Origin of the sequence: Paraburkholderia bannensis NBRC 103871 (assembly GCF_000685015.1) — a bacterium.
Taxonomy (GTDB): Bacteria; Pseudomonadota; Gammaproteobacteria; order Burkholderiales; family Burkholderiaceae; genus Paraburkholderia; species Paraburkholderia bannensis.
This window is the reverse complement of sequence record NZ_BAYA01000023.1, coordinates 1-57,671: the sequence shown is the minus strand read 5'-3', so window position 1 is coordinate 57,671 and position 57,671 is coordinate 1. Positions and strand designations below refer to the sequence as shown.

Annotated in this window: 53 protein-coding genes (1 of these 53 running past the window's edge); 21 read left to right on the top strand and 32 right to left on the bottom strand. The window is 63.7% G+C overall.

Annotated features, from left to right (window positions below; all coding sequences use genetic code 11):
• The 6 genes from BBA01S_RS28335 to BBA01S_RS43115 form a co-directional block, all read right to left on the bottom strand.
• Positions 1-652 carry the 5' portion of an FGGY-family carbohydrate kinase gene (locus BBA01S_RS28335; protein ID WP_027819400.1) on the bottom strand. Its footprint begins 983 nt before the window's first position, so only the first 652 of its 1,635 coding nucleotides appear in the window; the start codon lies at positions 650-652; its stop codon lies off the left edge, out of view.
• A 48-nt stretch (positions 653-700) separates the two neighbouring features.
• A complete protein-coding gene (locus BBA01S_RS28330; protein WP_027819399.1) occupies positions 701-1,429 on the bottom strand; it encodes an SDR family oxidoreductase in 729 nt (242 codons plus the stop codon).
• Between the two features lie 44 nt (positions 1,430-1,473).
• A complete protein-coding gene (locus BBA01S_RS28325; protein ID WP_027819398.1) occupies positions 1,474-2,730 on the bottom strand; it encodes a sugar ABC transporter permease in 1,257 nt (418 codons plus the stop codon).
• A gap of 11 nt (positions 2,731-2,741) precedes the next feature.
• Positions 2,742-3,560, bottom strand: a complete 819-nt coding sequence (locus tag BBA01S_RS28320) for an ATP-binding cassette domain-containing protein (protein ID WP_027819397.1) — start codon at positions 3,558-3,560, stop codon at positions 2,742-2,744.
• Between the two features lie 88 nt (positions 3,561-3,648).
• Positions 3,649-4,707: an ABC transporter substrate-binding protein gene (locus BBA01S_RS28315; protein WP_027819396.1), complete on the bottom strand. Its 1,059-nt coding sequence runs from the start codon at positions 4,705-4,707 to the stop codon at positions 3,649-3,651.
• A gap of 137 nt (positions 4,708-4,844) precedes the next feature.
• Entirely contained in the window at positions 4,845-5,864 is a 1,020-nt protein-coding gene (locus BBA01S_RS43115; protein ID WP_084162588.1) for an AraC family transcriptional regulator, read from the bottom strand.
• Between the two features lie 428 nt (positions 5,865-6,292).
• On the opposite strand from BBA01S_RS43115, the gene BBA01S_RS28305 reads away from it, so the two are divergent.
• From BBA01S_RS28305 to BBA01S_RS43105, 3 genes are all read left to right on the top strand, one after another.
• Positions 6,293-7,039: a glucose 1-dehydrogenase gene (locus BBA01S_RS28305; protein WP_027819395.1), complete on the top strand. Its 747-nt coding sequence runs from the start codon at positions 6,293-6,295 to the stop codon at positions 7,037-7,039.
• Positions 7,040-7,927: 888 nt separating this feature from the next.
• Positions 7,928-8,800: an AraC family transcriptional regulator gene (locus BBA01S_RS28295; RefSeq protein WP_027819394.1), complete on the top strand. Its 873-nt coding sequence runs from the start codon at positions 7,928-7,930 to the stop codon at positions 8,798-8,800.
• Positions 8,801-8,864: 64 nt separating this feature from the next.
• Positions 8,865-9,893, top strand: coding sequence for an alpha/beta hydrolase (locus BBA01S_RS43105; protein WP_052391918.1), 1,029 nt, complete (start codon positions 8,865-8,867; stop codon positions 9,891-9,893).
• A gap of 72 nt (positions 9,894-9,965) precedes the next feature.
• On the opposite strand, the gene BBA01S_RS28285 is transcribed toward BBA01S_RS43105, so the two are convergent.
• From BBA01S_RS28285 to lepB, 3 genes are all read right to left on the bottom strand, one after another.
• The gene (locus BBA01S_RS28285; protein WP_245641617.1) at positions 9,966-10,736 is read right to left on the bottom strand and encodes an SAM-dependent methyltransferase; all 771 of its coding nucleotides are present in this window, start codon (positions 10,734-10,736) and stop codon (positions 9,966-9,968) included.
• Between the two features lie 276 nt (positions 10,737-11,012).
• On the bottom strand, positions 11,013-13,079 hold the full coding sequence (locus tag BBA01S_RS43100; RefSeq protein WP_042298029.1) for a M3 family metallopeptidase: 2,067 nt from the start codon (positions 13,077-13,079) through the stop codon (positions 11,013-11,015).
• Between the two features lie 167 nt (positions 13,080-13,246).
• Positions 13,247-13,933, bottom strand: coding sequence for a signal peptidase I (gene lepB, locus BBA01S_RS28275; protein ID WP_027819392.1), 687 nt, complete (start codon positions 13,931-13,933; stop codon positions 13,247-13,249).
• Between the two features lie 362 nt (positions 13,934-14,295).
• Between lepB and BBA01S_RS46140 the strand changes: the two genes are divergently transcribed.
• The gene (locus tag BBA01S_RS46140; RefSeq protein WP_084162587.1) at positions 14,296-14,748 is read left to right on the top strand and encodes a TIGR02594 family protein; all 453 of its coding nucleotides are present in this window, start codon (positions 14,296-14,298) and stop codon (positions 14,746-14,748) included.
• A gap of 347 nt (positions 14,749-15,095) precedes the next feature.
• Here BBA01S_RS46140 and BBA01S_RS28265 read toward each other — a convergent pair whose 3' ends face one another.
• From BBA01S_RS28265 to BBA01S_RS28250, 5 genes are all read right to left on the bottom strand, one after another.
• Positions 15,096-15,536 (bottom strand): SPO22/ZIP4 family meiosis protein, encoded by a 441-nt coding sequence (locus BBA01S_RS28265; protein WP_245641616.1) that lies wholly within the window; start codon positions 15,534-15,536, stop codon positions 15,096-15,098.
• 18 nt (positions 15,537-15,554) lie between these two features.
• Complete coding sequence (locus BBA01S_RS47065; RefSeq protein ID WP_245641615.1) at positions 15,555-15,878, bottom strand: hypothetical protein; 324 nt, start codon at positions 15,876-15,878, stop codon at positions 15,555-15,557.
• Positions 15,856-16,056 (bottom strand): hypothetical protein, encoded by a 201-nt coding sequence (locus tag BBA01S_RS48195; protein ID WP_245641614.1) that lies wholly within the window; start codon positions 16,054-16,056, stop codon positions 15,856-15,858. Before BBA01S_RS48195 ends, BBA01S_RS47065 begins: the two co-directional genes overlap by 23 nt.
• A gap of 24 nt (positions 16,057-16,080) precedes the next feature.
• On the bottom strand, positions 16,081-16,770 hold the full coding sequence (locus BBA01S_RS43090) for an ankyrin repeat domain-containing protein (protein WP_245641613.1): 690 nt from the start codon (positions 16,768-16,770) through the stop codon (positions 16,081-16,083).
• Positions 16,771-16,888: 118 nt separating this feature from the next.
• Positions 16,889-17,266 carry a DUF3592 domain-containing protein gene (locus BBA01S_RS28250; RefSeq protein WP_027819388.1) on the bottom strand — a complete coding sequence of 126 codons (378 nt, stop codon included), beginning with the start codon at positions 17,264-17,266 and terminating at the stop codon, positions 16,889-16,891.
• A gap of 272 nt (positions 17,267-17,538) precedes the next feature.
• Between BBA01S_RS28250 and BBA01S_RS28245 the strand changes: the two genes are divergently transcribed.
• Positions 17,539-19,236 carry an APC family permease gene (locus BBA01S_RS28245; protein WP_042298028.1) on the top strand — a complete coding sequence of 566 codons (1,698 nt, stop codon included), beginning with the start codon at positions 17,539-17,541 and terminating at the stop codon, positions 19,234-19,236.
• A 105-nt stretch (positions 19,237-19,341) separates the two neighbouring features.
• On the opposite strand, the gene BBA01S_RS28240 is transcribed toward BBA01S_RS28245, so the two are convergent.
• Genes BBA01S_RS28240 through BBA01S_RS45310 form a run of 3 tightly spaced genes read right to left on the bottom strand, consistent with a single transcriptional unit; the run spans position 19,342 to position 21,973 of the window.
• Positions 19,342-20,118, bottom strand: coding sequence for a PAS domain-containing protein (locus tag BBA01S_RS28240; protein WP_042298027.1), 777 nt, complete (start codon positions 20,116-20,118; stop codon positions 19,342-19,344).
• 18 nt (positions 20,119-20,136) lie between these two features.
• Positions 20,137-20,862, bottom strand: coding sequence for a response regulator (locus tag BBA01S_RS48490; RefSeq protein ID WP_027819385.1), 726 nt, complete (start codon positions 20,860-20,862; stop codon positions 20,137-20,139).
• Positions 20,834-21,973, bottom strand: coding sequence for a sensor histidine kinase (locus BBA01S_RS45310; RefSeq protein ID WP_052391917.1), 1,140 nt, complete (start codon positions 21,971-21,973; stop codon positions 20,834-20,836). Before BBA01S_RS45310 ends, BBA01S_RS48490 begins: the two co-directional genes overlap by 29 nt.
• 241 nt (positions 21,974-22,214) lie before the next feature.
• Between BBA01S_RS45310 and BBA01S_RS43080 the strand changes: the two genes are divergently transcribed.
• The 8 genes from BBA01S_RS43080 (at position 22,215) to BBA01S_RS28190 (ending at position 31,596) form a co-directional block, all read left to right on the top strand.
• A complete protein-coding gene (locus BBA01S_RS43080; RefSeq protein WP_156966107.1) occupies positions 22,215-22,820 on the top strand; it encodes a dimethylamine monooxygenase subunit DmmA family protein in 606 nt (201 codons plus the stop codon).
• Positions 22,817-23,761: a PDR/VanB family oxidoreductase gene (locus BBA01S_RS28220; RefSeq protein WP_027819384.1), complete on the top strand. Its 945-nt coding sequence runs from the start codon at positions 22,817-22,819 to the stop codon at positions 23,759-23,761. Before BBA01S_RS43080 ends, BBA01S_RS28220 begins: the two co-directional genes overlap by 4 nt.
• 10 nt (positions 23,762-23,771) lie before the next feature.
• A complete protein-coding gene (locus BBA01S_RS28215) occupies positions 23,772-24,782 on the top strand; it encodes a heme-dependent oxidative N-demethylase family protein (protein ID WP_027819383.1) in 1,011 nt (336 codons plus the stop codon).
• Between the two features lie 48 nt (positions 24,783-24,830).
• Entirely contained in the window at positions 24,831-25,961 is a 1,131-nt protein-coding gene (locus BBA01S_RS28210; RefSeq protein WP_027819382.1) for an aminomethyltransferase family protein, read from the top strand.
• A gap of 76 nt (positions 25,962-26,037) precedes the next feature.
• Positions 26,038-26,895: a formyltetrahydrofolate deformylase gene (purU, locus tag BBA01S_RS28205; protein WP_027819381.1), complete on the top strand. Its 858-nt coding sequence runs from the start codon at positions 26,038-26,040 to the stop codon at positions 26,893-26,895.
• Positions 26,892-27,812: a bifunctional 5,10-methylenetetrahydrofolate dehydrogenase/5,10-methenyltetrahydrofolate cyclohydrolase gene (locus BBA01S_RS43075; RefSeq protein ID WP_042298026.1), complete on the top strand. Its 921-nt coding sequence runs from the start codon at positions 26,892-26,894 to the stop codon at positions 27,810-27,812. The genes purU and BBA01S_RS43075 overlap by 4 nt, the downstream gene beginning before the upstream one ends.
• 6 nt (positions 27,813-27,818) lie before the next feature.
• Complete coding sequence (locus BBA01S_RS43070) at positions 27,819-29,219, top strand: NAD(P)-binding domain-containing protein (protein WP_042298025.1); 1,401 nt, start codon at positions 27,819-27,821, stop codon at positions 29,217-29,219.
• Between the two features lie 25 nt (positions 29,220-29,244).
• The gene (locus tag BBA01S_RS28190; RefSeq protein ID WP_174479184.1) at positions 29,245-31,596 is read left to right on the top strand and encodes a DUF1989 domain-containing protein; all 2,352 of its coding nucleotides are present in this window, start codon (positions 29,245-29,247) and stop codon (positions 31,594-31,596) included.
• A gap of 42 nt (positions 31,597-31,638) precedes the next feature.
• Here the strand turns inward: BBA01S_RS28190 and BBA01S_RS28185 are convergent, their stop codons facing one another.
• Positions 31,639-32,916 carry a leucine-rich repeat domain-containing protein gene (locus BBA01S_RS28185; protein WP_027819379.1) on the bottom strand — a complete coding sequence of 426 codons (1,278 nt, stop codon included), beginning with the start codon at positions 32,914-32,916 and terminating at the stop codon, positions 31,639-31,641.
• A 150-nt stretch (positions 32,917-33,066) separates the two neighbouring features.
• On the opposite strand from BBA01S_RS28185, the gene BBA01S_RS28180 reads away from it, so the two are divergent.
• Positions 33,067-34,719 (top strand): FAD-dependent oxidoreductase, encoded by a 1,653-nt coding sequence (locus BBA01S_RS28180; protein WP_027819378.1) that lies wholly within the window; start codon positions 33,067-33,069, stop codon positions 34,717-34,719.
• A gap of 130 nt (positions 34,720-34,849) precedes the next feature.
• Positions 34,850-35,701 (top strand): DUF4424 family protein, encoded by an 852-nt coding sequence (locus BBA01S_RS28175; protein WP_042298024.1) that lies wholly within the window; start codon positions 34,850-34,852, stop codon positions 35,699-35,701.
• Positions 35,702-35,726: 25 nt separating this feature from the next.
• Here the strand turns inward: BBA01S_RS28175 and BBA01S_RS28170 are convergent, their stop codons facing one another.
• The 5 genes from BBA01S_RS28170 to BBA01S_RS28150 all read right to left on the bottom strand — a co-directional run bounded on the left by BBA01S_RS28170 (position 35,727) and on the right by BBA01S_RS28150 (position 41,122).
• Positions 35,727-36,875 (bottom strand): porin, encoded by a 1,149-nt coding sequence (locus BBA01S_RS28170; protein ID WP_027819376.1) that lies wholly within the window; start codon positions 36,873-36,875, stop codon positions 35,727-35,729.
• A 94-nt stretch (positions 36,876-36,969) separates the two neighbouring features.
• Positions 36,970-38,346, bottom strand: a complete 1,377-nt coding sequence (locus tag BBA01S_RS28165) for an MFS transporter (protein ID WP_027819375.1) — start codon at positions 38,344-38,346, stop codon at positions 36,970-36,972.
• 426 nt (positions 38,347-38,772) lie between these two features.
• Positions 38,773-39,465, bottom strand: a complete 693-nt coding sequence (locus BBA01S_RS28160) for an amino acid ABC transporter permease (protein ID WP_027819374.1) — start codon at positions 39,463-39,465, stop codon at positions 38,773-38,775.
• A complete protein-coding gene (locus BBA01S_RS28155; protein WP_027819373.1) occupies positions 39,462-40,193 on the bottom strand; it encodes an amino acid ABC transporter permease in 732 nt (243 codons plus the stop codon). Before BBA01S_RS28155 ends, BBA01S_RS28160 begins: the two co-directional genes overlap by 4 nt.
• Before the next feature lie 95 nt (positions 40,194-40,288).
• A complete protein-coding gene (locus tag BBA01S_RS28150; RefSeq protein WP_027819372.1) occupies positions 40,289-41,122 on the bottom strand; it encodes an ABC transporter substrate-binding protein in 834 nt (277 codons plus the stop codon).
• Between the two features lie 261 nt (positions 41,123-41,383).
• On the opposite strand from BBA01S_RS28150, the gene BBA01S_RS28145 reads away from it, so the two are divergent.
• Entirely contained in the window at positions 41,384-42,355 is a 972-nt protein-coding gene (locus tag BBA01S_RS28145; RefSeq protein ID WP_027819371.1) for a LysR family transcriptional regulator, read from the top strand.
• Between the two features lie 57 nt (positions 42,356-42,412).
• On the opposite strand, the gene BBA01S_RS28140 is transcribed toward BBA01S_RS28145, so the two are convergent.
• The 5 genes from BBA01S_RS28140 to BBA01S_RS28120 form a co-directional block, all read right to left on the bottom strand.
• Positions 42,413-43,345, bottom strand: coding sequence for a 2-hydroxyacid dehydrogenase (locus BBA01S_RS28140; RefSeq protein ID WP_027819370.1), 933 nt, complete (start codon positions 43,343-43,345; stop codon positions 42,413-42,415).
• 13 nt (positions 43,346-43,358) lie between these two features.
• The gene (locus BBA01S_RS28135) at positions 43,359-44,129 is read right to left on the bottom strand and encodes a class II aldolase/adducin family protein (protein WP_042298023.1); all 771 of its coding nucleotides are present in this window, start codon (positions 44,127-44,129) and stop codon (positions 43,359-43,361) included.
• 37 nt (positions 44,130-44,166) lie between these two features.
• Positions 44,167-45,498, bottom strand: a complete 1,332-nt coding sequence (locus BBA01S_RS28130) for an MFS transporter (RefSeq protein ID WP_027819368.1) — start codon at positions 45,496-45,498, stop codon at positions 44,167-44,169.
• 168 nt (positions 45,499-45,666) lie between these two features.
• Positions 45,667-46,842, bottom strand: a complete 1,176-nt coding sequence (locus BBA01S_RS28125) for a porin (protein WP_027819367.1) — start codon at positions 46,840-46,842, stop codon at positions 45,667-45,669.
• Positions 46,843-47,076: 234 nt separating this feature from the next.
• On the bottom strand, positions 47,077-47,637 hold the full coding sequence (locus BBA01S_RS28120; protein WP_156966104.1) for an MAPEG family protein: 561 nt from the start codon (positions 47,635-47,637) through the stop codon (positions 47,077-47,079).
• Positions 47,638-47,910: 273 nt separating this feature from the next.
• Here BBA01S_RS28120 and BBA01S_RS28115 point away from each other — a divergent pair, with 273 nt between their 5' ends.
• Positions 47,911-48,783 carry a hypothetical protein gene (locus BBA01S_RS28115; protein ID WP_027819365.1) on the top strand — a complete coding sequence of 291 codons (873 nt, stop codon included), beginning with the start codon at positions 47,911-47,913 and terminating at the stop codon, positions 48,781-48,783.
• Between the two features lie 24 nt (positions 48,784-48,807).
• Here the strand turns inward: BBA01S_RS28115 and BBA01S_RS28110 are convergent, their stop codons facing one another.
• A complete protein-coding gene (locus tag BBA01S_RS28110; protein WP_027819364.1) occupies positions 48,808-49,455 on the bottom strand; it encodes a LysE family translocator in 648 nt (215 codons plus the stop codon).
• A 112-nt stretch (positions 49,456-49,567) separates the two neighbouring features.
• Here BBA01S_RS28110 and BBA01S_RS43065 point away from each other — a divergent pair, with 112 nt between their 5' ends.
• The 4 genes from BBA01S_RS43065 (at position 49,568) to BBA01S_RS28085 (ending at position 54,197) form a co-directional block, all read left to right on the top strand.
• Positions 49,568-50,491, top strand: coding sequence for a LysR substrate-binding domain-containing protein (locus tag BBA01S_RS43065; RefSeq protein WP_084162586.1), 924 nt, complete (start codon positions 49,568-49,570; stop codon positions 50,489-50,491).
• Positions 50,492-50,665: 174 nt separating this feature from the next.
• Complete coding sequence (locus tag BBA01S_RS28100) at positions 50,666-52,330, top strand: ABC-F family ATP-binding cassette domain-containing protein (RefSeq protein ID WP_027819363.1); 1,665 nt, start codon at positions 50,666-50,668, stop codon at positions 52,328-52,330.
• 586 nt (positions 52,331-52,916) lie between these two features.
• Entirely contained in the window at positions 52,917-53,753 is an 837-nt protein-coding gene (locus tag BBA01S_RS28090) for a c-type cytochrome (protein WP_027819362.1), read from the top strand.
• 57 nt (positions 53,754-53,810) lie between these two features.
• Positions 53,811-54,197 carry a hypothetical protein gene (locus tag BBA01S_RS28085; protein ID WP_027819361.1) on the top strand — a complete coding sequence of 129 codons (387 nt, stop codon included), beginning with the start codon at positions 53,811-53,813 and terminating at the stop codon, positions 54,195-54,197.
• Positions 54,198-54,238: 41 nt separating this feature from the next.
• Here BBA01S_RS28085 and BBA01S_RS28080 read toward each other — a convergent pair whose 3' ends face one another.
• The 3 genes from BBA01S_RS28080 to BBA01S_RS28070 all read right to left on the bottom strand — a co-directional run.
• Positions 54,239-54,514, bottom strand: a complete 276-nt coding sequence (locus tag BBA01S_RS28080) for an H-NS histone family protein (RefSeq protein WP_245641612.1) — start codon at positions 54,512-54,514, stop codon at positions 54,239-54,241.
• Between the two features lie 157 nt (positions 54,515-54,671).
• The gene (locus tag BBA01S_RS28075) at positions 54,672-55,487 is read right to left on the bottom strand and encodes an OmpA family protein (RefSeq protein WP_027819359.1); all 816 of its coding nucleotides are present in this window, start codon (positions 55,485-55,487) and stop codon (positions 54,672-54,674) included.
• A gap of 116 nt (positions 55,488-55,603) precedes the next feature.
• Positions 55,604-57,671, bottom strand: a 2,068-nt coding sequence (locus BBA01S_RS28070; protein ID WP_027819358.1) for a YadA family autotransporter adhesin, incomplete at its 5' end; no start/stop codon positions are given.

Sequence of the window (57,671 nt, the reverse complement as noted above, 5' to 3'; positions counted from 1 at the left end):
GCACGCCCAGCCCCACCGCGCGGAAATAGCTCTCGTCCCAGCGCCGCTCGTGCGCCAGATAAGTCCACTTGCAGGTGACGGTGCAGGTGGAGCGCGCCAGGTCGCCGCTCGCGCGCCAGGTCAGGAAATCGGTCAGGTCGAAGAACTGCCACGCGGCCTCGAACACCTGCGGGCGATGCTCCAGCAGCCACAGCAGCTTGGGCGTCTCCATTTCCGGCGAGATCGTGCCGCCGACGAAGCGCAGCACGTCGTGGCGCGTCGCGTTGATCCGCTGCGCCTGGTCGACGGCGCGATGATCCATCCAGACGACGATGTCGCGCTGCGCGTCTTCCGTCGGGCCGACCGGCAGCGGCTTGCCGCCTTCGCCCAGCACGACCAGCGAGCAGGTCGCATCGAAGCTGATCCCGGCGATGGCCTCCGGCGCGAGCGCAGCCGCCGCCAGCGCGTCCTGCACGGCATGGCACACGGCGCGCCAGATCTGCGTGCTTGACTGCTCGACGATCGATCCGCTCGAATGAAACACGCTGATGTCGTGTTTCGCCGACGCCGCCATGACGCCGTTCGCATCGAACACGCCCGCCCGCGCGCTGCCCGTGCCCACGTCCACGCCGATCACATAGCGCGCGGCGTCCTCTACTTTCGCTGAAGTCATTGCAGTTGGTCTGTCCGTTGAATGGAGCGCCTCATGGTGATGCGCCGCTCAAAGATCCACGCTGTTGGGCAGGATCACGAGATCGCGAATCGTCACGTTGCGCGGCCGCGTCAGCATGAAGACGACCGCATCGGCGACTTCCTTCGGCTGCATCAGGCTGCCCGAGGCCAGCGCCTCCTCCATCTTGGCCTTCGGCCAGTCGTCGAGCAGCGCGGTGACGACCGGCCCCGGCGCGACCGCCCCCACCCGCACGCCATGCTTCGCGACCTGACGGCGCGTGGTGTGCACGAAAGCCTGCACGGCGAACTTGGACGCCGTATAGATCGGCTCCCACACCACCGGCACGATGCCCGCAATCGAGCTCGTGAACAGGATGTCGCCCGAGCGCTGCGCGACCATGTGCGGCAGCACTGCGTGAACGCTGCGGAACGCCGCGTTGATGTTCAGGTTCAGCATGCGATCCCAGTCGTCGGGATTGCCGCTCGCCACCTCGCCGCCGATATACGCGCCCGCGTTCGCATGGAAAATGTCGAGGCCGCCCGCCAGTTGAAGGATCTTCGGCAGCATGCCCGAGACCTCGGCGGGCTGCAGCAGGTCGACCTGCAATGGCAGCGCGTTGGGCCCGAGTTCCGCGCAGCACGCGTCCAGCCGCTCTTTCGCGCGGTCGATCAGCACGACCTTCGCACCTTGCCCGACCAGCGCGCGGGCGCACTCGAAACCGATACCGGAAGCCGCACCGGTGATGGCGGCTACCTTCCCCTTGATGGATTCAGACATGAACGACTCTCCAGGATGCATTGAATTGAGCAGGATCGGCAGGATCAGGCGCGGCCATGCGTGACACGCGAGCGGCGCGCCAGCGAATCGACGATCACGGCGATGGCAAGCACCGCGCCAGTGATCATGAAACGCAGCGACGAAGACAGATTGAGCAGCGTGAGGCCGCTCGCGATCGACTGGATCACGATGATCCCGAGCACCGCCGACCACGCGCTGCCGCGCCCGCCAAAGAGGCTCGTGCCGCCGATCACGGCCGCCGCGATGGCGTTGAGGTTGACGTCGCCGGTGCCGGCCTGCTGGCTCGCGGACGCCAGACGCGCTGCCGTGAGCACGCCGCCCAGCGCCGCCAGCGCGGCGCACAGCACGAAGGCGCTCGTATAGATGCGCCGCACGTTGATACCGGCGCGGCGCGCGGCCTCGCGATTGCCACCCACGGCGTTCATCGAACGGCCCCAGCGCGTGCGCGTGAGCGCATAGTTCATCGCCACCGTCAGGCCGAGGAATACGCCGAACATCAGCGGCACGCCGCGTCCGCGGTCGAGATAGGCCACCACGAGTTCGAGGGCCAGCGTGATGAGCGCCGCGCGCGCCAGCAGGCCGCTCACCGATGGCGCGGAAAGCCGGGCCGCGCGGCGGCGTTCGCGCGTGCGCAGTCCGAGCACCACCATCGTCAGCCCTGGCAGGAGCGCCAGCAGGTGTGAAACGACGGCGGGAATGATCATCGACTGCCCGAAATTCACCATCGGCGAGCCGTAGGGCAAGTTGATCGAGCCGTCCGAGCCAAGCACGTACAACTGCATGCCGAGAATCGCCAGCAGCCCGGCGAGCGTCGACACGAAGCTCGGCATGCCCAGGCGGTTCAGCAGCAACGCGTAGAGCGCGCCGATCACCCCGCCCACGACAATCGCCGCTGCGATGGCCAGCAGCACCGGCCAGCCCGCATTGACCCACAGCAGGCCCAGCAGCGCCGACGCAAAGCCGCTCATCGAGCCGACCGAAAGATCGATTTCGCCGACCAGCAGCACGCAGACGATGCCCAGCGAAATCACGCCGACCGTCGAGCAGTCGAACAACAGGTTCACGAGATTGTCGGCGGACAGGAAGACCGGGTTCAGGCTCGTGAACACCGTCCAGATGATGACGAGACCGACGATGACCGGCAGCGAGCCGAGGTCGCCCGAGCGGATCCGGTCGACGAAAGCGGACAGGCTTTCGCCGACGCCGCTTGCGTGCTTGACGCGCACGTCGCTGCGGTCGAGTAGCGTGGGCGGCGTCGCGCCCTGCGTTTGCTTGCTCATGATCGCCTCTTTCATTGAACGTCCTGCCTGGCTTCCTGCCCTGCCGCGCGCCGTCCGGCGCGGCGCGACACGGCGTTTTCGGTCGCGCCCGTGATGGCGGCGACCAGTTCGGCGTTGGAGGAATCGGGATAGAACACACCGTTGTTGCGGCCCAGCCGCAGCACCACGATGCGATCCGCCACGGCGCGCACGTCCTCCATGTTGTGGCTGATCATGATGACGGCGTGGCCGCGCTCGCGTACGCGCTCGATCAGGTTCAGCACCTCGGCGGTCTGCGCCACGCCGAGCGCGGCCGTCGGCTCATCGAGCATGATGAGCTTGGGGTCGAGCAGCAGCGAACGCGCGATCGCCACCGTCTGGCGCTGGCCGCCCGACAGCGACGCGACCACGTCGCGCACGTCGGGAATGCGCGCCGACAGCTCGTTGAGCAGCGTCCACGCGCGCACTTCCATTTGCACTTCGTCGAGCCGCAGCGGGCTCAATTCGCGGCCAAGAAAGATGTTGGCGACGACGTCGAGGTTCTCGCACAGCGCAAGATCCTGGAACACCGTGGCAATGCCCAGGTCGAGCGCGGTGGCCGGGTCGGTCAGCGTGACCGGCTGGCCGCGAAACGTGATTGTGCCCGCGCTCGGTTGATGCACGCCCGCGAGCACCTTCACGAGCGTCGATTTGCCCGCGCCGTTGTCGCCCACCAGCGCCACCACTTCACCGGCGTGGACGTCGAGCTCGATATCGGTGAGCGCGGACACCGCGCCGAAGTGCTTGGAAATGCCGCGCAGACTCAGCACGAGCTCGCCCGGCGCGGCGCGAGTTGGGGAGTTCTCAATCATGGGCTCAGTCATGGAAATACCTGCTTTCTGGTAAGCCAGGGGACGGCGGCTGTGCAAGCCGCCGCGCCCGATTTATCTGCATGCCGAATCAATCGGCGATCCCAAGCTTCTTGCAGCCGTCCGCATAGCGCCCGGTGCACAGGTCTTTCGCGCTCGTGAAGCCCTTGTCGAGCACCTCGGCCTTGATGTTCTTCGAGGTGATGACGGCGGGCTTGAAGAGCTGCGAAGGCGTGTTGAAGAGCGTCGTTTCGCCCTTGGGCTTATCGCCCGAGAGGAAGCCCACGGCAACCATCGCCGCCGCGGCCGCGACAATCTCGCTCGGCTTGAGGATCGTGTTGTACTGGTCGCCCGCCACGATCAGTTGCAGGCCCGCCAGCGTCGCGTCGTTGCCCGTCACCGGCGGCACGGGATTCACGCCCGCGGCCTTGAACGCGGCAATGGTGCCGCCCGCCGTGCCGTCATTCGCGGCCACCACGCCGACGATCTGCGCACCGAAGCGCGTGATCTGCCCGCTCACCCACTGCTGGGCCTTCGGCGGCGCCCATTCGGGCGTGTCGTATTCGGACAGCGTCTTGTAGCCGCTGCCTTCCAGCCCTTCGTGGATGCCCTTCTTGATGAGGCCCGCCGCCGCATCAGTGGGCGAACCGTTGACTTCGAGCACGCCGCCCTTGCTGCCCGCCACGCCCGCTTCCTTGAAGCGCTGCACGAGCGACTGCGCAATCGACTTGCCGATCTCCTCGTTGTCGAACGAGACGTAATAGTCCGCGGGCGTCGACGGCACCGGTCGATCGTAGGCAATGACCTTGATGCCCTGGCTTTGCGCCATATGCACGAGCGAAGCCGCCGCCGTCGAATCGACCGGATCGAGCACGATCACCTTCGCGCCCTGCGCAATCACCGAATTGAACTGTTGCTGCTGGGTCGAAGCATCGGCGTTGGCGTTCTGGTAGAGCACCTTGCAGCCCGCGCAGAGCTTCGCCATTTCCGCCTTGAAGCCGGGAAAGTCGTGCTGCTCGTAGCGCGTCGACGCGTGGTCGGGCATCAGGAACGCCACCGTGCCGCTGGGCGCGGCGAAGGACGCGGTCGCGCCGGTCAGCGCCAGGCCAAACAGGGCCGCGCCGATCAGTTGAGTCGTGAGTCGGGTCATTGCTTGTCTCCGTTGTTGGAAAAATGCCGGTGCAGCGCATGCCGCCGGTGAACCACAGGTAAAGCTTCCCCACGCCGGGCGGCTTGGCCCGGCGGGACATGACGGTTGAGGCGCGCGAAACTGCGCCAGAGCGTGCGCTAGGCGCTCACGGTGGAAAGGTCGGCGGAAACGTCGGCGGAGCGGTCGGCCGATGCGGCGGCGCTGGCGACGTTGAGGCGTTGCCACGAACGCCAGCGCGACGGCGACATCCCTTTGATCTGCAGGAACTGCCGGTTGAAATTCGAGAGGTTATTGAAGCCCACCTGGTAGCAGATCCCGGTGATGCTCAGCTCGTCGGACAGGAGCAACTGGCACGCGAGATCGATGCGCAACTGGTTCACGTACTGCACGAACGGCACGCCCGTGTGACGGCGGAAATAGCGCGAAAAAGCGCTCACGCTCTGCCCCGCGAGCGCCGCCAGGTCGCTCTCGCGCAATTCCTGCGAGAGGTTCTTGCCGATAAAGGTCAGCACGTGATTGATGCGCGAACCGGCGTAGCGCGTCGGGTCGGCACGGTACGCGGCGCTGGCGAGCTTTTGCGGCTCGGCGCTGCGCAGCAACTGGTCGAACAGCGCGATGAACAGCATGACGCGGCGCAGCCCTTGCGCGCCCACCATCTCGCGCAGGATCGGCGCCACGGCCGCGCCGGTTTCCGCCGGGAACAGCAGGCCGCCGCGCGAGGCGTCGAGCAGCGCCTCGACGCGCCGGAACTCCGGAAATGCGTCAATCGTGCGCGCCATGAACGCGGCGTCGAATTGCAGGACGAGGCAACGTTCGTCGACGCGCTCGCCTTGCGGCACGCTGCTCACCCAGTTATGCGGCAGGTTCGGCCCGACCATCACGAGATTGCCGGGCACGAAATTGCCGATGTGATCGCCGACGAAATACTTGCCCGTCGTGGCCGTGATGAGGTGGATCTCGTACTCGGGATGGAAATGCCAGCGCACCGTGCGATAGGGATAGCCGTGCGCCCAGACCTTGAACGACTCGGCGACCGGGACGGCGACCAGTTCGAGATCGGGCTGGTCGATCCTGGCGTGCCCCGCGAAGCGGTGATCGCGCTGGTCGCGTTGCTCGCGTTGCTCGGGTCGATTAATCGCATCCTGCGTGGAAAGCATCTGTCTCCTCCTGCGGCGGTTCGTTCTTTCTTTGTTCTGTCTCGTCAGGCTCCCGAGTTCGATGAGCGCCCGCCATGCCTGAAAATTACCTGTCCCCATGCGCTTCGGCTACTGAAAATAAAACGCTGGACTGATACTTTTTTGCATTCGGGTATCCCCGTATCGCATTTCATGTCAAGTTTTGTGCAACGCAGCGGGCGTGGTGTTTCAGCCGACTTGCTTGCGCCCCGTTTTTGGTTTTTGGCCGGCTTTTGTCCCTTTGACCCCGTGTTTTGATTGTTCGGCTAATCGCGCCAGTCAATTCAATCCGTGCGCCTTTATCGCGGCGGCGCGAATCTCTACATTTCACTTCAAGCACCGGCAAACGCGATCCGCAAGCATTGACGCCGGTTCGGATCCACGAAATCACTCACACCGAGGTACACATCATGGGCAAGCTTTCAGGAAAGGTCGCCGTTGTCACCGGCGCGTCGAAGGGCATTGGCGCAGGCATCGCAAAAGCACTGGCTGCCGAAGGTGCTTCGGTCGTCGTGAACTACGCGAGCAGCAAGGCCGGTGCGGATGAAGTTGTGTCCGCCATTACTTCGGCAGGCGGCAAGGCAGTGGCCGTGGGTGGCGACGTATCGAAGGCCGCTGACGCACAAGGTATCGTCGACGCGGCAGTCGAAACGTATGGCCGCCTGGACATCCTCGTCAATAACTCGGGCGTCTACGAATTCGCGCCCATCGAAGAGTTCACCGAAGCGCAGTACCGCAGACAGTTCGACATCAACGTGCTGGGCGTGCTGCTGACCACGCAAGCGGCCGTCAAGCATCTCGGCGAGGGCGCGAGCATCGTGAACGTCAGCTCGGTGGTGTCGACGATCACGCCTGCCGCGACCGCGGTCTACAGCGGCACGAAAGGCGCAGTCGATGCGATTTCGGGCGCGCTCGCACGCGAGCTTGGGCCGCGCAAGATCCGTGTCAACACGATCAATCCGGGCGTGATCGTGACCGAGGGTACGCATAGCGCGGGCGTCATCGGATCGGATTTCGAAGCCGCCGCGGTCAGCCAGACGCCGCTCGGCCGCGTGGGCCACCCCGACGACATTGCGTCGATTGCGGTGTTCCTCGCGTCGGACGACGCAAAGTGGCTGACGGGCGAGCATATTGTTGCTAGTGGCGGCATGCGCTAAAGCCACGTCGCTCAAGCCAAGTCGCATCGCAGCCTGGTGACCCTGTCGCCAGGCTGTTTTTTTAAGTCGTAGCGACGCGTGTTTCAGGCTTGCGAGAACCACTTTGGCGTAGCCGGGCGCGTTTGCGTTGACGTCGTTGCCGACGGGTTGAACATCGGCACGCGTGCGCTTCGACATCGTCAGCCGATGTCGAATTGATCCGATCCTGCTGCGCGCTTTGCGCCCTCTCTCGTGTCTGCCGCGGCTTCATCGGGCTGCCGGAATCGGTGCCAGGCGTAGAATTCAAGCGTCAGGGGCGCAGCAGTCCCGCGTTTGCCACGGCGTCCGAGGCACTGCTGAATTCGCACCGCGATGGTCTTGCCTATTGCATCACGCAGATTTTCGCCAGGATGGGAAAGGTGCCACCGGAGTCGCCGGTTGTGCTGGCCGCTTCGTTTAAGGGCCTTTCACAAGGGCTCGCATTGCAGCGGCCGATGCTCACAGAAGTGCCTATCGGGCACAGGATCATGGTGTTCCTGCGGAGCCTGTTGGCGGCTGCGCCAGCGGTGGGCGGGGCGTGAAGCTTGCTGGCGATGTTTGAAGCGTGTGGGCAGGCGATGATGGTCGATGTCGGTGCGTGTCTACAGGAGATGCAGCATAGAAACAGAACGTGTGAATGACCGGCACTTTAAGGATCGGGCATGGACGACGACAGTTCTTGCCATCCGGCGGGATGAGTGGCAGACCGGTGTCCACCGCTTCTCGCGAACCGCACCGAAGGACAGTCTATCGGCTCGACACCCGCACGCACCGATATCGTTCCGGCCGTCCGAACCGATAAATAGCAAGATCGGCTAGGCACAATCGCCATTCAAGGGCGACCATGTCGCAAATTGAACGATCCAGGCCATGCTAACTCACGCTGAAGCAACAACCGCGTACACCCGGCGCTTCGAGGACACGCTCGCATACATCGATGCGAACCTCGAGGGCGACCTTTCCGTGGGCGCACTTAGCCAAATCGCAAACTTCTCGAAGTTCCATTTTCATCGACAGTTTGCAGCCTATGTTGGCGTACCGGTCGCACGCTACGTCCAGCTGATGCGCCTGCGTAGAGCGGCCCACCGGTTGGCTTCACGCGAATCCTGCCCGGTAATCGACGCCGCCTTCGATGCGGGATTCGATAGCCCCGAAGCCTTCAGCCGCGCCTTCAAGCGATCATTCGGCATGACCCCGATCGCCTTCCGGCAGCATCCCAACTGGCAGATCTGGAGCGCAAACTTCATTGTCCCGTACCGTTCGAGAAAACTGAACATGCAGGTGCGAATTGTCGACTTCGCTGTGACACGGGTTGCGGCACTGGAACACGTCGGCCCGATCGGGCTGGTCAACGAGAGCGTGCGCAAATTTGTGGATTGGCACAGGCAAAGCGGCCAGCCTCCTCTTCTATCGAGTCGAGCCTTCGCTGTTCCGCACAGCAACCCGGATACGACACCGGGCGACGAATTTCGCTGCGATATCAGCGCGGAGATTCACGCGCCGGTCGCTCCGAATGCTTATGGCGTCCGCGAACTCGTTATTCCCGGCGGTCGATGCGCCGTGGTCAGACATGCTGGTTCAACCGATCATATCGGCGAGACGATCTATCCGATCTACCGCGACTGGCTTCCCGGTAGTGGAGAAGAGTTGAGAGACCATTCGCTATTTTTTCATTACCTGAGCGCATTTTCCGACGTCGCAGCTCAACAGTGGCAGACCGACATCTATATTCCGTTGACGTGACAGGAAACCCTGGCCTGGACGGAACTGACATCCACGGCCGCTCAATTTAATAGTGGAGGCACCATTGATCATATTGTTCGCGATTGCGCATTTCATTTTTATAGCATTCCTTATTATTTGTTTGTGTATCGTTATGATCGCAACCTCGCCGCGCCGGAAGGCTCAGTCGAAAGACGTATTCGGATTCAAGTCATTGCAGCCGACACCCGACACCGATCTCCCGCCTCTCCTCCGCTATCCTGCCAGAGATGGCGAGCAACTCGCCTGGCGCTTCTATGATTCGTCCGCCGACCAGATTATGATCTTCGTACACGGATCGTCTTATCATGGGCGCTCCTATCACGCGCTCGCCAGCGTGATAAGTGCATCCGGCGCGGCGAAGGTCGTTCTGCCGAATATGCGTGGACACTTCCAGTCGGGTCGCCACCGAGGGGATGTCGAATATATTGGCCAGTTCGAAGACGACATTGCCGACCTGATCACCGAACTGCGAAGACAGGGCTACAACGGACGAATCGTCCTTGGAGGCCACTCGAGTGGCGGCGGGTTCGTGATCCGCTTTGCGGGCGGCCCTCACGCCCGACTCGTTTCGCGGTTCTTGTTGTCGAGCCCGGTCATCCCCACTTCCAGGACGCTCCGGGACGGATCAGCAAGTGGCTGGGCGCAACTTCATATGCGGCGACTTATCGCACTGGTGATCCTGAATATATTCGGCATCCGCGGCTTCAATGCGCTGCCGGTCATTGACTTCAACAAACCGGTGCAACTCTGGGACGGTACCGAGACGCTTTCCTACTCCTACCGGCTCAACACGTCTTATCACCCCCGCAGCCGCTACGCTCGGGATCTACGCAAATTGGCGGACAAAGCGTTCGTCTTCGCCGGCGAACATGATGAGGCCGTTGATGCCCAGCGCCTCAAGGAACTCTTCCAACGGGAATGCCCCGCAAGCCCGTTCCAGATCGTTCAGGACATGAATCACCTCGGGATTTTCACAAGTGCGCCAGTGCACAACATGCTTATCGAATGGCTGGCGCAGCGTGAAGAGATGCATCCCGCGGGGCGCCCGACTCGTGTTGCGTACGCCGCGTGAGCAAAGGGCTGGCGTGGGGGATTCCGGACGGCGGGAAAGGGTTCACGTAATGCACGCGAACCGTGCTAATCGTCAGGGCTTCAAAAGCAGGTAATAGCCAAACCCGAGCGTCGTTCGGCCCCATTTCAGGTAGGCGCTATGCCACGCTTGCATTCGCGTTGAGAATGCTTTCGCGTCAGGATCATCAGGATGTGTTGCGAGGTATTGCATCATCGCGGCGCAATACCTGCCTTCATACTCATCCCACTCGTCATCACTGCTTGTTGCGGTACGAAGAACGTTGAAACCTGATGCACGAGCCCGTTCGGAGTTTTGTGCGTGAGACACAAACTCGTCCGTTGTACCGCCAAGTACGTCGAGATAGTCCTGTGACGGCAGCTGCTTCCAAAAGCCTTCCGCGACAAGCAATAGGCCATTGGGTCTGAGCCAGTTCGCGCTGATACGCAAGCACTCCTCAAACGAACCGAATGCGTGCGTTGATCCGATGCAAAGAATAGCAGCGTAGCCTCCATCCGGTCGAGGGTGATCTAGCAATGGAGCGTTTATCAACTTTAGGCGTGGGTCGTCCGGCAATTCCCGCAGGAATTCCGCTCGCGCCTCGTCCAGGAAGCGTTGATTAATGTCGACCCCGACACCGAGTGCGGGCGACATGCGAAGCACATCTCGCAACAAGGCGGCTTTACCGCAGCCAGCATCAAGCACGACATCATCGGCAGATAAATTACTGACGAGACTCAGGACGAGTTCATCAGCTTTCTGCCGCGAAAGCGGGCTCAAATAACGGTGGTTACGATGCGCAATAGTCGAAAAGCGAAGTGGGTCGTAGTTCGTGTCGGTCATCATTCTCTTGCGAAAAGGTATTGAGGGTTTCGTTCAACATCGATCCGCCGAGCGCTTTCATACACGAACCTCCTGAGTATTAATGTTTTAGGCTTATCCGCAAGCGGATATTGATTTACAACCGAACAAGATCCCTCAAACCAGAGCGACAGTTTTGGCGATTGGCGAAGGTTCGCCGAGAGTGGCACTCAGCCAGTCGTCGCTCTTCGATGGAACTGTAGCCCACGCAATACGCTTCAATCGCTAGTCAGCCAGACTCGGGCCGTCGATGCAGGCCCTCTAGTCAACACCATCAACACTCGCAAGCGCTGCTTCAACGCCACGCTTGCGAGCAAGCGCCATAGGATCCGGCGACCGCCCCCTGAATCTGCGAAACGCCACCGCAGGATCGACCGAGTTTCCAACGCTGAACAGGTGATCGTGCAGGTTTTCCGCAAGCGCCTCGTCAAACGTATCACCGCGTTCCATGAAGGCCTCAAACGCGTCTGCTTCCAGCGTCTGAGCCCAAAGATAGCCGTAGTATCCGGCAGCATAATCGCTGCCGCCGAAGAGATGTCGAAAGTGAGGTAGTCGATGATTGACGTCGGCTGCATGCACAACGCCAAGACGTTCGAAAAAGTCCGACTGGAACTCATCCACGTCCAGATCGGCCAGCGATGCGGTCGAGTGAAGCTCGATATCCAGAAGCGCGGATGCAATGTAGCGGACGAGTTCGTAGCCCTCGTTGAACCGGATGGACGCATGGAGGCTGGCGATCAGGCTGTCCGGTAAAGGATCCCCCGTTTCCGAATGCTTCGCGTGGGCCGCAAGCAAGGTACTGTCAAGCGCCCAGTTCTCAATAAGGTGAGAAGGGAATTCCACGAAATCCCTATGCACCCTGGTGCCCGACAGTCCGCGAAATCGCACACCGGACAGCAAGCTATGCAGCGCATGCCCAAATTCATGAAAGACTGTGCGGACGTTATCGACGGTCAATTCGGTTCGGGTATGCCTGCTGCCCAGAAAGGACGCACTATTGATAACCAGTGGCAGCGTAGCGTCGACCCCGTCGCAACGCATGCGGAACTCCGATTCCCAAGCGCCCGACGTCTTTCGCTCACGAGCATAGTAGTCGCCGATGAAATATCCAATCAGGCGGCCACGTTGCTCGACTTCCCAGAGCCTTGCGTCCTCATGATGAAGCACGACATCGTGACGTTCGCGGAAGCTGAGTCCAAAAAGGCGGCCCGCACAGTCGAATGCCGCGCGAATAGTCGACTCAAGTTCGAAATGCTTGCTGACTAATTCCGCATCGATGTTGAAACTGCGAGCACGGAGTTGCTCGGTCAAATAGCGCCAGTCCCACGGTTCGATGTCTGTCGACTCTCCGAGCTCAGCCGCGAGGCTGCGGAGCGTCTCCAGTTCGGAATTACATAGCGCCTTTGCTGGCGCCCACAGGGTTTCGAGAAGTGCACGTGCCGCCTGAGGGGAACCCGCCATACGGTCAACCAGGGCGTAGTGTGCAAAAGTCTCGAACCCGAGCAATTGCGCCAGTTCCATGCGTAGCGAAATAGCTTCGCGGATGACTGGGCGATTGTCGAAGGCTGGTTCAGTGCAACGGCCAGTCCATGCACGCCAAATGCGCTCGCGCAGGTCGCGCCGCGACGAGTATGTCAAGAAGGGCACTACGCTTGAATAAGTGAGCGTGAATACATGTTCGTTTATCCCGGCACTGCGGTGCGACGCACGCGCAGCACGCAGGACGAATTCCGGCAGGCCGATCAGTTCATCCTCGGTGGCGAGAACAAGACTGAACACATCCGTCGAGGTGAGAAGGTTCTGGTTGAACGCTACGTAAAGTTCAGCGAGACGTGCCTTGATTGCACTGAAGCGCGAAGCGTCCGGCGTCGACAGATGGACGCCATTGCGAACAAAATCGGTGTGGATCCGCTCAAGCAAGCGTCGTTCGTCCTCCGCCAGTCTTGCCACGCTTCGGGTCTTATAGATTGCGTCGAGACGTGCGAAAAACGGCCGATGACTGCGCACAGTCGCGTGATGACTGGCTAGCGCGGCGCACACGTCGGCTTCGACCGCCCGTAGTTCGTCCGTTCCCACCGTCAGCCGCAAGATTTCGAACAGGGCATCGATCCGTTCGATGTGGCCACCTGTCGCTTCGTACGGGATTACCGTATTTTCAAAGGTCGCCGGATCGGCATTAGATGCAATCGTGTCGATGCGCTCAAGTCGCGTCCTGGCGAGTTGCGTGATGGCCGGGGCAAAATGTTCAGGACGGATCTCCGCGAACGGTGGAAAATCACCAACTGCATTCCAGTCCATCAAGAGTGGATTTGTCGTCGATTCGGGCATGGTTAGCTTTCGATTTTCTCCGGAATATTGACGACAATCTTTCGCCTGCCAAGGCAAGACACATTTTTCCCTACGCTGCCACGAGCAGTCAACCGGCTGTACTTTATCGAATGACCGCTTCGTTAAATCAAGTCCAATCTTTTGAGCCAGCGGCCAGTGATAGCGCCTCACCCCAGTGGGGCGTCAAGTAACCTGCCGATACGTTCATATCGCGGATAATAATAATGTGCAGGATCCAGCGAATAGGCTACGCGTCCTGCTTTTCCGATAATTTCAGTGCGCGGAAAAAAGCCGAAGTATCTAGAGTCCGCGCTATTGTCGCGGTTGTCGCCCAGCATCAGGTATTTCCCCACTGGCACGACGACCGGCCCGAACGAATCGCGAGGACTCGGCGCATCCGGTGACAGTCGAATCGTATGATCGGTTCCGTTCATCTTTTCCGAGTAGTATTCTCCGCGCGACATTTCATCGTCCGCGAACGCATCCGCCTTAATATGTCGATAGCTCGCCCGTGATCCGTTGATAAAGAGTACGTTGTCACGCATTTCAACGCGGTCTCCCGGCAATCCAATCACGCGCTTGACTAACAACTCGTGCGCCGCAGAGGACTGGATCGTGACGATGTCCCCTCGCGATGGATTGTGAAGATGCACGAGACTGAAATGTGTGAGTGGAAATCGAATGTCGTACGCCATCTTATCGACGAGTATTCGATCTCCAACTTGAATCGTCGGAAGCATCGATCCGCTGGGCACGACATTCCAGTCTGCGACGGCGCTCCTGAAGACGGTCATCAGGAACAGAAAGGCGACAAAGCCCTTGTGTTCTTTCCAAACCCTTACAATTAAGCGCATTAGCTTTCGCCTCCGTAAAGATGAGTGCAGCGACAGGCTCGAATATAGCCCAAAAAAATTTTAATGAAGCATCGTCTACTGAAACTCATCCCGGATGCATAACATCACGATTCACGCACTTCTAGAGCAGAAAAATTCTTTTTGTTTTCGACGAATCCCGGCAATACACTGAACGTATGAACCGGTCGTTCATTCGGCAGCGTTGTGGCGCGGCTTCTGGGCCGCGGTGCGCCAATGAACCGGGCTACCTGCTGACGGGTCAGTGCAAAGCGCATGAAGCTGTGTGCGGCCACGAGTGGATGGTCAATCGAATCGGTGACAATCCTCAAGACAACTACAACTTGGCAATCTAGCCAGCGCCAATGATTATGGAAACCGGAGACAGCGACATCGAACCGATCTGGATGCCGGTGGCGATTGCAGAATGTGGCGTCAGACGTTTTCCAACTGGCGAATCCAATCCACGGATAGTCGAATACAACAACCAAACAAATCTCGTTGGCTATGACGACAAGATCGCCTGGTGTTCCTCATTCATCAACTGGTGCCTGGCAGGTGCCGGGGTTCGGGGGACGCGATCAGCCTTGGCTCGATCCTGGCTCGATTGGGGCATCGCGCTAGAGAACCCAATCTACGGTTGCATTACTGTGCTGACTCGCGACGATCCAACAAGCTGGAAGGGACATGTAGGCTTCTACCTTCGCCGCGACGACGAGTTTATTTATCTCCTTGGCGGAAATCAGTTGAATGAGGTTCGCGAGCTAGCTTATCCGGTCGCCTCGGTGATCGGCTACAGGTGGCCAGCGCCTTCTTGACGGCTCCATGCTCGTTGAGGAGTGGCTCTTCTGGGCAACGCGCGCGTCCCTTTCAGTTCGAAGTCAGCCGGTCGCCACTTTATCCAATACAACATAGGCCGTGTCTCGCAGAACAACCTCTCGCGTAAACGATACGCGACAAGACGAGGCAACGCCATGTAGCAGCTAACCAAGCCACTTACTGCGGCTTCGATTCGATCTTTCCCAATCAACTTGAGGCTCGGGAAGCAACGCTATAGCGCTGCGCCATTGCTGAATGGCCTTATTGAACTCCGATCCTTCACACAGGACGTTGCCTTGCTCAGAGAGCGCATCGACTTTATCCTGAATGTTCTGTGGAAGTTCTTTCATTCTTTCTTATAGCCCTTCGCAGCACGTTTCGCGAATTCCAGATACTTCCTGTCCTCACCGGAAAACGGCCTGCTTCCGAATTGGTTGTACAGCGGCACAAAAAACTCCGCCGATTTTTCCAGATTGCCCGATTCGAAATAAACCGTCCCGCTGAGAAAGCCGATTGTCAGATCTGGCCCTGTTCCCGCGCCATACGCTCTTCTCATCTCTGCCAGCCAATGAACAGCCTTATCAAATTGCTTTGTATCTCGACAAAAAACGACGAACCCACGTGCCATCGATTGCGCAAGATCGTATTGCTCCCTGGGTTCGGGCAGAGTCTCCCACGCTTTCGTAAAATTGACCTCAGCGTCGGCGATGTCTCCCTTCTTCCACGCCTCCCGACCGGCAGCGCCGTAAGCGTATACTTCTTTTGTCAGATCGTCCGGTAGTTTCATGGCCGTATGCACTTTACTTCAAAGGAGGGAGATAACGTTCTCCGAATCAATCTTGTCGCCGCCTGCCAGTGCGGCATTGCTCATCTTGAACTTTGGAAGGTCGATGGAGTTTGCGCTCGCTCGAACTTCTTGAGCCCCCTGAGACAGCTCCGCGGCAGATTGCGTCTGGCCGAACACACCTTGCATTGCTGCCGCTTGCTCCATTTCACCAGCAGCTTGCAGCGCACTACCTTTCATCAGCATTTTGCCGAGATCCGACGGGATGTTGGCTATGCTTTTGACCGCGCCTTTCTCGATCGCCCTCGTTGCGCACCGCCGCTTATTTTTGTCGTATTTGCTCACGAACCTTTGCTGGCGGATCAGCTGGAAACCTGACGCCCTTCGCCATCATCAATGCACGAAGCTGTTCGAACTCTTGTAGTTGCTCATGCCCTTCTGCCGTTGCGCCAGGCGCGGGCTGCGTCTGTTTTGTCGCGACAGGCTGACCATTCTTGTCCATCGAAAGATCGGTGACCGACACGCCAGCGGCCTCAGGATTCAGCCGCTAGATCGTCTGTTGAACGGCCCATGCCGTACTGGAGCCGTTGTTCATGTGCCCGTTGGCGTCGGCGCCGTGTTCGATCAGGTAGGTCGCAATGCCCGGCTGCATCGTATCCACAGCCTCATCGAGCGCTGATCCACCAATGCTGTCGCGCTGATTGACGTTAGCATGGCGCGCAACCAGAAGTTTCACCGCATCAAAAGCGTGGTCGCTTTTCATCGCAAGCTGCAGCAGATTCGCACCATCGGCATCCTGCCAGTCCGGCGATAAGCCGCCATCGAGCATCGCGCCCAACAACTGTAGATCCCTGTCCATTAGCGCGAACTGCAACGGAGTCCCAAGATTTTCCACCGCCTTCTCATCGATCCGTGAGCCTGCTCGAACCAGCGCCTGGATGGCTTGATAGTTCTTCTTCTGAATTGCATACCACATCAGCGTCATGTGCTCGCGACCGGGCTCATCCGGGTCAAGTCCCTTCAGAGCCGACGACATCCGCGCCGCATCATGGCTATCGATGGCTTCTGCTGCGTCGACATATCGTCCAGAAAAGAACTTGTTCGTGGCGCTCGTGTTCAGGTCACATCCAGTCAACGCAAGCGGCACAACAGGCGCCGCGAGAAAGATTAATTTAAATAGCAATCTGGTTGCGCATACATCGACACAACCTGCGTTCGGTTTCGGATCCAGTTTCACGTTTATATACGCATCGCCCTGCGTGGTTGCGAGGCGCTCACGCCACCCATTGCGCCGGTCTTATAGCGCCAGTGACTCGGTCTCATAATTGACACGGCCCGTATCCTCCTAGATACGGTTATTTTCCTGGCGGAATATTCAACGATACGAACAGGATGAACCCGACACCAAAAATCAACGCCATCAGTGTCCAGTTCCAGACCGCGCCAAAGCGGTCGATCGTAGGCGTTCGCGCGGGTTCCTCTGGCCGGTACAACACGGTGACCTTGTCGCCGACTTTTGTTCCATAAATCATCCCGCCTTGCGGATAAGAAATACGTTCGCCGGCTTTCGTGACAAATTCAATCTGGGGATGACTGCCGCCGGCATTCAAACTGACGACTTCACCGGGCACAGCAACCGCGGTATGCAAAAAATCGCGCGTCGACCACGCTGTTAGCGCTGCGACGACGAGAAAAACAATCCCGATCACAATGCCTGTAATAGCCTTGAGCACGAGCCCTCTCTATTTCCCTTGATATGCCGGATGAATCCAAAACACAACCGACCTGGGCGCGATTCTAGAACAATTAGTTCAGATGGATTGCGACATCTGTCTACCGGGCGTCAGCCGACAAATCGCTAACAATGGCCGCGCCGATTGACGCTGCCTCGGGCATTCAGCGCTACAGCCCCCCCCAAGAGGTACCTCTTCACACCAGTTGATCGACGCTTATTGGCTGGCCATCGTCTCGTGGCGGACAAAAACCCGCATTCACGGAGAAGACGATGAGTTCAATCAACGAAGGCAATGCCGAGCTGTTTGCGCCCGCGACCGGCGAAGCCGCCGGGCTGCAACGCAAGATCGGCTGGGCCGGGGCGTTCTGGGTGGCGAGCGGCGTGCCCGCGCTGGTGCTGTTTTCGATCGGCTCGATTGCCGCGACCGTCGGCAAGCCGTCGTGGATCATCTGGGCCGTCTCGATCTGCTTCGGCCTGATCCAGTCGTTTTCGTATGCGGAAATCGCCGGTCTCTTTCCGCACAAATCGGGCGGCGCGTCGGTCTATGGCGCCATCGCGTGGGTGCGCTACAGCAAGCTGCTCGCGCCGCTGTCGGTCTGGTGCAACTGGTTCGCCTGGTCGCCGGTGCTGGCGATCGGCTCGGGTCTCGGCGCGGGCTACGTGCTCAGCATGCTGTTTCCCGCCACTGCGGCGATCAACACCTGGCAGCTCACGCTCGTCGATCTGGGCTGGCTCGCGAGCGGTCTCACGCTGCGCATCAACGCCACGTTCATCATCGGCGCGATCATCCTGCTCGCGACCTTCGCCGTCCAGCATCGCGGCATTCTTCAGGCCGCGCGGCTGCAAATGATTCTTGCCGTGTCCGCGCTGCTGCCGCTGCTGCTAGTGGGCCTGTATCCGATCCTCACGGGCGACCTGCCGCGCACGCACCTGCTGCCGCTCTATCCGCTCGCCAAGGACGCGGCCGGGCACGTGATCGACGGCGCGTGGGACTTGAGCGGCATCCAGTTGATGGCGGGCGGGCTCTTCATCGCCGCGTGGTCGACCTACGGCTTCGAGACCGCCGTCTGCTACACGCGCGAGTTCCGCGACCCGCGCCGCGACACCGTGAAGGCGATTCTCTATTCCGGCCTGCTGTGCCTCGTGTTCTTCACGATGGTGCCGCTCGCGTTCCAGGGCGCGCTCGGTCTCGGCCAGCTCGTCACGCCCGAGGTCAAGGACGCAGCGGGCAACGTCACGCAGGCCGCTGTCTACGACGGCATCCTGTCGCCGGGCATCTACAGCGGCATGGGCGTCGCCGAGGCGATGGCGCAGATCGTCCACGCGGGTACGTGGGGCGCGTTCCTGCTCAAGCCGATGCTGGCGTTCGCACTGGTGCTCGCGATCATGACCTCGATGGCCGGTTCGTCGCGCACGCTCTACCAGGCTTCCGTCGATGGCTGGCTGCCGAAGTACCTCTCGCACGTCAACGCCAACGGCGCGCCCACCCGCGCGATGTGGACTGACCTGGTCTTCAATCTGTTCCTGCTGCTGATGTCCGATTACGTGGTCGTGCTCGCGATGTCCAACGTCGGCTACATCATCTTCAACTTCCTCAATCTCAACGCCGCGTGGATTCACCGGCTCGACCGCAGCAACTGGGTGCGTCCCTTCCGTGCGCCCAAATGGGTGCTGGCGCTGGGCACGCTGCTGTCCTTCGTCAATCTCGCGCTGATGGGTCTGGGCGCCGATGTCTGGGGCAAGGGCACGCTGGTGTCGGGCGTGGTATTCGCCGCGCTGATCGTGCCGGTGTTCTTGTGGCGTCACTATGTGACCGACAAGGGCCGCTTCCCGGATGCGATGCTCAACGACATGGATCTCGCCTCGCCGACGCTCAAGGCGCCCGAGCGGCGCGCCGGCTGGCTGCCGTACGGGGCAATCGTGCTGGGCGTCGTGGTGGTCTGCGCGATGCACTGGATCGCGCCGTAGCGCGGGCAAACGCCAAGGCAAACACCGCAGCGAAGAAGTCAGCTACATCCAGAGGGCGCGCGATCACTTCGCGCGCCCTCTGTCTTTCACGGCACGGCTCGCCTTTCAGGCCGCGGCCGTCTGCGCAGCCACTTCGAAAATCGCTCCTTCGATTCCCAGTACTTCGCCGCCTTCCGAATAGATCCCCACGCCTTTTTCCAGCACTGCCTTCACGCGCCCGTCCGCGCCGCGAATCCGGTAGCGCAGTTCGAACGCACCGCGCGCGGCCAGCGCCTCCTGCACGCCGTACCAGACGTAATCGGCGTACTCCGGCAGGATCAACTGGCTGAAGCTGTGCTCGTGGCTGTCGACGAACCACTCGCGCGGATAACCCGTGAGCGCCTCGCAGCCCGCACTGACGATCTCCATCGTCCACGAGCGGTTGTTGCGGCCGCGATAAAGCAGGCCCGGCATGCCGTCGAGCAAGCCGAGCACGCCGCGCAGGCGCGCCTCCAGCGCGGCCTCGCGCCGCTGCGACTGGGTCGCGTCGGCCAGCGCCACGCCATACGACGCCCCTGCACGCGCCACCGTGCAGTCGAACCAGCGCAGCTCGCCCCCCGGCTGCAACAGGCGCAGGCGCGCGCGCGCAGCGCCACCCTCGCCACGCTCCTCGCCCTCGCCGTGCGCTCGCGCGCGCTGCAACAGCGTCTGCCAGCGCGCGCGATCCTCGGGATGCACGGCGCGCGCGAACGGTGCGCCTGGCCGCAACGTCATCGCGCGCGTCCAGGCCGCGTTCGCGGAAAGCACGAGCCCGCTCAAGTCGAGCGTGAGGAGCGGCACGGGAAACGCGTCGAGCCCCACCGCCGTGCCAATAACGTCGAAACTGCCTGCCAGCGATGCCATAGTGCGTCCTGATCTCTTCTAGTGCCGCGCCAGCGCGTCGCGATGCACGCTCGCCGCCAGTTCCAGCCGCGAGCGCACGTCGAGCTTGCGCAGCAGATTCTTTACGTACACCTTCACAGTGCCTTCGCTGATGCATAGTTGCCGCGCGATCAGCTTGTTGCTCATGCCCTGCGCGATCAGCGCGAGCGTCTGCGCCTCGCGCCCGGTCAGCCCGGCGCGCCGCGAAGGCGCCAGGGCCACTGCCTGCGCGTGAGCGTGGACATGAACGTTGGCATGAGCGCCCGAGGCGCAATGACGCGCGCCGTCATCGTCGCCTTCATCGATGTCGCCCGCATCGGCCAGCAGGTCGCGCACGCTTTCGTCGATCGCCACCATGCCGTTGGCGCAGTTGCGCACGTAGCCGAGCAGCGCTTCCGGCTCGCTCTCCTTGAGCATGTAGCCGTGCGCGCCCAGCTTCAACGCCGCAAGCAGCTCCGCGCGATCCATCGACGCGGTCAGCACCACCTTGCGGCACGCCATGCCGAGCTGCCGCAGTTCGTCGAGCACGGCAAGCCCCCCCAGCCCCGGCATATGCAGGTCGATCAGCACCATCGACGGTTGCAGTTCGCCCGCGAGCGCGATGCCCTGCTGCCCGCTCGATGCTTCGCCGACAACGACGAACTCGCCGCTCGCGTTGAAGTAATCGGCGAGACCGCGGCGAAACAGGGGATGGTCGTCAATCAGCAGCAGCGTGGTCGGGCTCACCCGGTGGCTCCTCGTCGAATGTGAGGCCTGGAACGATCAGGCGGATGCGTGTGCCGCCCGCCTCGCCTGCGGTTTCGATGTCGATATGCGCACCGATCGCCCGCGCCCGCTCGCGCAGGATATTCAGGCCATGATGGCTTGCGTCCACCGCGGCTGCGGCGGCCAGCCCCACGCCGTCGTCGGTCACGGCGACGCGCAACGTGCCGCGCGCCTGTTGCGCCAGTTCGATCCGTGCGTGGCGCGCATGCGAATGGCGCACCACGTTCGACAGCGCCTCGCGCACGATCTGCAGAACATGCAGTTCTACCTCGGGCGCGAGCACGAGCGTGGGCACGCGGTTATCGATTTCGAACACGACATTCGAGCGCCGCGCGAACTCCTCGACTGACCCGGCCAGCGCCTCGCGCAACGAGCGGCCGTCATGCGTGAGGCGCGCCGAAGTAATGAGCTCGCGCACCTGGCGCTGCAAGCGCGTGACGAGCGCGCGCAATTCGCCGACCAGCGCCTCGGAGACCTCGGAGCGGCGCATCTGCTGCTGGATCTGGCTGACGACGAACGAGATTACGCCTAGCTGCTGCGCAACCGAATCGTGCAGTTCGCGCGTGAGAGCGCGCGCGGCGTCGCGCTCCTCCCGGTTGGCGCCAGCGGAATAGTCGCGCAATGCATCGAGCAGTTGCGTGGCGCTGCCCAGCGCGTGCGCAAGATCGTCGCCGTGCGGCGCGGGCAGGTCGAGCGTGAGCGCGCGTCCGCCCGCCTTCGTGTCCATCGGCGCGACGATGCGGTGGCGGCCGTGCGCGCGGCAAGCGGTGCACACGCGCGCGGCGTGCCTGACGGCGACGTCATGCGCGTGCGGAGCGCGCAATGCACAACCTGGCAGCGTCGCGCGACAGGCGACGTTGCTGTCGCCGGGTGTGGCATCGAGGCCGTAGTGCAGCCGCGCGCGAGCGCCGGGGATATTGGCTTCGATGCGCGCGAGCAGGGTCTGGGTCGCCTCATGCCAGGGCGCACCGCCCAGCAGCGCGGCGACGCAATCGAGCAGCGCTTCGCGCACGCGCGCAGCGCCGTACGCGCCAGCCGTCTCTAGCTGCCCGAAATCGCGTCTCGCCGACATGAGCCCTGTCCGGAATAAATGTCCCACATCAAGCAAGCTCCATGCCGTCGCGCGGTTTCACGTCCCCTACCTCCAAAGGCGTACCTCCTCTTCAGGATTGAGCGCCGATTACTGGCAGGAAACGATGTTGCACAGAAAGAAACGTTGTGCCATCGCGATGCGGCCAGCGCCAATGCCCCGCGATGACGCATGCGAGCCGCACCGAAGCCGCCCCTATGCACTGTTTTGAGCCGAGCCGCCCATGACCCACGTACTGCACATGCCTGCTTCTCAACCCGTTTCTCTAGCCGCCAGTCCGTCCACGCAACTTGCGGCCAGCGCACCGCGCTACGCAGCGCTTGAACCCTGCATGGACGCGCAGCTTCATCTGCTGGTCGCGCAAGCCACCGCACTTCAGACGCTTGATGCCTTCGTCGCGCGCCTCGCGCAACTGCCCGCGCCCTCGCGCCTGTTCTGCACGGCGCGTGCGACGCCGCTGGCCATCGACACCACCTTCTGCTCGAACGAAGACGACCTGGCCGCCGAACTCATGCGTGCGCTCGCGCAAAGCACGCCCGGCACGCGCCTCTATCTCGCGGGCGACGAAGCCTTCCTCTGGCGCATGCATCGCCTCGCACGCGAAGCCGGCCTGGAACGCGAGGAAATCGCGGCCACCGCAATCGGCTCAGAGCGCTCGGTGTACTGCGTGCACTGCGCAAGCGCACACGTCTACGACGACAGCGACGAAGTGACCTGCGCGCACTGCAAGGTGCGTTTGTCGGTGCGCGGCCATTTCTCGGAGCGCATCGGCGCGTGGCTCGGTGTCTGCGCCGATGCAGACCGCCCCTTTGCGGAGGCCTGCGCATGAGCACGCTGGAAGTTCAGGTCAGCGCCGCGCGCCTGCTCACGCCAGTCGTGCGCGAACTCACACTGCGCGCCGTATCGGGCCCGTTGCCACCGTTTTCGTCGGGCAGCCACATCCAGCTCGTCATGCAAGGGGCCTCGCGCGAAATGCGCAATGCCTACTCGCTCGCCAGCGATCCTGCCGATGCGCACGCATGGCGTATCGCCGTGCGCAAGGCCGACGTCTCGCGCGGCGGCTCCGCGTACGTGCACACCGACATCGCGCCCGGCATGACGCTGCGCGTCACGCGCCCCGCGAATCTGTTCGCGCTGCATGCCACGGCGCAGCGGCATGTGCTGATTGCGGGCGGCATCGGCATCACGCCGTTCATCGCGCACGTCGCGGAACTGGAGCGGCGTCAGGCCGATTTCGAGTTGCACTACGCGCTGCGCGGCGGCCTGTCCGATGCCTATGCCCCCGAGTTGCGCGCGCGCCTCGGCCAGCGCTTTCACGCCTATGACAGCACCACTGGCGCGGCCCAACGGCTCGACGTGAAGCGCGTGCTCGCCATGCAGCCGCTGGGCGCGCATGTCTATGTATGCGGCCCGCAATCGCTGATCGATGCGGTGCACGCAGGCGCCCGCGCGCTCGGCTGGCATGCGCGCCGCGTGCATGCCGAAGCCTTCGCCGCGCCCACGCCCGGCACGCCCTTCACCGCCGTGCTCGCGCGCAGCGGCCAGCGCATCGAAGTGGCCGCCGATCGCAGCCTGCTCGAAGCGCTCGAAGCCTCGGGCGTGACGGTGCCCAACCTGTGCCGCGGCGGTGTCTGCGGCCAGTGCGCGACCCGCCATCTGCAAGGCGACGTCGAGCACCGCGATCACTTCCTCGACGCGGGCGAACGCGCGACGCATCTCATGCCCTGCGTCTCGCGCGCCTGTAGCGACACTCTCCACCTCGACCTGTGAGCCCGTTCCCATGAGCGTCCTGATCAAGCCGGCCCAAACCTATCGCGGCGATTTCAGCTTCGACAACAGTGCGAAGGCCATCGCGCGCTTCCCGTTCCCGTTTGCCGAAGACCGCTATCAGTATTCGGTGAACATCGAACCCGCCACGCCGCGCGAACCGGGCTCCGTGTTCGAGCACTGGTTCGATATCGACGAACACTACCGCTCCGAAATCGCCGAGCGCGCACTCGTGCTCGAAAGCGATCCGCGCCGCTCGATCCAGATGCCGCACATGCAAACGGCGGCCTGGGACGCGCTCGAACTCATCATGGAGAACCTCGCCGCCGATTACCCGGACTGGTTCGCGCTCGAACGCGACGGCACGCACTGGCGATGGATCAATCGGGCACTGGGTATCGAGCAAAGCTTCGAATTCGGCAACGACAGCACGCTGCCTTATGCGCCGCTCGAATACATCGTGCGGCAGACGCAAGGCGACTTTGCGCTGCTCGACCAGCGCGACGGCGACCTGTACATGGACGCAGGCGTCATCACGGGCCCCGCCGACTGGTCGCTGGCGTTCGACGCGGGCATGAGTTTCAAGCAATGGCACGCGCCGGTTCCGCTCGCGCACCAGATGGGCGTGTTCGATCGCGCGCTCAAGTATTTGCTCGCCATCCAGGCGGGCGCGCCGGTGCGGCGGCTGAACTGGACGCTCACGGTCAACCCGCGGCTGGACACCTCGCCCGAGACGTATCACCAATGGGGCAGCGACCGCGGCACCGTCACGGCGCAGAACGCGGGCGACCTCATGCACCTGCGCGTGGAACTGCAACTGATGGCGCGCCTGCCGCGCAGCAACGCGCTGATGTTCAGCATCCGCACCTACCTGTGCAGCATCGCGGATCTCTGCACGAATCCCGCCTGGGCGCAGCGCCTGCATCGCGTGCTGCGCGACCTCCCCGAACCGGTTGCCGACTACAAGGGCATGACGCGTTATCGCGCGACGCTCGTCGAATGGCTGAGCCGTTTCGACCGGTAACGACCAAACTGATTCGCATCCCAAAACATCCTTACTGGAGCAACAATCATGGCTGATTCATGGCGTATTTCCGCGCTCGGCGAGCGTCATCGCGCACTCGGTTCGAAGCTCGAAGACTGGAACGGCATGGGCACCGCCTGGACTTATGCAAGCGACCTCGCCGATCACCACGAGGCCATTCGCACGAAGGCGGGACTCATGGACGTGTCGGGCCTGAAGAAGGTTCACTACGTTGGCCCGCATGCGCAAAGCCTGCTCGACTGGGCCACCACGCGCGACATCGGCAAGCTCTATCCGGGCAAGTCCGTGTACGCGACGATGCTCAACGAGGACGGCAAGTTCATCGACGATTGCATCGTCTATCGCACGGGGCCGAACGCCTTCATGGTCGTGCACGGCGCGGGCAGCGGTTATGAGCGGCTGGTGGCCTCGGCGCAGGGCAAGCAGGTGGCCGTGCTGTTCGACGACGATCTTCACGACCTGTCGCTGCAAGGCCCCGCCGCCGTGGATTTTCTCGCCGAGCACGTGCCCGGGATCCGCGAGCTGCCCTATTTCCACCATATGCAGACGCGCCTGTTCGGCCGTCCCGTGATGATTTCGCGCACGGGCTACACCGGCGAGCGCGGCTACGAGATCTTCTGCAAGGCCGCCGATGCGCCGCTGATCTGGGACGCGATTCTCGCCAAAGGCGCGCCGCTCGGCATCGTCCCTTGCGCGTTCACGGCGCTCGACTGGCTGCGCGTCGAAAGCTACCTGCTGTTCTTCCCTTACGACAACTCGGAGATGTACCCCTTCGCCGACGAGAAAGCCGGCGACACGCTCTGGGAACTGGGCCTCGATTTCACCGTCTCGCCAGGCAAGACCGCGTTCTGCGGCGCGGGCGAGCATGCGCGTCTTGCAGGCAAGGAGCGCTTCAGGATCTACGGCGTCGAGTTCGATGCGGGCAAGGCGGCACAGGCCGGCGACACGCTCTGGCATGCGGGCCGCCAGGTGGGCGTCGTGACCTGCGGGATGTACTCGCGCCTCACGCAGCGCTCGCTGGCGATCGCGCGCCTGGACGTGCAGGCCGCGCAACCCGGCTTCGCGCTGGAGGTGCGCGGCAGCATGGAGACCACCGCGCGCGCCGCGCTGCTGCCCTTCGACGATCCCGACAAGAGCAAGCGCCTCGCCGTCGGCTGACGAACCAGGCAACGCCCGGCCTGTCCACCGGCAAATCCGGCGACGGCCCTAGCCACATTAATACGGAGTCCCTATCGTGACCCAGCAATTCATCCTGGCCATTAGTTGCCCGGCCACATCCGGCATCGTTTCTGCCGTGACGTCGTATCTCGCCACGTCGGGCTGCTATATCAGCGAGCTTGCGCAATTCGACGACGAAGCCAGCGGCACCTTCTTCATGCGCGCGGTTTTTCGATTCAACGACGCCGCGCGCGGCGACATCGACAAGCTGCGCCGCGACTTCGCCAGCGTCGCCAAGGACTACCACATGCAATGGAAGCTCGCGAGCGCGGGCGAGCCCATGAAAGTCCTGCTGATGGTGAGCAAGTTCGACCATTGCCTGACCGACCTGCTCTACCGCTATCACAAGGGCGAGCTACGCATGCGCATCACGGCGATCGTGTCGAACCATCTCGACCTGCGCCCGATGGCCGAACGCGAGGGCATTCGCTTCATCTACCTGCCCGTCACCGCCGACACCAAGGCGCAGCAGGAGGCCGAACTGCTGCGTCTCGTCGACGAAACCGGCACGGATCTCGTGGTGCTCGCGCGCTATATGCAGATCCTCTCGAACGATCTTTGCCAGCAGCTAGCGGGTCGCGCGATCAACATTCACCACTCGTTCCTGCCGGGTTTCAAGGGCGCCAAGCCCTATCACCAGGCGTTCGAGCGCGGCGTGAAGCTGATTGGCGCAACGGCGCATTACGTGACCTCCGATCTCGACGAAGGGCCGATCATCGAGCAGGAAGTGCAGCGCGTCGATCACGCGTTGCGCCCCGACGACCTCGTCGCCATCGGCCGCGATACCGAGACCGTCGCCCTCGCGCGCGCCGTGCGCTATCACACCGAGTATCGCGTGTTCCTGAACCAGAACCGCACGGTGGTGTTCCGATGAGCGCGGCGCGCATGATCGACGGACGCGCGGCGGCGCAGGCGCTGCTCGACGAGGTGGCCCACGACGTCGCGGCGCTGCGCGAAGCGGGCATCGAGCCGTGCCTTGCCGTCGTGCTGGTCGGCGACGATCCCGCCAGCGACGTGTACGTGCGCAACAAGGTGCGCCGCACGCGCGAGGTCGGCATCCGCTCGATCGAGGAGCGACTCGATGCGCACACCAGCGAAGCGGCGCTGCTCGCCCTCATCGCCCGCCTGAACGCGGATCCGCAGGTGCACGGCATTCTCGTGCAGTTGCCGCTGCCCGCGCAGATCGACGCCGCCGCGGTGCTCGCGGCCATCGATCCGCACAAGGACGTGGACGGCTTCCATCGCGAGAACGTGGGACGCCTGACGCTGGGCGAGCCGTCGCTCGTACCGTGCACGCCGCAAGGCTGTTTGCTCCTGCTGCAGCAGACGCTGGGCGACCTGGCCGGCAGGCACGCCGTCGTGGTGGGACGCTCGAACATCGTCGGCAAGCCGATGGCCGCGCTGCTGCTCAACGCGCATTGCTCGGTGAGCGTGCTGCATTCGCGCAGCACGAACGCGCGCGAGCTATGCCGCAGCGCCGATATCGTCGTGGTGGCCGTGGGCCGCGCAGGCTGCGTGGACGCGTCGTGGATCAAGCCTGGCGCGGTCGTCATCGACGTGGGCATCAACCGCGTCGCCGATGGCGCGGGCCAGACGCGCCTCGCAGGCGACGTCGATCACGCAGGCGTCGCCCAGGTGGCCGCCGCGCTCACGCCGGTGCCCGGCGGCGTCGGCCCCATGACGATCGCCTGCCTCATGCGCAACACCGTGCAAGCCGCACGCCATCTGGCCGCTTCGCTTCCCGCTTCTTTGCCCGCCTCTTTTCCCGTACCGCTCACTCTCGCGAGGTAAACCACCATGACGCAACGTGTAGCCATCATTGGCGCCGGCCCCTCCGGCATGGCGCAACTGCGCGCATTTCAATCGGCGCGCGACCAGGGCGTTCAGACGCCCGAACTGGTCTGCTTCGAGAAACAGGCCGACTGGGGCGGCATGTGGAACTACACCTGGCGCACCGGCAGCGACGAAAACGGCGAGCCCGTGCACGGCAGCATGTACCGCTATCTCTGGTCGAACGGGCCGAAGGAATGCCTGGAGTTCGCCGACTATACCTTCGAGGAACACTTCGGCAAGCCGATCGCTTCGTATCCGCCGCGCGAGGTGCTGTGGGACTACATCAAGGGCCGCGTGGAAAAGGCTGGTGTGCGCGACGCGATCCGCTTCAACACCGTTGTGCGCGACGTGCGCTACGACGAAGCGAGCGGCAAGTTTTCGCTCACGAGCCACGATCTCGCCAACGATGTCGCGCGCACGGAAGACTTCGATTACGTCGTGAACGCCTGCGGGCATTTTTCGACGCCGCATGCACCCACGTTTGCGGGCTTCGAAAGCTTCGGCGGCCGCATCCTGCACGCGCACGACTTTCGCGACGCGCTTGAATTCAAGAACAAGGATGTCCTGCTGATCGGCAGCAGCTATTCAGCCGAAGATATTGGTTCGCAATGCTACAAATATGGCGCGCGCAGCATCACGAGCTGCTACCGCAGCGCGCCGATGGGCTACCACTGGCCCGCCACCTGGGAAGAAAAGCCGCTGCTCCAGCGCATGGCTGGCAACGTCGCGCATTTCGCTGACGACAGCGTCAAGCACATCGACGCCATCATTCTGTGCACGGGCTACAAGCATCATTTCCCCTTCCTGCCCGATGCATTGCGTCTGAAGACGAACAACCGTCTCTGGCCGCTGGGCCTTTATCAAGGCATTTTCTGGGAGGACAATCCGCGCCTCATCTATCTGGGCATGCAGGATCTCTGGTACTCGTTCAACATGTTCGACGCCCAGGCATGGTACGCGCGCGACGTCATACTCGGGCGCATCGCACTGCCCTCGCGCGACGTCATGACCGCGCACAGCCTGGCATGGCGCGCGCGCGAAGAGACGCTCGCGACCAATCAGGAGATGTTCGAGTTCCAGGGCAGCTATATCGAGCAACTGGTGGACGCGACCGACTATCCGAGCTTCGATATCGCGGGCGTGAACCGCACCTTCCTCGCGTGGAAGCACGACAAGCACGAGGACATCATGGGCTACCGCAACAAGTCCTATCGCTCGCTGATGACCGGCACGCAGTCGCCGCCGCATCACACGCCGTGGATCAAGGCGCTCGACGATTCGATGGCGGCGTATCTCGGCGAGCCTGCGGCGTGCGGGACTACACCCGCAACGTCCGCCACGCCCACCACGAAACAACCCGCTTAAGCCGCAAGCACCGGAGGCCACCCGCATGCTGATCCGCCGCCCCGTCGTCACACGGCCCCATGAACCCGCGCTGTTCGCCCACGCGCCCGCGCACGAGCGATATCGCGTCGCGGGCGGCGGCTGCACCGTCGTCGCGCTGCAGGCGGGCGACGCGCTCGATATCGTCGATGTCGAAGGCCTTCAGGCCGCCGAACTCGCCGCCTTCGACGCCGCGCACGGCACGCCCCTGCCTGGCGCGCTGGGCTTGCAGGCGTCGGCGCACGCGCGCTTTATCGCCGATCTCCTGAGCAGCGCGACGCCTGACGCGGCACGCACCCGCCAGGCGCTCGCGCGGCGCGGCTGCGACGCCTGCGCGCCCCACGCCGCCGCGCAGCTCTGGGCGCACGACACGCCGCCGGGGCACACGCGCCGCCTCGTCGCGCAACAGGCGCTCGTGGTCGTCGTGGCCGCACCGGCACGGGACGGGTCGGTGGACACGCAGCACGCTCCCACCGACCTGCGCCTGACGATTGCACGCGCCAATCCCGCGCTCGTGAGCGCACCGCCGTTGCCCGATCCGCTCGCCGATCCGCTTGCGGACTTCACGATCCATCCCGGCACCGCGCGCGCCTACACCGTGCGCGCGGGCGAATATATCCAGTTGCTCGACGTGGCCGGGCGCCAGTGCTCCGATTTCGTGGCCTTCGAGCGCGCCTCGCTGGAACGCGGCGTGACGCTCGACCTCGACCCGACCGTCACGCGCACGCTCAACGGCAACGCCTACCCGCTGCCCGGCCTCTACGCGAAGTTCTTCGACCGCAACATGCAGCCGATGCTCGAAGTCGTGCGCGACACTGTGGGCCGCCACGACACCTTCGCGCTCGCCTGCACGGCGCGCTATTACGAATCGCAGGGCTATTTCGGTCACGCCAATTGCAGCGACAACATGAGCGCGGCGCTCGCGCCCTACGGCGTCCAGGCGAGGCCCGGCTGGCCCGCGATCAACTTCTTCTTCAACACGTCGATCGGCGCGCAGCAGCAGATCGCCGTGGACGAGCCGTGGTCGCGCCCTGGCGACTACGTGCTGCTGCGCGCGCTCACCGACCTCGTGTGCGTGAGCACGTCCTGTCCCGACGACATCGACCCGGCCAACGGCTGGCAGCCCACCGATATCCAGATCCGCACCTACGCGGACAAGGAGCGCATTTCCGTGTCCATGGCCACGCGCAGCACCCCGGACGCCGATCCCATCCTGACCCACGAAAGCGGCTTCCATCCGCGCACCTCGGCACTCACGCGGCGCTTTGCCGAATACCGCGGCTGGTGGCTCGCCAGCGCCTACGACAATCACGGCGCCATCGACGAATACCACGCATGCCGCGAACGCGTGGCGATGATCGACCTGAGCGCGCTGCGCAAATTCGAAGTGCTCGGCCCGGACGCCGAAGCGCTGCTCCAGCACTGCCTCACGCGCGACGTGCGCAAGCTCGCCGTGGGCCAGGTGGTGTATTCGGCGATGTGCTATCCGCACGGCGGCATGCTCGACGACGGCACGCTGCTGCGCCTGGGCCTCGACGCATTCCGCTGGATCTGCGGCGAGGACTACGCGGGCATCTGGCTGCGCGAACAGGCGGCCGCGCTCGGCATGAAAGTGTGGGTCAAGTCGGCCAGCGAGCACATCCATAACGTCGCCGTGCAGGGCCCGGCGAGCCGCGACCTGCTGCGCGAGATCGTCTGGTCGCCGCCGACCCAGCCCGCGCTAGCGGAGCTGGGCTGGTTCCGGCTGCTGACCGGGCGGCTTGGCGCGCATGACGGGCCGCCGCTGATGGTCACGCGCACCGGCTACACGGGAGAGCTGGGCTACGAACTGTGGTGCCACCCACGCGATGCGGGCGCGGTCTGGGATCGCGTGTGGCAGGCCGGGCAGCGCTACGGCATTGCGCCGCTTGGGCTCGACGCGCTCGACATGCTGCGCATCGAGGCCGGGCTCGTGTTCGCGGGGCACGAGTTCTCCGACGAGACCGATCCGTTCGAGGCGGGCATCGGCTTCACGGTGCCGCTCAAGAGCAAGGCCGACGATTTCATCGGCCGCGAGGCGCTGCTGGAGCGCCACGCGCATCCCCGCCATGCGCTGGTGGGCCTGGAGATCGACGGCAACGAACTGGTGCATCACGGCGACTGCGTGCATGTCGGGCGCGCGCAGGTGGGGGTCGTGACGAGCGCGACGCGCTCGCCGCTGCTCGGGCGCACGATTGCGCTGTGCCGCGTGGACGCGCGTTACCGGGAGCCCGGCACGCTTGTGCAGATCGGCAAGCTGGACGGCCAGCAAAAGCGCATCGACGCGCGCGTGGGCGCGCCGGTGTTCTACGATCCGCAGAAGACGCGCGTGCGGGCCTGAGTGCGGCCCTGAGTGCGGCCCTGAGTGCGGGCCGAACGCGCGCTACCAGACAATCCGCGTGTTCGGCAAAGCGGCCTTGAGGTCGTCGACGTTGCTGGCCTGCGAGCCATAGAGCACCAGCTCCCGCAGCCCGGTCAGGCCTTTGAGCACATCGACGTTCCTGACCGGCGTGTTCGCCAGATAGAGTTCGCGCAGCCCCGTGAGCCCCTTCAGCGCATCGACGTCCTGCACGTCGGTGCGAAAGAGATTGAGCGTTTCAAGGTGCTTCAGGTCGCTCAATGCGTCGATCTTCTCGACATCGGTATCGGACAGGTTGAGCCGCTGCAGCTTCGTCAGCCCCTTGAGCGCCCCGATGTCCGTCACCTGCGTGCGCGACAGCACCAGCGTCTGCAACTGGAGCAGCCCCCGCATCGCGTCGATGTTCTCGACTTTCGACCCGTCGAGCACGAGCGTCGTCAGGTTGGGCATGTCCGCCAGCACATCGACATCGCGCACCGGCGTGTTCGCCAGATAAAGCGCCTGAAGGTCGTGCAGGCTCTTCAGGGCGTCAAGACGGTCGACCTGTGTTTCGTTGAGGTCGAGCGTCTTCAGCGCATCCAGCTGTCCGATCGGCTTGATGTTCTTGACGTTTCTCGCGCCGCCGAGCTTGAGCGTGTCCAGGTGAGGCAGCTTCGCCAGCACATCCAGGTCGCGAACCTGCGTATCGCGCAAGTCGAGCTGCCGCAGGTCGCTCAAGTCCTTCAGCGCATCGAGATTCGCGACCCCGGTGTCCCAGAGAATCAGCGATTGCAGACCGGTCAGCCCTTTCACCGCATCGAGGTTCTGGATCTGGGTACGGTGCAGCACGAGCGTCGTCAGGGAACGCATGCCCTGCAGCGCGTCGATGTTCCAGACCTGGGTGCCAGTGAGGTCGAGCGATTCGAGATTGTCCAGATCTTTCAGCGCGTCGATGTTATCGATCGCCGTGTCCGCCAGGCTCAACTGCAGTTTGCGGTCAATCTTGTCGAGATGCGGAACGGCGGCGGCAAGCTGCGCCGTCGTCAAGGTCGGCTTCGCCCGTAGCGAGAGGCAGCCCGGCTCGGGGGCGACCGCGGCGTTGCCCCCGTCATTGCAGACGCCCGAGAAGAATCCCAGCTCGCCCAGCGCATGCTCGTCGAGCTTCTCGCGGAAGGGATTGAATATCGTCAGCAGGATGCCCAGCAGCACGACAACGCCGCCGCACAGGATCCAGAATCTGGCGCGCCGCGAAATGCCGGTGCGCGCGCCTTGCGCTGCGGGCTGGTTGTTGTCGGACGGGTTGTCGGGCGGAAGGTCGGCCACGGACGGCTCCAGTTGTCTTCGGTTGCCCATTTATACACGAAGAGCGCGTGTCTCCAGGTCACGCGGGCGCGACAGCCCGACCTATACTGGTTCGGATCAGGTACGCCCCTTCCCGCACTGCGATTCATTGTCTGCCAGGGATAACGAATCATGCTGACCGCCGACGACCTTCGCGCCATCCCGCTTTTCGCCTCGCTTGGCGACGCCGAACTCGACCATCTCGCGCACACATCGGCCGACCTGCACCTGTGCAGCGGCGAATTCGCGGTTCATGAAGGCGCGGAGCGCGCGCTCTATGCCGTGCTCGCGGGCAAGATCGAAGTGGTCAAGCTGTTCGACGGCGTCGAGCGCACGCTCGGGTGGCGCTTGCCCGGCACCATCTTCGGCGAGGTGCCGCTCGCGCTGAGTTCGCCGTTTCCGGGCGCCTATCGGGCAGCGGAACCGTCGCGCGTCATGCGCGTTGACGCAGCGCACTATTACGCGCTCGCGGCGGCGTCGCCGCAGGTCGCGGAAAAAATGGGCGCGCTCGCACGCGAGCGCATCGGCGGGCTGCAGGGCCTTTCCGCCGAACCGCCCAGGCCGCGCGTGACCCTGGTCGGCGAGCGCTGGGACGCGGACTGCCTCGGCTTGCGCCAGTTTCTCGAACGCAACCAGATCAGCTGCGACTGGATCGCGCCCGATTCCCCGGAACTGGCCAGGCGCTGGCCCGGAGACTGCCCGTCCGGGCCGCAATGCCCGGCGCTGCGCCTCGCCGACGGCACCCTCCTCAACCGCCCGACGATACGAGAACTCGCCGGGCGACTCGGTCTGCAGACCCAGCCCCAGCTTGCCGACTACGACGCGGTGATCGTCGGCGGCGGCCCGGCTGGCCTGGCGGCCGCCGTCTATGGCGCGTCCGAGGGCTTGCGCACCATCGTGGTCGAACGCGAAGCGCCAGGCGGACAGGCCGGCACTTCGTCGCGCATCGAAAACTACCTTGGCTTCCCAAACGGCGTGTCCGGCGACGAGCTAGCCAACCGCGCCTTATTGCAGGCAAAGCGGCTTGGCGCGGAGATCCTGGTGACGCGTTCCGTGGCGGGCATCGACGTCGAAGCGCGCCAGTTGCAACTCGACGGCGGCGACGTTATCGGTGCGCGCACGCTCATTCTTGCGACCGGCGTTACGTGGCGGCGGCTGGCCATCGACGGCTTCGACCGCTTCATCGGCAAAGGCATCTACTACGGCGCGTCGCGCAACGAGGCGGGCGCGACGCATGGACTGGACGTGTACCTGATCGGCGGCGGCAACTCGGCCGGACAGGCCGCGCTCTACTTCTCCAGCCACGCGCGCCAGGTGACGCTGGTGGTGCGCGGCGACGCGCTGGAGAAAAGCATGTCGCGCTATCTGGTCGAGCAGCTCGCCAGGAAGTCGAACGTGGCGGTCAGGTTGCAGGCCGAAGTAGTCGGCGCATACGGCGAGACCCATCTGGGCGCCATCGACATCGTCGACAAGGCGAGCGCGAGCGTCAGCCGCCACGATTGCGGAGGGTTGTTTGTTTTCATCGGCGCCGACGCGGAAACGGCCTGGCTGCCCGCGGGCATTGCGCGCAACGAGCGGGGCTACGTCCTGACCGGCGACGATGTCGTCAAGGCAGGACGCTGGTCGCACACGCGCGATCCTTACCTGCTAGAAACGAGCGTGCCCGGCATTTTCGCCTGCGGCGACGTGCGACTGAGCCCGATCAAGCGGGTGGCATCGGCGGTTGGCGAAGGAAGCATGGCGATTGCGTTCGTGCACAAGTATTTGCAGGAGAGGCATCCGTAATCGCTAATTAGCAGGTTGTGGTTAATCGATTAACCGACAATCGCGTGCTTCGACTCCTGAGCCTCGACGTTGCCAAAGGCCGTGTATAGTTCGCCTGCCCCGGCCTTATGCATCGACGAGGAGAAGAGTTTTGCCCAACGTTTTGCCGTGCCCCGCCACTGACCGACTCAAGCCGCTGCGCAAGCGAGCGACGCTTTCACTCGGCGCTTTCCTGTTCGCTGCGATGGCGCTTCCCGCTCACGCGAGCGACGTGATCAGCGCCGTCCCCACCGGCGGACTTCACTTGTCCGATAGCAGCGGACTGGCGCTGGACGACGAACACCTCAGCGTCACCGCCGATCGTGTTCACCTGGAATACGTCATTCGCAACACCGGCAACCACGACCTGATGCGCCAGGCGTCGTTTCCACTGCCGGTCTTCGACCGCGCGCCGCTGGAAGCCGAACGCGCACTGGATGGCGCCGACGCGGCCAATCCCCTCGCGTTGAGCGTCAAGGTGAACGGCGCGCCGCAGACGCTTCACATCGATCGCGTGGCCGTCGCGCATGTGGACGGCATGATGTCGCCCGTACGGGTAACGCGGACGTGGACGCAAGCCTTCCCGGCTGGCAAGACCGTCGCCATCGCACTGGATTACAAGGCGGCCGTGGGCATCAATGCCAGCTATCCGCTATCGGCCAGCGATGCCGGTTCAGTCTGCGTGAACGACACGATGCGCAAGAACGTCAATGACCGCATCGATGCTGGATCGATCCAGTTCGATGTCCTGATCGACACCGCATCGGGCGCGTTGCCGTCCGGGCCGGTCGGCCACTACTCCCTGACGCTGGATAAGGCCGCGCCTACGGACGTCCTGTCGCTGTGCTTTCCCGGCGACCTGAAAAAAGTCTCGCCGACGCGCTTCGTTGCCACGCGTGAAAATTTCACGCCGCCGGACACGCTGCACGTGATGTTCATCGCCAGGACACCCGCTGCGCCATAATGTTGCACGCGCAACTACATGCGGCTCAGAACATCTGCCGGATCCCCGCCATCAGACCAAGCTGCGACATGCCCGCCCCCGGCGACGCACCCGCGCCGCCCTGGCTGATCGCATAGGCCGCGTGCGCGCTATTGGCGAGATAACCGCCCTGCAGATACACGGCCGAGCGCTTCGAAAGCAGATACGTGCTGCGTAGCGTAACCAGCGTGCCGCGCGCGTCCTGGTCGCCGTTGATCATGCGGTAGACGCCTCCGTCGATGAGCCATGACGGCGTCGCGTACCAGGACGCCGTCACATAGTAGAGGTTCGACTGCACGTTCGGCAGCGCGCTTGCAGCCGTATCGACGCGGCGACCGAGCCAGCCGCCGCCCACCTTCACCGGCCCTACGTGTGCATACCCGTTCAACTGGATGCGCGTGTCGGTGTCGCCTGAATTCGTCAGCGTGATGGGCGTCACGCCGTCGAAGAAGTTCGCCGCTGCGCCCGCGCCGCCGCGTTGCTGGTCATAGGCCGCAGCCACGCCAAAGCCCGCGGGCGCGTCGTAGCGCAGCATCGCCGACCATTGCCGGCAGGCCTGCGAATCGCCCGGCGTTTGCCCCGCGCACGTGCCCTGTCCAGGCGAGTTCCCCGTGCCCGCCGAATCGCGCCCGAACGACCAGGTCGCACCGGCCGTGACGCCCTGCCATGAGCCCTTCCAGGCGAGGGTGTTGTCGCTGCGGGCATTGGGCACGTAGTTGTCGAATGTGCCGGTGCCGCCGTAGATATCCGGCCCGAGCACGTCCGAGTCCTGGATCGCCCAGAAGGTCATCGTGTACTGGCGCCCCAGGCTCAGTGTCCCGAAGGGCCCTTGCAGGCCGACCCAGGCCTGGCGCCCGAAAAGTCGGCCGCCCTGGCCGCTGTCGCCGCCGCGCACGTTAAAGCCGCTTTCGAGCACGAATACCGTCGATAACCCGCCGCCCAGTGCTTCGGTGCCGCGCAGTCCCCAGCGCGATGGCATTTCGCCCGTGATGCCCGGCATACGCACGAGGCTGTCGCCCTGCCGGTTGGCGTGCGTGACGTATTCGATGCCGGTGTCCAGGATGCCGTAAAGCGTCACGCTCGACTGGGCGTGGGCCAATTGGGTTGCGGCCATGCCGAACGCGGCCCCGCAGGCCGCGGCGATAAGTTTTTTCATTGAACGATCTCCAGATGTATCGACGTCGCTCGTGCGTGCGTCGTTTATTTTTTGTGTCGCTGCATACGGCGCGCTCGCCGTGTTTGTGCGCGCCTTATTCGCCGCTGAGCAGCAGGTCGTCCTGCGGCATGACGCTCGCGTGGTTGCGCCACCGCCCGAGCGCCGCCATCGCAATGCCCGCCACCACCGCAGGCACGCCGACGATCACAAAGACCGCTTGCAGGCTCAAGCCCATCGACAGCATGGCGCCGCCCGCGACCGAGCCGACCACCGATCCCAGCCGTCCCACGCCATTTGCCCAGCTCACGCCGGTGGCCCGGCAATCGGTCGGATAAAACGCCGCCGAAAGCGCATTGGCGCCCACCTGCGAGCCCGATACGCAGAATCCCGCGAGGAACACGGCAAGCGCCGCAAGCCACGGCGACGCTGCCAGCGAGCCGATGGCGGCGGTAAATACGCCCGCCGCCGCGTAGCTCGCGCCAAGCACGAAACACGGATTGAGCCGATCCATGAGCCAGCCGAGCACGATCGCGCCGAGCGTGCCGCCCACCTGGAACATCGCCGTGACGAGCGCGGCCGTGCGCAGCGAAGCGCCCGTCGAGCGCAGCAGCGTGGGCAGCCAGCTCGACAGCAGGTAGATCACCAGCAGGCTCATGAAGAACGCCAGCCACATGAGCAGCGTGCCGCGCAGCAGTTCGGGGCGGAACAGTTGCCCCACCGGCGAGCCGCCAGCCTTCGTGGCGGAAGCGGTGAACACTACGTCGGCGAGATCGGCGGGATCGGCGTCCGGGGCGAGGCGGGTGAGCGTCTGCTTGATGCGTTCGCGGTGTCCGGCGTGTTCGCCACGGCCCGCGAGATAGCGCACCGACTCCGGCAGTTGCCACGCCAGCAGCGGCACCAGCGCGAGCGGTGCGACGCCGCCCACCAGCAGCACCGCGCGCCAGCCGTAATGCTCGATGAGCGCCGCCGCGGCGAATCCCCCCAGCGCCGAGCCAATCGTGAAACCGCAGAACATCGTCGTGACGAGGAACGACCGGCGCGCGGCCGGGCAGTACTCCGAAGTCAGCGTGATCGCATTCGGCATGGCGCCGCCCAGGCCAAGGCCCGTGAGAAAGCGCAGCGCAACCAGCACGCCGAGCGAGGGCGCGAACGCGGACATCGCGCTCGCCAGCCCGAATGCGCTCACGCACACCAGCAGCAGGCGCTTGCGCCCCACCCGGTCGCCGAACGGCCCGAACGCCAGCGCGCCGACCATCAGCCCCGCAAGACCCGCACCGAACAGCGGCGCGAGTTGAGCCGCCCCCAGCTGCCACTGCGTGTGCAGCACTGGCGCGATGAAGCCGATCGCCGCCGTATCGAAGCCATCGATGGCGACGATCAGGAAGCAAAGCGCCACGATCAGCGTCTGAAACCGCGAGACGCGATGCCGGTCGATAAAGGCCGTCACATCGACGGTGCGCGAGATTGCCATGGTTGTCTCCTGCGCAGGCGGTCACGCATCTCACGCGCCGCTGCGGATTTTTAATGTGCGAACGGGTGGACGCGAGCTTCGGGCGGCGCACGCGTGCCTTCCCGCGGTGCGCCTGACGGGCGCGCTGCGTGAGTTCGGGAATCGATGCTTGAGGTTGTGGGTGCGCTGCTTGCGCCGCGTGAAAGTTACGCGCGGGCTAGCGTGCGTTGCGCCGCGTGGGTGATGGCATGCTTGTCTCCGGTCTTTGCAGCCTTTGGCGTCGCGCCGTGGCTCGATCTACAGGTCTGGCCCGACCCATTAGATGCCAGCAGGTATGCAAAGTAAAATGACCAATTCATATCTTCCATATGTTTTTCTGTATAGCTGGAAGATGACTGGCAGGAGGCGCGTATTGCTTCAATATCGCGCCCCCTGGAGACGCAGCGCTCAAACTGCCCGCGATCCGCGGCGCGGTTTCCCGAGCAGCCAGCCGGCCAGGCCCTGGAGCGCGCCGCACAGCAGCAGATAGACGAGCCCGACGAACAGGAAAATCTGCGCGGGATACACCATCAAGCGGTTATTGAGCTGATTGGCGAGGAACGTGAATTCCGGCACGCCGACGATGTACGCAAGCGAGGTGTCCTTGATGAGCGACACCCACTGATTGATGAACGACGGCGCCATGACGCGTATGGCCTGCGGCAACACCACGTCCCTGAGCGCCTGCCATCGCGTCAGGCCAAGCGAGAGCGCGGCGTCGCGCTGTCCTGCGCCGATCGACACAATGCCCGCGTAGACCGAGTGCGAAAGATACGCGCCGCCGATCAGCGCGAGTGCGCAGACGACCGTCGCGAGACCGGGCACGTCGATGTGCAGCAGTATCGGCATCAGGAAAAACGTCCAGAAAATCAGCATCAGCACGGGAATCGCGCGGAAGAACGCCACGACGGCCGTGAGCGCCAGATGGGCGACGCCGCGCGTCATGGCCAGCGCCACGCCGCCCGCTAAACCGAGCAGCGCCGCAAGCAGCGCCGATGTCACCGAAAGCGCGATCGTCAGCGCAACGCCGCCGAGGGGCCCCGCCGGAAACGAACCCAGCAGCAAATAGCGCAAGGTCGAGAACCCGTCGATTTCCGTCATGCGTGACCTCGCGACAGTGCGCGGGTGCCGGTGCGCTGCCAGACTACGAGCGCCACTTCGATCACCGCAATCGTCAACACGTAAAACACGGTCGCAATACCAAAGGCCTGGAATGTCTTGAACGTTTCGGTATCCACCTGGCGCGACATGTACGAGAGTTCCGCCACGCCAATCGCCATCGCAAGCGAGGAGTTCTTCACGAGATTCATGTATTGCCCCGCGAGCGGCGGCGTCGCGATGCGCAGCGCCTGCGGGAGGATCACGTAGCGCAGCGCACTCAGCCGGCCCATGCCGAGCGCCGCGGCGGCCTGGGCCTGCGCCTCGCTCACGCCGCGCATGCCGGCGCGAAATTCTTCTGCGATAAATGCCGTCGTATAGCAGGTAAGGCCGATCCCGCCCGCGAGCAGTTCGAAGCTCGGCCAGTGCAAGGCGAACGGCCCCCACGACACGCCATGCGCGCTGTTAAGCCATGTCATCCAGTCCGGCGGCAGCAACGCCGCTGCGCCGAAATACCAGAACATCAGTTGCACCAGCAACGGCGAATTGCGGAACACAAAGACGTAGAGCGCGGCAACTCGCGCGAGCGCCGCACTGCGCGCCGTGCGCGCGATGGCCAGCACGAAGCCGAGCAGCGTGGCGCACACGCCCGCGCAGGCGGACAGCAACAAGGTGACGACCAGGCCCTGTTCGAGCCACGCGAAATACTTCGGTTCAAGCCAGCTATGCATGAATCAGGACGCGGAAATCGAAACACAAACAACACAAAGCACAGCGCCCGGGCCTTCGTGAAGCGAGGCCCGGGTCGGCATGCCGGTATGGCGGATCAGCTGCTCTTTTGCGTATCGCCGATCTTGAAGAGGCGCGGCAGCGGCGCGGCGCTCTTCGGGCCGAACCACTTGTCGTAGATCTGCGCGGCCTGGCCGTCGGCTTCGAGGTGCGTGAGCGTCGTATTCACGGCGTCGAGCAGGCGCGTCTCGCCCTTCGGCACGCCAACGCCTTCGTAGTCGTTGGAGATGGTGAACGGCGCAATCTCGTAGTTCGCCTTGTCGGGCACGCGCGCGAGCAACGCGACGAGCTTCGGGCCGTCCTGCGTGATGGCCTGCACGTTGCCGGTGCGAAGCGCGGCGAACGCGAAAGGCGTGTCGTCATAGGCCACGATGGTCGCGTTCGGGTACTTCGCGCGCACCTGTTGCTCGTTGGTCGTGCCCTTGTCGGCGCCGATACGCAGGCCATTGAGCTGGTCGGGCGACTTGAGCGCGCCCTTCTTCGCAATGAACTGCGTACCTGAAGCGAAATACGGCGTGCTGAAATCGACTTCCTTCTTGCGCTCGTCCGTGATCGTGAAATTGGCGAACACGAGATCGACCTTGCCCGATTTGAGGAACGCAATACGGTTGGCCGGGTTGGTCGGCTGCACTTCGAGCTTCACGCCCAGGCTCTTCGCCACGGCTCGCGCATAGTCCACGTCGAGGCCGACGATCTGGTTGCTGGTGGAATCGACGGAACCGAACGGCGGATTGCTGTCGAATGCGGCCACGCGCAGCACGCCCGCTTTCTTGATGTCATCGAGTCGATCGGCATGCGCCGCGCTCGACGCCACGGCGAGGAGTGCCGTCAGCAGTGCGGGAAGCACTGCGCCCCTGATTTTTGTCTTCATTGCCGGAATCCCTTGTTGTCGTTGTCGCGCTATCGCACGTTTGGCGCACAGTCGGCGCACGGTTGGCGCACATGAAAAGCACGATGGCCTGGCTCGCACTCTAAGGGAGTGGCTTAACCAAGGGAACGAAGTTTTTGTCAGGTCGAAAGTCCGGCGGGAGATTTAGCGTGGGATCGCGCTCACATCGCAACTACGGCAATATCTTTGGCCCCGGTGCGCCACCTATAATCTCGCATTTCCCCGCATATGGAGGAGGCCGCGATGGCTCACAGCGTGCGCGCCGCACTGATCAACGACCGGCTCGACTGGAACCTGCTGCGCACCTTTCTCGTCATTGCACGCGAGCAGAGCGTGAGCCGCGCAGCGGCGCAGTTGCACATCACGCAACCGGCAGTCAGCCATGCGCTGCGGCGTCTTGAGGAACAGCTCGGCCGCAAGCTCGTGCAGCGCAGCGGCCCTCGCATCGACATCACGCGCGCGGGCCACGAAGTGCGCGAGGTGGCCGAGGAAATCTACGGAAGCGTCTCGCGGCTCGCCAGCGATGTGGGCGCAGGCGATCACAGCGTGTCGGGGCAAGTGCGGCTCGTCACCGTCAGCGGCGTGCAGTCGGATGCGTACGACGATTTTCTCGGCGACTTCCATCGCGACTATCCCGACATCGATCTCGACGTGCAGGTCATGGCCAGCGCCGACGTGCCCAGCGCCCTGCTCCAGCACACCGCAACGGCTGCGCTGAGCCTCAATCGCCGCGTGGGCGGCAAGATCGCGCAGCAGTTGTTCATGCCGCAGCGCTACGCGCTCTTTTGCGGCAGACGCCATCCGTTGTTTGGGCGCACCGGCCTCACCGTCGACGATCTGCGCGAAGAGAATTTCGTGTCTTTTGCGGGCGACCAGCTTGGCGCGTCGTTGTCGGTGCTCAGCGTGTTTCGCGATCAGCAGGGGCTCGCCGGGCGTGTGGTGGCGACCTCGGCGAGCATGGCCGAAGTCGTGCGGATGGTCGTTGCAGGGTTTGGCATCGGCAGCCTGCCGGAGCATGTCGGGCAGGCGCAGGTCGCGGCGGGCCGCATGATGCGGCTGCCGCCCGCCGAGGGCATAGCGGATCTCGACGTCATGCTGCTATGGGCGGCCAACCGCAAGCCGCGCGCCGCCGAAGCGGTCTTCCTCGACCGTATTCGCGCGTTCGCGGGCGAGTTGTCGGGAGAGGCGGAACAGGATGAAAGCGGCGCGCCGTAACGGCGTGCCGCTGCGTTGTACACCGATTTCACGGCAAGCGGACTGACACGTCCGCGCTTAATATCCCCGCTCCACGTCCACCAGGTTTTCCAGCGGCAAACCCTCGCGTAGCCGCACCACGTTATCGGCAATCTGCGCGGCGATCCGTTCGAAGCTCGCCACGGACGCCATATGCGGCGTGACGATCAGGTTGGGCGCTGTCCAGAGCGGGTCGTCGGCGGGCAACGGTTCGCGCTCGAAAACGTCGATGACCGCACCGCCCAACCGCCCATCCTCAAGCGCGTCGACCACATCGGCCGCCACCAGGTGTTCGCCGCGCCCCACATGAATCAGCCTCGCGCCGCGCGGCAAACGGTCGAGCAGACGGCGATCGATCATGCCATGCGTCTGCGGCGTCAACGGCAGCAGACACACCAGCATCTCGCTACCGGCGAGAAAGTCGTCGATCTCGTGCGCGCTGAAAGTTTCGACGCCCTCGATGGTCTTGCTTTCGCGCGACCAGCCGCGCACGCGGAACCCCGCCTGCGCCAGCAGGCACGCGACATGCCGCCCGAGTGCGCCGAGCCCCATTACGCCGATGGTTCGCGCACCGGCATCGACCTGCGAAAACCGCTGCCAGCGCTTCTCGCGCTGATTCGCCAGCACGCGGTCGAATTCGCGGTGGAAATGCAGCACCGCCCACATCACGAATTCCCCCATGCCCTGTGCGTGGGCAGGATCGACCACGCGACACAGCGGCACCTCCGGCAGTTGCGGGTCATTGAGGATGTGATCGACGCCTGCCGCGATGCTATGCACGAGGCGCAGCGACGGCAGCCGCGCAAGCGCGCCAGCGGGCGGCCGCCAGCACACGGCGACATCGGCATCACTGGCGTCGTTGGCGTCCTGCGTGTCAGCGCCGACGATTTTCAGGTCGGGCAAGCGTTCGCGCAGCGGCGCGAACAGCGGCGACAGATCGAACCCGTCGCTGAGAAAGGCAATCCGTGTCATGTCAGGTGCGAAATCAGGTGCGATAGTCGGTTGCGCCGCCTTCGATGAGCCGCAGCGCGGCCTGCCATTGCAGCGCGATGATTTCCGCAGCCTCGTCGCGGTCGAACTGTTGCGCCGCCAGTCGGCATACGGCTTCGGGTGGCACGTTGAGTTCGGCGCCGCCAGCCAGCGCGCGCACCTGAATCTGGCACGCGAGTTCGAGAAAATAGATGTTCTGGAACGCGGCAGGCACCGACCGGCCCGCGACCAGCAAGCCGTGATTGCGCAGGATCATCGCGCTATGCGAACCGAGATCGCGAACCAGGCGCTCGCGCTCGCCAAGATCGAGCGCAATGCCCTCGTAGTCGTGGTAAGCAAGCCGCTCATAGAACTTCAGCGCGTGCTGGCTGATCGGCAGGAGACCCTGCCGCTGCGCCGACACCGCCGTCCCGGCCGCCGTATGCGTGTGGATCACGCAGCTCAGATCCGGGCGCGCCATGTGAATCGCGGAATGGATCGTGAAGCCCGCCGCGTTGACGCGATAGCGCGCGGGATCGTCTTCGAGGATCGGCTCGACGACGCGCCCTTGCCCGTCGATCTTGACCAGGTCGGAGGCGCGCATTTCATGGAACAGCACGCCATAGCGGTTGATCAGGAAGTGATGCTCGGGGCCGGGCACCCGCGCGGTGATATGCGTGTCGATCATGTCGGTCATGCCGAAGTGCGCGACAAGCCGATACAGCGCGGCCAGTTCGACGCGTGCAGACCATTCGGATTCCGGAATTGGAGGGCGTTCGATTTGCATGGGAATCGCTTTCAGAAAATGGAATAAGGCCGTGCTTTCAGGACGTCTGTACGGAACCGGTGGCCGTCACGTGCGACGGCTCGATCTGCCGCTCGATCTGCCTCTGATAGCGTGCAAGCGCGACGATGCCAACCAGCGAGATCACCGACAGCAGCGAGAAAAACAGCGCGAGCGGTACCCACTGGCCTCGATAGTGCTGCGCGACCATCGTGCCGATCAACGGCGTCGTACCGCCAGCGACGGTCGCGCACAGTTGATACGCGATCGAAATTCCCGAATAACGCAGGTGGGTCGGAAACGCACGCGTCATGAATCCCGCGATCACGGCATAGACAGCGGACAGCACGACGACCGCCAATGCGATCCCCGCCACGATCAACACCGGCTGCTGGCTGTTGACGAGCATGAACATCGGATACGGCGTGAAAATCGACAGCAGCGCTGCAGCGCTCAGGAAACGCGCATCGCCAAAACGCTCGGCAAGCAGCGCGGAAATGGGCTGCGAAGCCAGCTGAATGATCGTGACCGCAAACAGGCAATCGAGAATCAATGGTCGCGGCATCTTCAGGAACGTCGTGACATAGGAAATCATGAACGTATTCGTGAAGAAGAAGCCTGCGGAGCCAATCGTCGTCGCAGCAGCGGCATAGACGATCGGCTTCCAGTAATCGCGCAGCACTTCCCTGACGGGTGCCTTGACGCGACGGTTCTCGCGCTTTGCACGCTCGAATTCAGGCGATTCGTTCACGCCCAGACGCACCACCACGCCCGCGATGAGCAACACGAAGCTCGCGAGAAACGGCAGACGCCAGCCCCAGGACACGAAGGCATCGTGATCGAGCGATGAGACGAGGCGAAACGTGATGAGCGACAGCAGCAAGCCCGCGGGACTGCCCAGTTGCGGGAACGAGGCGAACAGCGTCTTGCGCCCTGGCGCCGCGTGTTCGCTCGACATCAGCACGGCGCCGCCCCACTCGCCGCCCACCGCAATCCCTTGCAGGATGCGCAGCAGAATCAGGATTACCGGCGCGGCCACGCCAATCGATGCATACGAAGGCAACAGCCCAATGCCCGTGGTCGCCACGCCCATCAGGAACATCGTCAAGATCAGCATCTTCTTGCGCCCCAGCCGGTCGCCCCAGTGCCCGAACACCGCGCCGCTGAGCGGGCGCGCGATGAAACCGACCGCGAAGGTCGCGAACGACGCCAGCGTGCTGACAAACGGATCGGTCGCCGGAAAGAACACGTCGCCCAGCACGAGCGCCGCCGCGGTGGCATAGGTGTAGAAGTCGTAGAACTCGATGGTCGTGCCTAAAAATGCCGCGAGCGCGGCACGAACCGGCTGGCTTTGAGCAGCGGGTGAAGTCATGGGGAGTCCTTGGTCGAAGCGCCGGGCAGCGCATGGGCTGCATAGCGGTGTGTATTTATCGGTCGCCAATATCGGCGCGTAAAATGCTCAATACTTATGCGAAGCATTAATCAGATTCATGCTTCGCACGTTGCGCACATTGCGCCGAATGCAAATCGATAGTGGACGTCAGAAACGGTGGCGGATCCCGGCGACCGAGACAAGCTGATGGCTATTGGAAGACGGCGTGGCGAACGCAATCGCCGCGACCGCCTTGCGACCCGTGGAGTCCGTGCCGCTCGCCAGCTGGTACACGGTCACCGCGTAGAGATCGGTGCGCTTGGACAGCGTGTAGTCGATGCCGGCCTCAAGCTGGCTGTACTTCGCGCCCTCGTGACCATTCACGCTGCTGCTGCGTGTATAGGCGTACGACGCCGCCACTTGCAGGGCCGGGGTGACGGCATATTTCGCGTTCAGTTCGACGGTATTGAACGCCACACTGGCTCCCGGCGATTGCGTCGTCAAACCCGTCACGGCGGTCGCGCCCAGGTTGCTAAAGCGCGTATTGCTGTAGACCGCGCCCACCGTTGCCGCGCCGAATGTGTAAGCGCCGCCCGCGTTAATGATTTGCTGAGTGCCTGCGCTGGCATAGCCGCTATAGACCGGGCTAGACATATTGCTGCCCGTTGCACTGTCGTTGGCCTTGTTGCCGAACAGCGAGTAATTCGGGTTGTGCGCCAGCGTATAGGCGACCGCCGTCTTCAAGGAACCATGCTGATAGCCAAGCCCGAAACCATAAATCTGATTGCGCGAAACGCTGCCCGCGACGCCGCCGAAGCTGTACAGCGCCTGCAGACTGAAACCCGACCACATCGGCGAGGTGTACTTGAGCGAATTGTTGACGCGAAACGAACCGTCGAGATCGTCGAGATCGCCGGGATGCGCGCCGTAGCCCGCCCCTGAGAGCGCCCAGTCTTCGCCCGCCGTGAAAATGCCGACCATCTCGGCGTTTGGCAAGTAATGGCGGCCCGCCGTCACCGTGCCGAACGTCGACGAACCGACGCCAACGTACACCTGGCGGCCAAACAGGTCGCCGTTCTGGCCCAGCGCGCCGGTCGATCCGTTGAATCCCCCTTCGAGCACGAACAGCGAATACAGTCCGCCGCCCAGGTCTTCGCGCCCGCGCAGGCCCCAGCGGCTGCCGGATTCATTGCCGCTCGTCAGCGAAAACTGACGCTTGCCCGCTGCGTTCGTATTGATGGCGATACCCTGGTCGACGATCCCGTAGAGCGTCACGGAGCTTTGCGCATGGGCCGCCGGCATCGAGCCGAGCAAGGCCATACCCAGGCAGAGGGGTCTTTTCATGTTCATGGTCAGGTGGATTATTGGTGTTCTCGAACATCAGTTCGGACTGCAAAGTGCATGGATTGCGATGACGAGCGAATCCACGCCGCGCAGCCGACCCGCGTGCGGGTCGCAACGGCGCGACCCACCGCCCGTTGCAACACAACGAGCGCTACGCGGTCGGCCAGGACGATTTATCAATCACCAATAATCATGAGTAAAATGCCGAATGCTTATTGTCATTATTAATGGCATTCATTCATGCTTCTGCTGCTGTCCGTCCCTGTCGTTCAAGGACGGCTTCGGTCGCGTGCCCCAGAACAGCACGGCTTCCATCAGGAAAAATGCGGCCACAGGCGCGATTGCCCCCACCGGCCCCGCGATTTCCCTGCCAAACCGGCTCGCTACGTAGAGCAGCACGATCATGCTGAGCGCCATGCCGGGCGCCCCCAGCCCGCGCAGCGCCGCGCTGCGGTGATAGCCGAGCCAGAACGCAATCCGTGCGAGGATCCACACCGCCGTCGTCGCCACGACCGCACGCATCTGCGCTCCGTCGGCGCAATACGCCGCCAGCCCGAACAGCGACACGCCGAAGACGATGACCTGTTCCACCGAGTTCTGCAGGTATCTTTGGTTGATGCGCAGCCTTCTCGTCTCATACCGCGCAAGCGGATCGAACGCGGGCGAGGTCAGCCGCTCGTGCGCCACGGCTTCGACGCCTGCTACGAGGCAAAACAGCACCGCCATACAACAACATTTGAGCGTCAAGAGCATCCGGGCCGCGAGGCTGTCCATGCCAGGCAGCGGCGGCAGCAAGCGAGCCATCGCCAGCCAGAGTGCCAGCGCAACCAGCGAAGCAACGGCGATAGCGACGATTCCGCTTGCGCGTTGCCGACGATAATCAAACGAATCAGCCATGGGCTCGTTCATAGATGCTCCCGCTATTGCGAACCTGCCGTCCAATGATAGCCGTTGCGTTGCCCCTGGCGGCGCTTCGACAATAGCTGCTACATCGTCGACAATTGGCCCCGATGCCATCCCTGGCACCAGCACATCATCGTCGCGGAACGCAACGGAGCCCCGCTGTTCATGAGTTACGACCTTTTTTTCGAGTTCCAGTCATCCGTCCAGGCAGAGGAACTCGACCGGTATTTTGGCGCGCGTCCCCACTACCAGTTGAGCAACGGGGCGTTCTACCAAAACCCGGCGACTGGCATCTACTTTCAATTTACATGGTCAACCGAGGCAGCGGGAAGCCGAGCGGTCTCAAGTGCCGCCTTCAACATGAACTTCTTCCGGCCGCATGTCTTCGCACTGGAAGCCGAGCCCGAGGTTCACGCGTTTATCCGGCATTTTCCGGTGCGTGTGCGAGACCCGCAAAAGGACGGCATGGGCGACGGGCCTTATTCGACGAACGGCTTCTTGACGGGGTGGAACACGGGGAATGAATACGCATACGAAGCAATCCTGACGATGCAGTCGCCATCGCGCAAGTTCTATACGTTGCCCGCCGATGCGCTTGAACGGGTGTGGAAATGGAACGCGTCGATTGCATCGACCCAGGCGTCGTATGGCGAATCCCTGTTCGTTCCGCGCATCATGCCGTTGTCGATCAACGGTCAGTTGCGCACGGTCGTGGTCTGGGGTGACGGTATTCCGGAACTCATCCCTGAGGTAGACATGCTGCTAGTCGTTCGGGATGAGCTTGCGCCGGAATCATCCAGCGGTGTTCGCCAGAAGGATAAATGTCTCATCGCGCAGAGCCGTGCCAGCGAGATTCTGGCTCCCCTGTCCGACGACGGATACGCGTTGCGGGTCAGGAAGCCAGCCTATAACGTGGCGCCGGATGCAGTGCGCAAATTCATCAGGTCGCTACCGCCGACGACCGACCATATCGCGGGTGTAGCGATGGATTCCATCCTGGATGAGGAACTGGTGCACAAGTTCACGAAATCAACGTGAGGCCACCGAAGCGGCTTGGCAGCGTCAGTGCAAGACATCGGTGCGTCGATACGCCGTGAATATCAACCGCAATCCGAGCGCACCAATCGCTGCTGCAGCGCTGCGGTCGATCCAGGTCTTCGACTTCAGGAACCGTTGTCGAAGACCATCCGCCGAAAAACAGAGCGCCACAGCGGCGTACCAGCCCGCCTCTACGGCAAACACAAGCGGCGGCAACGCGATGTAGCACCACGAAGGCGGGTGTTGCGGCAATAGCGCCGCGAAAATGCTGCCATAGACAATCGCAGTCTTGGGGTTCGTCAACTGGGTGCTCAACCCTGTCCAGAACGACCTCGCCGGACTTGGCGATGCCTCGGGGCGAGTCGGGTCGAGTTCGATCGACGACGACGATCCGCGCCAGATTTTCAGCGCGAGGTAGAGCAACCAGGCGCCGCCAGCAATCTTGAGTCCGCCATATAGCCATTCCACGCTGCTCAACAGCGTGTAGAGCCCCGCCAGCGCAACGGCGCTAAAACACACGCCGCCGACGCCCATTCCCATGGCAGTGGCAAGCCCGTCCCGGCGCGACAGCCCGAGCGAACTCCTGACCACCAGAACGAAACTTGGCCCGGGGCTGATCGCACCAAGGAAAAGTGCCGCGAGAATGGCAACGAGCGCCGATGAGATATGCATGGAGCCTCCAATGTCCAATGACCAATCACCAATGACCCGGGAAAAGACGGGATGAGCGCTATTGTGGCGTTTGGTTGGCCTGATAAGCTAGCGCACAGTTCGATAACGAGGTGTGAATTTGAAGCACATCCAGAAAGCCCGCCCGCCACTTGCCAACCTTGAAACCGTCTGCCTGGTCGCTCAAGCAGGATCGTTCAGCGCGGCGGCGGCGGCCAGCGGCATCACGCATGGGGCGATCAGCCGGCGCATTGCCGCTGTCGAAAACTGGCTCGGCGTGCCGCTGTTCGAGCGGCACGGTCGCGGCGTCATGCTCACACCGGACGGGCAACGCTTTGTCGGGCAAGTGATACAGGCATTCGACATCATCGATGGCGCCGCCGACCAATGGCGTACGCGCCAAAGCGCAAGACTGGTACGCCTGAGCGTGGTGCCGTCGTTTGCACAGCTCTGGCTCTTCAAGCGTCTTGCCAGCCTCGAAGCGGGCCCGAATCCTCCGAAGATCCAGCTCGATGTCGGTTCGCGCAACGCGGACATTTCCGGTGGCGAAGCCGATCTCGCGATCCGCTATGGCCGGGGCCATTGGCCCGGCCTGCATGCCGAACTGCTATTGCCGGAAATGCTGACGCCGGTGGCGCATCCCGACATCGCCGCAAAACTCAAGGCCAGTGGCCCTGACGGGATACTGGCGCATCCCCTGCTCCACGATTCCGACCTGACAGGCTGGCGCAGCTGGTTCCACGACCGCGACGTCTCGCTCAAGGGACGGGCGCACGACCGACGTTTCGAGGATTACACGCTGGTTCTGTCCGCCGCTGAATCGGGGCTGGGTATCGCGCTGGCCCGTCTGCCACTCGCGTCTGCGTGGCTGCAGCAAAGCAAACTCGTCCGGTTAGACCGGCGCACAGTCGCGAACCCGCTTGCGAATTACATCGTCACGGCAAAGCAGGAGCGCAGGCCCGAGGTGCTTGAGCTGATTCAATGGTTGCGCGAAGGGATCGGCGCAAAGGCACGGCGTCAGGGAATGAGTGCCGGATAGCCGCCAGCGTGCGGGCATCGCACGTTGATTCGCCCCCACGTCTGCCTCGCTTGTGCCCGTTAAAAGCCCATTGACCGACGAATAAGCGCCGCAAACACACTGGCCCCGGAAGAAAACGGCCCGCCCTCTGCGTCGAGTCGGCTATCATGCCATTCCTCTTCGAAGTAGCTCCTTATGATTTCCGTCCGTAATGTCACGCTGCGCCGCGGCGTCAAGGTCGTGCTCGACAGCGCATCCGTCACCTTCACCCCTGGCGAAAAAATTGGTCTCGTCGGCCGCAATGGCGCCGGCAAGTCGTCGTTTTTCGCCCTTCTGAACGGCACGCTGCACGAAGACAGCGGCGAGTTCTCGATTCCCGCCGCGTGGCGGATGGGCCAGGTGGCGCAGGACATGCCGGAGACCGAGCAGGGCGCGACCGATTTCGTGGTCGAGGGCGACACGGCCCTGCTGGCTGCCCAGGCCGAAGTCGCCGCCGCCGAGGCCAGCGACGACGGCATGCGCATGGCGCACGCGTACATGGCGCTGCACGACGCTGGCGCACACGATGCCCCCGCTCGCGCGCAGGCGCTGATCCTGGGGCTGGGCTTTACGGCCGCGCAGCTCGACCAGCCGGTCAACAGCTTCTCCGGCGGCTGGCGCATGCGACTGCAACTGGCGCGTGCGCTGATGTGCCCGTCCGACCTGCTGCTGCTCGACGAACCGACCAATCACCTGGACCTGGACGCACTGGTCTGGCTGGAAGCGTGGCTCAAGCGCTATCAGGGAACCCTGGTCGTGATCAGCCATGACCGCGAATTCCTCGACGCGGTGACGCAGGTGACGGTGCACGTCGATAACGCCAAGCTCGTGCGCTACGGCGGCAACTACAGCAAGTTCGAAGACATGCGCGCCGAGCAGCTTGAGTTGCAGCAGGCCGCGCTGGCCCGCCAGGCGGACAAGATCGCCCACCTGCAGAAGTTCATCGACCGCTTCAAGGCCAAGGCTTCGAAGGCGAAGCAGGCGCAGAGCCGCGTCAAGGCGCTCGAACGCATGGAGAAGATTGCACCGGTGCTGGCCGATGCCGAGTTCACCTTCGAGTTCAAGGAGCCGCTCAACGTCCCGAACCCGCTGCTGTCGATGCTCGACGCCAGCTTTGGTTATCCCGCGCCGGAAGACGCACAGCCGGGCACGCCGCCCACGGTCATCGTGCGCGGCATCAACCGGTCGGTGCTGGCCGGGCAGCGCATCGGCATTCTTGGCGCCAACGGCCAGGGCAAGTCCACGCTCGTGAAGACGGTCGCGCACGCGCTCGCGCCGATTGAAGGCGAAATCAGCGAAGGCAAGGGTCTGAACATCGGCTACTTCGCCCAGCAGGAGCTCGACGTGCTGCGCCCGCTCGACACGCCGATGGAGCACATGATCCGCCTCGCCCGTGATACGCCGCCGCACATGCGCGCGCCCGGCCAGAGCGGCACCGAGCAATCGTTGCGCACCTTCCTCGGCACCTTCAACTTCAGCGGCGACACGGTTCACCAGGCGGTGCACACGATGAGCGGCGGTGAAAAGGCGCGGCTCGTGCTGTGCATGATCGTGTGGCAGCGCCCCAACCTGCTGCTGCTCGACGAACCGACCAATCACCTCGACCTCGCCACCCGCGAAGCGCTGGCCATGGCGCTCAACGAATTCGAAGGCACTGTGATGCTGGTCAGCCACGACCGGGCCCTGCTGCGCGCCGTCTGCGACGAATTCTGGCTGGTCACCAAGGGCGGCGTCGGGCCGTTCGACGGCGACCTGGACGACTACCAGCAGTTCCTGCGCGACGAAGCCCGTCGCCTGCGCGAGCAGGGCGACGCACAGTGACGACGTGAGCGGGCCGCCTGCTCGACAGGCTGCTTAAGCGGAATATCCCGGCTCGCTCCTGTCGTCGGGCGCAATGTCCTGCGGGTTCTGCCCTGGCTCCGGAACCGGCGCGACGCACGCGCGCCGGGCCTTCGGCAAACGTGGTCGCCATGTGTAACGACATTCAGATTTGCTCCATCGAGCAATGCGCTGCCGATCGTTCGCACAGCACGCGGCACCGTGCGTTTGTTCCATTTCAAACGCAACCTGTCATGGCATGAACGCTGCCGCCGCGCGTAGATTGCGGTTCGCGGCTCCCGCGCCGGATTGAGCGCATACTTCCAGCAGCCGGTTTTTAGCGGCGCGCGTTCTTCGTTTCAGCGTCGATGAAGCGCGTATTCCGCGTGACCGCGTCGAGGCCGGAACGGCTGCAAACGTACAGCATTCGCTGCTGCTGCGGCCCCAACCCACGCTCTGCTGGCTATCGGCTATCGGCTATCAGCTATCGGCCACAACTGACATAATCCGCGCACCGCTCCCGACCGGCCTGATCGCCCCGGACGCTTTGCCGCCGATGTTGCCGCCAACCACCCTTCACAGAGGACAAATGTCGAAACGCGCGCTGTTTGCGGCTCTGTTGCTGACACTTGGCGTGATTGGGCGCTGTGCCGCCGCGCAGCCCGTCATCGAAATCACCCTGGGCAACCAGACCCAGTCGTTCAGCCAGGCGCAATTGCTGGCGCGTTCCGATGCCGCGAACATCCGCGTTGCGCGGGATGTCGCCTACGGCGCGTCAACGGCGTACCGCGCGGTTCCGCTCGCCGACCTGCTCGAAGGCGCATCGTTGCCTGCGGACAGCGTGCTTGAGGCGCGCGCGACTGACGGCTTCGCCGCGCAGTTGCCGATGGATCTCGTGCGCAACCGCGATGCTGCGAAAGCCGTCGCGTGGCTCGCGGTCGAAGACCCGGCGCACCCCTGGCCGAAGCTGCCGGGCAAGCCGGTCAGTGCGGGGCCGTTCTACCTGGTCTGGGTCGGCGCCCAGGCGGCGTCCGTGCGCAGCGAGCAGTGGCCCTACCAGATCGCGAAGCTGGCCACGCAGCCTTCGCCCTCGGCGCGCTGGCCGGTGCTCGCCGTCGATCCGGCGCTGCCCGCAACCGATCCGGTACGCGCGGGCCAGAGCCTGTTCATCACCCAGTGCCTCGCCTGCCATCGCCTGAACCACGCGGGCAGCGCGGACACCGGCCCCGACCTCAACGTGCCGATGAATCCCGTCGAGTACTTCCAGCCCGCTGCATTGCACCGCTATATTCGCAACCCGGCATCGGTCAGGGACTGGCCCGGCCGTGCCATGCCCGCCTTCCCGCCCGAGCAGCTAAGCGATCGCGAGATCGACCTGATCGTCGCTTACCTTGCGTATATGGCGCAGAGAAAGGTGCAGCCGTAAGGCAGGCACATCGATCCTCGCGTGCGCTGACGCGCCTCGATCACTACGAGACATGACATGACCACGACCTTCGACGAAGCAACAACGGCGGCGATCGCCGCGTTTGCCCAACTGGATATCTACACCGCCGTGCAGGCCATGCGCGCCGAAGCCGACTACGACCGCGAACGCGATCTGTGGATCACGCGCTACATCGACGATCACGGCGGCGAGCGCGCCGACGATGCGGCCTACGACGCCTTGCACGCGCAGGCCCAGGCGAGCCCGGAATACGCACAGTTCGTAGCGGCCGTCCGCAAGGAACTCACGGAATACTTTGAAGTGAGCGGCGACCAGCTGGACTGCATGGTGCTGCTGCGCAACGACGACAGCGACGAGCTTTGGGCGGAAATCAACCGACAGCGCAACCAGTTGGGAACCGGAGAAGTGCGCGGCGATCTTTGAGCGTCGCTTGCGAACGCGGCTTCGGTCGCGCCCCCGCGCGCTTACATCCGTTCGATCAAATACTCTTCGAGACGCTTGCCCGCGAGCCATTTAGGTCGCCGCCCTGTCCCGCACCAGGTTTTCCCCGACTTGGGATCGTAGTACTGCGCCGGGGGCCTGCGCTTCCTCCGGCTGTATCCCAGCGCCTCGCACACCGCGTCTTCGCTGATTCCCAGTAGCGCGACCTCTTCCTTGAACCTGGCGAGCGCGGCGTCGATCTCGCGTGCCCGCGCATCGACCAGTTGATGGTCGATGCGGCCAAGTTCGAGGTGAAGCATTTCCAGCGTGGTTGGTCTGTTTATATACGGCCTGCGCATGAAACCGGTACCCGTGTATCTAGATGCAAAATCGCCCTGGGCGCTCGTGCCGCGAGCACCCAGGGCGTGACAGCCAATCTCTGGCCACCCCCGGCAATCCTTAGGTTGCCGAATCAAATCAACGTTGTGCGGCCACCCCGATCGTCACGCGACGATCCGGCTTCAGGCAGGCGATGACTTCACCGCTTTCGCCTGCCGGGCAATGCGTGACGGGCTGGCTCGCTCCCATGCCTTCGGTGCGGATCACCGACGCGCTGATCCCGTGCGCGACCAGATAGTCACGCACCGTATTTGCACGTGCGAGCGAAAGACGCTGGTTCAGCGCTGCGGAGCCGATGCGATCCGTGTGCCCCACTACCGTCACTTCGCTCACGCCCTGATGTTGCCCGATGCGCGCGACGGCGCCGTCGAGCGCCTTGCGCCCTTCGGGTTGAAGCGCGCCAATATCCGATTTGCCGAAGGCAAACAATGCATCGGTCTGCAGCGAGAATTCATCGACCGTGCCGTCTTTATGCGCTGCATCGACAGGCACGACGGGCATGTCAGCCGCCACAGGTTCCGCGCCCTGCGCGAACGCCGCGCACGAAGGATCGCGCCAATACGTACCGCTCACATTCATGTGGCTATCGAACTGCACCTGATACTGGCACGACACTGTCTCGCTGCCGCGCCGGAAATCGAACAGATAATTCCAGACGTGATTGCCAACGAACCACTCGTTGAAATGCGGCGGCCCGATCAGGTCGCGCACCTGATCCTTGTTCAGGCCGACGGCGACGTTACGCAGATTGGCGACGTTGACGAACGTCCCGCCCGCAGGCGAAGCGGACTGCTGATCCGGGAAGCGCGGCGGGTTATGCGGCGACGCGCAGCCTTGCAGCAAGGCGCCCGCCATCACGGCGACGAGCGAAACAGCAATCGAAGTTTTTTTCATGGTCGTTTTCATGGCCCTATACCACTCACGATGGAAAACCACCGGCTGGCCGCAGCCCCGCGTGACGTCTGCACGCGTCGCTGCGGCGTTGCCGGTTGAAAGTCAGGCGGCTTCGCTTACCACTGGTAGCCCGCACCCACCACCGCGCCGTAATAGCTGCGCGTATTGGTCGTCACGGCGGCCTTGTAGATCCAGTGGTTGTTCTCCGAGATCGTCGAAATGCCGATCGCCTGGCCCGACTGGCCGTGGTAGTAGCTGCCCGCAATCGCGACCATGCTCTTGCCCGGGCCGGACGGCTGCGGCAGTCCTGCCACCGCCATCGCCGCCGCCGTGCCCGCATCGGCGTCGTGACGCAGTTGCTGGATCTGGCCGTCGGTGTAGCTGTTCGCCTGCGAGACCGCGCTGTTCAGTTGCTGCACGTTGACGGCGTCGGTCGGCGCCGTGCCGGCGGCCACGTTCGTGACCTGGCGCGGCGTATCGGCGCTGCCCACCGACACGACGTTGGTGCGTCCATCGTCCGTGCTGCCCGCGCCGATGGCGACCGAGTTGTTGCCCGTCGAGGTCGCGCCCGAGCCGATCACCGTCGAGCTCACGCCCGATGCCGTCGACGACGTACCCACCGCCGTGCTGTTCGAGCCGGAAGCCACCGCGCCCGTACCGCCCGCCGACGAGTTCGAACCCGTCGCGGCGGCAGCGGTCGTCGTGCTGCTGGAGTTCGACGGGAATGTGCCGTTGTTCGAGGTCTGGTTCGACGTCTGGTTGCTGATGAGCGTCTGCAGTTCCTCGTTGACGGCCTGCAACTGGCTCACGTTGACCGCATCGGTTGCCGCCACGCCTGCCGCCACGCCGGTGATCTGGCGATTGCCCACGTTGACTTCGCCCACCGACGAGCCTGGCGAGCTCAGGCCATAGCCGATGTAGTTGCTCAGCGCGCCGACGGTCGTGACCGAACCCGCGCCCAGCGCCACGCTGTTCGCATAGGTCGACTGCGCGCCCGCGCCGATCGCCACCGCGTTGAGCGCCGTGCTTTGCGCCCCCGAACCCAGCGCGATGCCGGCCGCGCTGGTCGCCAGCGCATTCGCGCCTTGCGCAATCGACTGCGCGCCGCCTGCGGTCGCGCCGCTGCCCAGCGCCAGCGCGTCCGCCTCCGCCGACTCCGACTTCTCGCCGATCGCGATGCCGCCCGGCGCCGTCGAATCGACGATTGCACCGTTGCCGATACCCACGCCGCTATCGCCGTTGACCACCGTGGTCGGGCCGACCGCAACCGACTGGTCGCCGACCGCGAGCGAGTCCGCCGCCGTGGAGTTGGCGTGGAAGTACATCGTGGTCGTCGTCGCGAACGACTGCAGCGCGCCGCTCAACTGGCGCACCGTGACCGCGTCCTGCGCCTGCGTGCCGTCGGCCACGTTGGTGATCTGGCGATAAGTGTTCGTCGCCGCATCGCCCACCGAGACCGCGCCCAGCAGCGTGCGATCCGACGTGTTGTACGGAATCGCCGAGCTGCCCGCCGTGATCGAGCCGATGCCCGAAAGCACCGCGCGATCGGAGACGGAACCCGCGCCGAGCGCCACGCCGTTCGCGACCGACACCGTCGTCTGCGCGCCGAGGCTCGTCGAGTTGTCGGCCGTTGCCTGCGCGCCGTTGCCCGCCGCGAGGCTGCTCACGCCCGAGGACACGGCGAGCGGGCCGACCGCGATGCTGTCGGTGCCGGTGGCCTGGCTGTCCGCGAGCGTCGAGTTCGCGTGGAAGTACTTGATGCCACCGCCGTTGATCGCCGTCCCGATCTCGTTTTCGACATTGGTCAGGCCCGTATCCAGGCCGCCGAGCGCGCCGCCCACGTTGTTGTAGGTCGAGCCTTGCACGGTATAGCTCGGCGCCGATACGCCGCCCGGCGTATAGGTCGAGCCGCCGCCCAGCGCGCTGGCAACGCTCGAACCGGTTGCGTTCGACGCGCTCGCCACGGAGAACAGTTGCGAGCCGTTCACCGCATCCGTCGAAGTCGCCGACACGACGCCTGCCGCCACGTTCTGGATCTGGCGTTCCGCGCCCACTGCGCCAACCGACACAACCGAAGCCGGCGCCGTGGCCGCTGCCGTTCCGCCGGTCAAATCGAATGTGCCGGTGTGCGGTGCCGAAGTCGTCGAGTTCGCGCCCAGCGCCACGTCCGAAGCATTGTTCGCG

Coding starts and splice junctions, on each gene's coding strand:
- BBA01S_RS28285 (WP_245641617.1), bottom strand. CDS start 10,736: ATGATGACCGACACGAACTACGACCCACTTCGCTTTTCGACTATTGCG.
- BBA01S_RS28215 (WP_027819383.1), top strand. CDS start 23,772: ATGAGCGTCCTGATCAAGCCGGCCCAAACCTATCGCGGCGATTTCAGC.
- BBA01S_RS28220 (WP_027819384.1), top strand. CDS start 22,817: ATGAGCACGCTGGAAGTTCAGGTCAGCGCCGCGCGCCTGCTCACGCCA.
- BBA01S_RS28325 (WP_027819398.1), bottom strand. CDS start 2,730: ATGAGCAAGCAAACGCAGGGCGCGACGCCGCCCACGCTACTCGACCGC.
- BBA01S_RS28305 (WP_027819395.1), top strand. CDS start 6,293: ATGGGCAAGCTTTCAGGAAAGGTCGCCGTTGTCACCGGCGCGTCGAAG.
- BBA01S_RS28330 (WP_027819399.1), bottom strand. CDS start 1,429: ATGTCTGAATCCATCAAGGGGAAGGTAGCCGCCATCACCGGTGCGGCT.
- BBA01S_RS28080 (WP_245641612.1), bottom strand. CDS start 54,514: ATGCTTCACCTCGAACTTGGCCGCATCGACCATCAACTGGTCGATGCG.
- BBA01S_RS28190 (WP_174479184.1), top strand. CDS start 29,245: ATGCTGATCCGCCGCCCCGTCGTCACACGGCCCCATGAACCCGCGCTG.
- BBA01S_RS28100 (WP_027819363.1), top strand. CDS start 50,666: ATGATTTCCGTCCGTAATGTCACGCTGCGCCGCGGCGTCAAGGTCGTG.
- BBA01S_RS45310 (WP_052391917.1), bottom strand. CDS start 21,973: ATGTCGGCGAGACGCGATTTCGGGCAGCTAGAGACGGCTGGCGCGTAC.
- BBA01S_RS28165 (WP_027819375.1), bottom strand. CDS start 38,346: ATGGCAATCTCGCGCACCGTCGATGTGACGGCCTTTATCGACCGGCAT.
- BBA01S_RS46140 (WP_084162587.1), top strand. CDS start 14,296: ATGATTATGGAAACCGGAGACAGCGACATCGAACCGATCTGGATGCCG.
- BBA01S_RS28245 (WP_042298028.1), top strand. CDS start 17,539: ATGAGTTCAATCAACGAAGGCAATGCCGAGCTGTTTGCGCCCGCGACC.
- BBA01S_RS28135 (WP_042298023.1), bottom strand. CDS start 44,129: ATGCAAATCGAACGCCCTCCAATTCCGGAATCCGAATGGTCTGCACGC.
- BBA01S_RS28240 (WP_042298027.1), bottom strand. CDS start 20,118: ATGGCATCGCTGGCAGGCAGTTTCGACGTTATTGGCACGGCGGTGGGG.
- BBA01S_RS28210 (WP_027819382.1), top strand. CDS start 24,831: ATGGCTGATTCATGGCGTATTTCCGCGCTCGGCGAGCGTCATCGCGCA.
- BBA01S_RS28145 (WP_027819371.1), top strand. CDS start 41,384: ATGGCTCACAGCGTGCGCGCCGCACTGATCAACGACCGGCTCGACTGG.
- BBA01S_RS28125 (WP_027819367.1), bottom strand. CDS start 46,842: ATGAAAAGACCCCTCTGCCTGGGTATGGCCTTGCTCGGCTCGATGCCG.
- BBA01S_RS28320 (WP_027819397.1), bottom strand. CDS start 3,560: ATGATTGAGAACTCCCCAACTCGCGCCGCGCCGGGCGAGCTCGTGCTG.
- BBA01S_RS43115 (WP_084162588.1), bottom strand. CDS start 5,864: ATGCTTTCCACGCAGGATGCGATTAATCGACCCGAGCAACGCGAGCAA.
- BBA01S_RS28115 (WP_027819365.1), top strand. CDS start 47,911: ATGAGTTACGACCTTTTTTTCGAGTTCCAGTCATCCGTCCAGGCAGAG.
- BBA01S_RS28130 (WP_027819368.1), bottom strand. CDS start 45,498: ATGACTTCACCCGCTGCTCAAAGCCAGCCGGTTCGTGCCGCGCTCGCG.
- BBA01S_RS43100 (WP_042298029.1), bottom strand. CDS start 13,079: ATGCCCGAATCGACGACAAATCCACTCTTGATGGACTGGAATGCAGTT.
- BBA01S_RS28155 (WP_027819373.1), bottom strand. CDS start 40,193: ATGCATAGCTGGCTTGAACCGAAGTATTTCGCGTGGCTCGAACAGGGC.
- BBA01S_RS28085 (WP_027819361.1), top strand. CDS start 53,811: ATGACCACGACCTTCGACGAAGCAACAACGGCGGCGATCGCCGCGTTT.
- BBA01S_RS43070 (WP_042298025.1), top strand. CDS start 27,819: ATGACGCAACGTGTAGCCATCATTGGCGCCGGCCCCTCCGGCATGGCG.
- BBA01S_RS43080 (WP_156966107.1), top strand. CDS start 22,215: ATGACCCACGTACTGCACATGCCTGCTTCTCAACCCGTTTCTCTAGCC.
- BBA01S_RS43075 (WP_042298026.1), top strand. CDS start 26,892: ATGAGCGCGGCGCGCATGATCGACGGACGCGCGGCGGCGCAGGCGCTG.
- BBA01S_RS28180 (WP_027819378.1), top strand. CDS start 33,067: ATGCTGACCGCCGACGACCTTCGCGCCATCCCGCTTTTCGCCTCGCTT.
- lepB (WP_027819392.1), bottom strand. CDS start 13,933: ATGCGCTTAATTGTAAGGGTTTGGAAAGAACACAAGGGCTTTGTCGCC.
- BBA01S_RS28295 (WP_027819394.1), top strand. CDS start 7,928: ATGCTAACTCACGCTGAAGCAACAACCGCGTACACCCGGCGCTTCGAG.
- BBA01S_RS28075 (WP_027819359.1), bottom strand. CDS start 55,487: ATGAAAAAAACTTCGATTGCTGTTTCGCTCGTCGCCGTGATGGCGGGC.
- BBA01S_RS28315 (WP_027819396.1), bottom strand. CDS start 4,707: ATGACCCGACTCACGACTCAACTGATCGGCGCGGCCCTGTTTGGCCTG.
- BBA01S_RS28110 (WP_027819364.1), bottom strand. CDS start 49,455: ATGCATATCTCATCGGCGCTCGTTGCCATTCTCGCGGCACTTTTCCTT.
- BBA01S_RS28150 (WP_027819372.1), bottom strand. CDS start 41,122: ATGAAGACAAAAATCAGGGGCGCAGTGCTTCCCGCACTGCTGACGGCA.
- BBA01S_RS28265 (WP_245641616.1), bottom strand. CDS start 15,536: ATGAAACTACCGGACGATCTGACAAAAGAAGTATACGCTTACGGCGCT.
- BBA01S_RS28140 (WP_027819370.1), bottom strand. CDS start 43,345: ATGACACGGATTGCCTTTCTCAGCGACGGGTTCGATCTGTCGCCGCTG.
- BBA01S_RS28090 (WP_027819362.1), top strand. CDS start 52,917: ATGTCGAAACGCGCGCTGTTTGCGGCTCTGTTGCTGACACTTGGCGTG.
- BBA01S_RS28170 (WP_027819376.1), bottom strand. CDS start 36,875: ATGAAAAAACTTATCGCCGCGGCCTGCGGGGCCGCGTTCGGCATGGCC.
- BBA01S_RS28160 (WP_027819374.1), bottom strand. CDS start 39,465: ATGACGGAAATCGACGGGTTCTCGACCTTGCGCTATTTGCTGCTGGGT.